Annotated in this window: 51 protein-coding genes, 4 tRNA genes, 1 rRNA gene and 1 pseudogene (1 of these 57 only partly in view); 42 read left to right on the forward strand and 15 right to left on the reverse strand. The window is 60.9% G+C overall.

The features are described from left to right. The first annotated feature begins 6 nt into the window (after positions 1–6). The 4 genes from rrf (at position 7) to H618_RS0115360 (ending at position 3,835) form a co-directional block, all read left to right on the forward strand. A 5S ribosomal RNA gene (rrf, locus tag H618_RS0115345) occupies positions 7–122 on the forward strand. Between the two features lie 150 nt (positions 123–272). Next, the gene (locus tag H618_RS0115350; RefSeq protein ID WP_028695912.1) at positions 273–932 is read left to right on the forward strand and encodes a paraquat-inducible protein A; all 660 of its coding nucleotides are present in this window, start codon (positions 273–275) and stop codon (positions 930–932) included. Then, positions 919–1,542, forward strand: a complete 624-nt coding sequence (locus H618_RS0115355) for a paraquat-inducible protein A (protein WP_028695913.1) — start codon at positions 919–921, stop codon at positions 1,540–1,542. Before H618_RS0115350 ends, H618_RS0115355 begins: the two co-directional genes overlap by 14 nt. After that, entirely contained in the window at positions 1,535–3,835 is a 2,301-nt protein-coding gene (locus tag H618_RS0115360; RefSeq protein ID WP_028695914.1) for a PqiB family protein, read from the forward strand. The genes H618_RS0115355 and H618_RS0115360 overlap by 8 nt, the downstream gene beginning before the upstream one ends. Positions 3,836–3,942: 107 nt before the next feature. On the opposite strand, the gene rpsT is transcribed toward H618_RS0115360, so the two are convergent. Then, a complete protein-coding gene (gene rpsT / locus H618_RS0115365; protein ID WP_028695915.1) occupies positions 3,943–4,221 on the reverse strand; it encodes a 30S ribosomal protein S20 in 279 nt (92 codons plus the stop codon). Between the two features lie 254 nt (positions 4,222–4,475). Here rpsT and murJ point away from each other — a divergent pair, with 254 nt between their 5' ends. The 6 genes from murJ (at position 4,476) to ispH (ending at position 11,816) form a co-directional block, all read left to right on the forward strand. Next, the gene (gene murJ, locus H618_RS0115370; RefSeq protein ID WP_028695916.1) at positions 4,476–6,014 is read left to right on the forward strand and encodes a murein biosynthesis integral membrane protein MurJ; all 1,539 of its coding nucleotides are present in this window, start codon (positions 4,476–4,478) and stop codon (positions 6,012–6,014) included. 117 nt (positions 6,015–6,131) lie between these two features. Then, entirely contained in the window at positions 6,132–7,082 is a 951-nt protein-coding gene (ribF, locus tag H618_RS0115375; RefSeq protein WP_028695917.1) for a bifunctional riboflavin kinase/FAD synthetase, read from the forward strand. Then, positions 7,079–9,916 carry an isoleucine--tRNA ligase gene (ileS, locus tag H618_RS0115380; protein ID WP_028695918.1) on the forward strand — a complete coding sequence of 946 codons (2,838 nt, stop codon included), beginning with the start codon at positions 7,079–7,081 and terminating at the stop codon, positions 9,914–9,916. Before ribF ends, ileS begins: the two co-directional genes overlap by 4 nt. Beyond that, positions 9,909–10,424 (forward strand): signal peptidase II, encoded by a 516-nt coding sequence (gene lspA / locus H618_RS0115385; RefSeq protein WP_028695919.1) that lies wholly within the window; start codon positions 9,909–9,911, stop codon positions 10,422–10,424. The genes ileS and lspA overlap by 8 nt, the downstream gene beginning before the upstream one ends. Further along, positions 10,417–10,854 (forward strand): FKBP-type peptidyl-prolyl cis-trans isomerase, encoded by a 438-nt coding sequence (fkpB, locus tag H618_RS0115390; protein ID WP_028695920.1) that lies wholly within the window; start codon positions 10,417–10,419, stop codon positions 10,852–10,854. Before lspA ends, fkpB begins: the two co-directional genes overlap by 8 nt. A 14-nt stretch (positions 10,855–10,868) precedes the next feature. Continuing rightward, positions 10,869–11,816, forward strand: coding sequence for a 4-hydroxy-3-methylbut-2-enyl diphosphate reductase (ispH, locus tag H618_RS0115395; protein WP_028695921.1), 948 nt, complete (start codon positions 10,869–10,871; stop codon positions 11,814–11,816). On the opposite strand, the gene H618_RS0115400 is transcribed toward ispH, so the two are convergent. Beyond that, the gene (locus H618_RS0115400) at positions 11,805–12,338 is read right to left on the reverse strand and encodes a GspH/FimT family pseudopilin (protein ID WP_342663840.1); all 534 of its coding nucleotides are present in this window, start codon (positions 12,336–12,338) and stop codon (positions 11,805–11,807) included. The two genes, ispH and H618_RS0115400, sit on opposite strands and share 12 nt — an antisense overlap. Before the next feature lie 95 nt (positions 12,339–12,433). Here H618_RS0115400 and H618_RS23215 point away from each other — a divergent pair, with 95 nt between their 5' ends. The 4 genes from H618_RS23215 to thiO all read left to right on the forward strand — a co-directional run bounded on the left by H618_RS23215 (position 12,434) and on the right by thiO (position 15,179). Then, a complete protein-coding gene (locus H618_RS23215) occupies positions 12,434–12,775 on the forward strand; it encodes a type IV pilus modification PilV family protein (protein ID WP_245586786.1) in 342 nt (113 codons plus the stop codon). Then, the gene (locus H618_RS0115410) at positions 12,772–13,410 is read left to right on the forward strand and encodes a PilW family protein (RefSeq protein ID WP_028695923.1); all 639 of its coding nucleotides are present in this window, start codon (positions 12,772–12,774) and stop codon (positions 13,408–13,410) included. The genes H618_RS23215 and H618_RS0115410 overlap by 4 nt, the downstream gene beginning before the upstream one ends. Continuing rightward, positions 13,407–13,877: a hypothetical protein gene (locus tag H618_RS0115415; protein ID WP_028695924.1), complete on the forward strand. Its 471-nt coding sequence runs from the start codon at positions 13,407–13,409 to the stop codon at positions 13,875–13,877. The genes H618_RS0115410 and H618_RS0115415 overlap by 4 nt, the downstream gene beginning before the upstream one ends. Before the next feature lie 192 nt (positions 13,878–14,069). Further along, positions 14,070–15,179: a glycine oxidase ThiO gene (gene thiO, locus H618_RS0115420; RefSeq protein WP_028695925.1), complete on the forward strand. Its 1,110-nt coding sequence runs from the start codon at positions 14,070–14,072 to the stop codon at positions 15,177–15,179. A gap of 22 nt (positions 15,180–15,201) precedes the next feature. On the opposite strand, the gene H618_RS0115425 is transcribed toward thiO, so the two are convergent. Together H618_RS0115425 and H618_RS0115430 are read right to left on the reverse strand one after the other, a co-directional pair. After that, the gene (locus H618_RS0115425; RefSeq protein WP_028695926.1) at positions 15,202–15,432 is read right to left on the reverse strand and encodes a PP0621 family protein; all 231 of its coding nucleotides are present in this window, start codon (positions 15,430–15,432) and stop codon (positions 15,202–15,204) included. A gap of 94 nt (positions 15,433–15,526) precedes the next feature. Then, entirely contained in the window at positions 15,527–16,546 is a 1,020-nt protein-coding gene (locus H618_RS0115430; protein ID WP_028695927.1) for an outer membrane protein assembly factor BamD, read from the reverse strand. 148 nt (positions 16,547–16,694) lie between these two features. Between H618_RS0115430 and rluD the strand changes: the two genes are divergently transcribed. The 6 genes from rluD (at position 16,695) to H618_RS0115460 (ending at position 21,695) form a co-directional block, all read left to right on the forward strand. Beyond that, positions 16,695–17,657 carry a 23S rRNA pseudouridine(1911/1915/1917) synthase RluD gene (rluD, locus tag H618_RS0115435; protein ID WP_028695928.1) on the forward strand — a complete coding sequence of 321 codons (963 nt, stop codon included), beginning with the start codon at positions 16,695–16,697 and terminating at the stop codon, positions 17,655–17,657. Next, the gene (gene pgeF, locus H618_RS0115440) at positions 17,654–18,394 is read left to right on the forward strand and encodes a peptidoglycan editing factor PgeF (protein ID WP_028695929.1); all 741 of its coding nucleotides are present in this window, start codon (positions 17,654–17,656) and stop codon (positions 18,392–18,394) included. Before rluD ends, pgeF begins: the two co-directional genes overlap by 4 nt. Before the next feature lie 125 nt (positions 18,395–18,519). Beyond that, the gene (gene clpB / locus H618_RS0115445) at positions 18,520–21,084 is read left to right on the forward strand and encodes an ATP-dependent chaperone ClpB (protein WP_028695930.1); all 2,565 of its coding nucleotides are present in this window, start codon (positions 18,520–18,522) and stop codon (positions 21,082–21,084) included. 372 nt (positions 21,085–21,456) lie between these two features. Next, positions 21,457–21,532: transfer RNA gene (locus tag H618_RS0115450), tRNA-Asn, on the forward strand. A 4-nt stretch (positions 21,533–21,536) separates the two neighbouring features. Further along, positions 21,537–21,613, forward strand: a tRNA-Pro gene (locus H618_RS0115455). Positions 21,614–21,619: 6 nt separating this feature from the next. Then, positions 21,620–21,695, forward strand: a tRNA-Lys gene (locus H618_RS0115460). A gap of 126 nt (positions 21,696–21,821) precedes the next feature. Here H618_RS0115460 and H618_RS0115465 read toward each other — a convergent pair. From H618_RS0115465 to H618_RS0115490, 7 genes and pseudogenes are all read right to left on the reverse strand, one after another. Beyond that, positions 21,822–23,117 carry an NAD(P)/FAD-dependent oxidoreductase gene (locus H618_RS0115465; RefSeq protein WP_028695931.1) on the reverse strand — a complete coding sequence of 432 codons (1,296 nt, stop codon included), beginning with the start codon at positions 23,115–23,117 and terminating at the stop codon, positions 21,822–21,824. An 84-nt stretch (positions 23,118–23,201) separates the two neighbouring features. After that, positions 23,202–23,288 (reverse strand): annotated as a pseudogene (locus H618_RS23490) (hypothetical protein); the annotation flags it as partial. Between the two features lie 191 nt (positions 23,289–23,479). Further along, the gene (locus tag H618_RS0115470) at positions 23,480–24,109 is read right to left on the reverse strand and encodes a DUF1780 domain-containing protein (RefSeq protein WP_028695932.1); all 630 of its coding nucleotides are present in this window, start codon (positions 24,107–24,109) and stop codon (positions 23,480–23,482) included. Between the two features lie 75 nt (positions 24,110–24,184). Beyond that, on the reverse strand, positions 24,185–24,385 hold the full coding sequence (gene yacG, locus H618_RS0115475; RefSeq protein ID WP_028695933.1) for a DNA gyrase inhibitor YacG: 201 nt from the start codon (positions 24,383–24,385) through the stop codon (positions 24,185–24,187). Beyond that, positions 24,382–25,005 carry a dephospho-CoA kinase gene (gene coaE / locus H618_RS0115480; protein WP_028695934.1) on the reverse strand — a complete coding sequence of 208 codons (624 nt, stop codon included), beginning with the start codon at positions 25,003–25,005 and terminating at the stop codon, positions 24,382–24,384. Before coaE ends, yacG begins: the two co-directional genes overlap by 4 nt. Further along, positions 25,005–25,871, reverse strand: a complete 867-nt coding sequence (locus H618_RS0115485; protein WP_028695935.1) for a prepilin peptidase — start codon at positions 25,869–25,871, stop codon at positions 25,005–25,007. Before H618_RS0115485 ends, coaE begins: the two co-directional genes overlap by 1 nt. A gap of 1 nt (position 25,872) precedes the next feature. Then, on the reverse strand, positions 25,873–27,084 hold the full coding sequence (locus H618_RS0115490; protein WP_028695936.1) for a type II secretion system F family protein: 1,212 nt from the start codon (positions 27,082–27,084) through the stop codon (positions 25,873–25,875). A 250-nt stretch (positions 27,085–27,334) separates the two neighbouring features. On the opposite strand from H618_RS0115490, the gene H618_RS0115495 reads away from it, so the two are divergent. The 8 genes from H618_RS0115495 to H618_RS0115515 all read left to right on the forward strand — a co-directional run bounded on the left by H618_RS0115495 (position 27,335) and on the right by H618_RS0115515 (position 37,542). Then, complete coding sequence (locus tag H618_RS0115495; protein WP_028695937.1) at positions 27,335–27,748, forward strand: pilin; 414 nt, start codon at positions 27,335–27,337, stop codon at positions 27,746–27,748. 67 nt (positions 27,749–27,815) lie between these two features. Then, positions 27,816–27,891, forward strand: a tRNA-Thr gene (locus H618_RS0115500). Positions 27,892–28,055: 164 nt separating this feature from the next. Continuing rightward, positions 28,056–29,384 (forward strand): tyrosine-type recombinase/integrase, encoded by a 1,329-nt coding sequence (locus tag H618_RS0115505; RefSeq protein ID WP_028695938.1) that lies wholly within the window; start codon positions 28,056–28,058, stop codon positions 29,382–29,384. Between the two features lie 933 nt (positions 29,385–30,317). Then, entirely contained in the window at positions 30,318–30,521 is a 204-nt protein-coding gene (locus H618_RS22805; protein WP_154660674.1) for a hypothetical protein, read from the forward strand. Positions 30,522–30,685: 164 nt separating this feature from the next. Then, positions 30,686–33,193: an AAA family ATPase gene (locus H618_RS22565; protein ID WP_033727716.1), complete on the forward strand. Its 2,508-nt coding sequence runs from the start codon at positions 30,686–30,688 to the stop codon at positions 33,191–33,193. An 8-nt stretch (positions 33,194–33,201) separates the two neighbouring features. Continuing rightward, entirely contained in the window at positions 33,202–35,079 is a 1,878-nt protein-coding gene (locus H618_RS22810; protein ID WP_154660675.1) for a nuclease domain-containing protein, read from the forward strand. A 509-nt stretch (positions 35,080–35,588) separates the two neighbouring features. Further along, positions 35,589–36,404, forward strand: a complete 816-nt coding sequence (locus tag H618_RS22570) for a restriction endonuclease (RefSeq protein ID WP_081673790.1) — start codon at positions 35,589–35,591, stop codon at positions 36,402–36,404. A gap of 502 nt (positions 36,405–36,906) precedes the next feature. Then, the gene (locus H618_RS0115515; RefSeq protein ID WP_028695939.1) at positions 36,907–37,542 is read left to right on the forward strand and encodes a LysE family translocator; all 636 of its coding nucleotides are present in this window, start codon (positions 36,907–36,909) and stop codon (positions 37,540–37,542) included. A gap of 198 nt (positions 37,543–37,740) precedes the next feature. On the opposite strand, the gene H618_RS0115520 is transcribed toward H618_RS0115515, so the two are convergent. Continuing rightward, complete coding sequence (locus H618_RS0115520; protein WP_028695940.1) at positions 37,741–39,126, reverse strand: sensor histidine kinase; 1,386 nt, start codon at positions 39,124–39,126, stop codon at positions 37,741–37,743. Further along, the gene (locus tag H618_RS0115525; RefSeq protein WP_028695941.1) at positions 39,126–39,788 is read right to left on the reverse strand and encodes a response regulator; all 663 of its coding nucleotides are present in this window, start codon (positions 39,786–39,788) and stop codon (positions 39,126–39,128) included. The genes H618_RS0115520 and H618_RS0115525 overlap by 1 nt, the downstream gene beginning before the upstream one ends. 148 nt (positions 39,789–39,936) lie before the next feature. Here H618_RS0115525 and H618_RS0115530 point away from each other — a divergent pair, with 148 nt between their 5' ends. From H618_RS0115530 to H618_RS0115595, 14 genes are all read left to right on the forward strand, one after another. Continuing rightward, positions 39,937–40,203, forward strand: coding sequence for a PepSY domain-containing protein (locus tag H618_RS0115530; RefSeq protein ID WP_028695942.1), 267 nt, complete (start codon positions 39,937–39,939; stop codon positions 40,201–40,203). Next, positions 40,203–40,742 carry a cytochrome b/b6 domain-containing protein gene (locus tag H618_RS0115535; RefSeq protein WP_028695943.1) on the forward strand — a complete coding sequence of 180 codons (540 nt, stop codon included), beginning with the start codon at positions 40,203–40,205 and terminating at the stop codon, positions 40,740–40,742. Before H618_RS0115530 ends, H618_RS0115535 begins: the two co-directional genes overlap by 1 nt. A 21-nt stretch (positions 40,743–40,763) precedes the next feature. After that, the gene (locus tag H618_RS21770; protein ID WP_033727717.1) at positions 40,764–42,449 is read left to right on the forward strand and encodes a phosphoethanolamine transferase; all 1,686 of its coding nucleotides are present in this window, start codon (positions 40,764–40,766) and stop codon (positions 42,447–42,449) included. Between the two features lie 235 nt (positions 42,450–42,684). Beyond that, positions 42,685–43,668: a DUF1852 domain-containing protein gene (locus H618_RS0115545; RefSeq protein ID WP_028695944.1), complete on the forward strand. Its 984-nt coding sequence runs from the start codon at positions 42,685–42,687 to the stop codon at positions 43,666–43,668. 27 nt (positions 43,669–43,695) lie between these two features. Beyond that, positions 43,696–44,727: a methionine synthase gene (locus H618_RS0115550; protein ID WP_028695945.1), complete on the forward strand. Its 1,032-nt coding sequence runs from the start codon at positions 43,696–43,698 to the stop codon at positions 44,725–44,727. Positions 44,728–44,906: 179 nt separating this feature from the next. Continuing rightward, on the forward strand, positions 44,907–45,410 hold the full coding sequence (locus tag H618_RS0115555) for a sigma-70 family RNA polymerase sigma factor (protein ID WP_028695946.1): 504 nt from the start codon (positions 44,907–44,909) through the stop codon (positions 45,408–45,410). Between the two features lie 3 nt (positions 45,411–45,413). Next, entirely contained in the window at positions 45,414–46,355 is a 942-nt protein-coding gene (locus H618_RS0115560; protein WP_028695947.1) for a FecR domain-containing protein, read from the forward strand. A 110-nt stretch (positions 46,356–46,465) separates the two neighbouring features. Further along, positions 46,466–48,970, forward strand: coding sequence for a TonB-dependent siderophore receptor (locus tag H618_RS0115565; protein WP_050577322.1), 2,505 nt, complete (start codon positions 46,466–46,468; stop codon positions 48,968–48,970). 108 nt (positions 48,971–49,078) lie between these two features. Next, positions 49,079–49,756, forward strand: coding sequence for a thermostable hemolysin (locus tag H618_RS0115570; protein WP_028695949.1), 678 nt, complete (start codon positions 49,079–49,081; stop codon positions 49,754–49,756). Beyond that, positions 49,746–51,221, forward strand: coding sequence for an AMP-binding protein (locus H618_RS0115575; RefSeq protein WP_028695950.1), 1,476 nt, complete (start codon positions 49,746–49,748; stop codon positions 51,219–51,221). Before H618_RS0115570 ends, H618_RS0115575 begins: the two co-directional genes overlap by 11 nt. Continuing rightward, positions 51,218–51,892 carry an iron-containing redox enzyme family protein gene (locus tag H618_RS0115580; RefSeq protein WP_028695951.1) on the forward strand — a complete coding sequence of 225 codons (675 nt, stop codon included), beginning with the start codon at positions 51,218–51,220 and terminating at the stop codon, positions 51,890–51,892. Before H618_RS0115575 ends, H618_RS0115580 begins: the two co-directional genes overlap by 4 nt. Next, a complete protein-coding gene (locus H618_RS0115585; RefSeq protein WP_028695952.1) occupies positions 51,879–52,688 on the forward strand; it encodes an SDR family oxidoreductase in 810 nt (269 codons plus the stop codon). Before H618_RS0115580 ends, H618_RS0115585 begins: the two co-directional genes overlap by 14 nt. Positions 52,689–52,794: 106 nt before the next feature. Then, positions 52,795–53,457 (forward strand): response regulator, encoded by a 663-nt coding sequence (locus tag H618_RS0115590; RefSeq protein ID WP_028695953.1) that lies wholly within the window; start codon positions 52,795–52,797, stop codon positions 53,455–53,457. Beyond that, on the forward strand, positions 53,454–54,821 hold the full coding sequence (locus H618_RS0115595) for a sensor histidine kinase (protein ID WP_028695954.1): 1,368 nt from the start codon (positions 53,454–53,456) through the stop codon (positions 54,819–54,821). The genes H618_RS0115590 and H618_RS0115595 overlap by 4 nt, the downstream gene beginning before the upstream one ends. A 4-nt stretch (positions 54,822–54,825) precedes the next feature. Here the strand turns inward: H618_RS0115595 and H618_RS0115600 are convergent, their stop codons facing one another. Further along, a complete protein-coding gene (locus tag H618_RS0115600; RefSeq protein WP_028695955.1) occupies positions 54,826–56,148 on the reverse strand; it encodes a di-heme oxidoreductase family protein in 1,323 nt (440 codons plus the stop codon). After that, positions 56,145–56,508 carry the 3' end of an ABC transporter substrate-binding protein gene (locus tag H618_RS0115605; RefSeq protein WP_081673791.1) on the reverse strand. The gene runs 929 nt beyond the window's last position, so 364 of the gene's 1,293 nt are visible here — the last part of the coding sequence; the start codon falls outside the window, past its right edge — the gene reads right to left on this strand; its stop codon occupies positions 56,145–56,147. The genes H618_RS0115600 and H618_RS0115605 overlap by 4 nt, the downstream gene beginning before the upstream one ends.

Raw genomic sequence — 56,508 nt, forward strand, 5'->3', positions numbered from 1 at the left:
GAATTTCTTGACGACCATAGAGCATTGGAACCACCTGATCCCATCCCGAACTCAGCAGTGAAACGATGCATCGCCGATGGTAGTGTGGGGTTTCCCCATGTGAGAGTAGGTCATCGTCAAGATTCATTTCGCAAAACCCCTATCTGCGCAAGCAGGTAGGGGTTTTGTCTTTTCTGGCACTATAGCGAGGTGCCTGAATGCTGGGGAGCCATCTCCCATATCCGAGGTCGGATCACTAGACTACAGCCGACGTACTTCTGCAGAAGCCAACCATGTCCGAATCCGTTGATCAGCCTGTGCTGAGCGAAATGCCGCTGGACACGCTCATCGCCTGTCACGAATGTGACCTGCTGATGCACAAGCCTGTGCTGCGCAAAGACGAGAAGGCCCAGTGCCCACGCTGCGGCTACGAGCTGTATGCCCAACGTCACAACGTCGTCAACCGCAGCCTGGCGTTGGTGCTGACCGCGCTGTTACTGTTCGTTCCGGCGAATTTTTTACCCATCATGAAGCTGCATCTGCTCGGGCAAACGTCCGAGGACACGGTGTGGAGCGGCGTATTGGGCCTTTACGACTCCGAGATGCGCGGCATCGCCGTGGTGGTGTTTCTGTGCAGCATGGCCATCCCGCTGCTCAAGTTGACCTGCCAGTTGGCCGTGCTGCTCAGCATTCGACTGAACGTCGGTCGCAGCTACGGTCTGTTCATCTACCGCATCTACCACCATGTACGTGACTGGGGAATGCTGGAGGTTTATCTGATGGGTGTTCTGGTGGCTATCGTCAAGCTGGTCGACATGGCTCAGTTGACCATCGGATTGGGTCTTGTGTGCTTTGTCGGATTGTTGCTGGTACAGGTGTGGTTGGAGGTCGTGATGTCACCCCATCAAATATGGGTCGCGCTGTCTGGGGAGGATGTACATGCGGGCGATTGATGCAGGAATCGTCGTCTGCAATGAATGCCATGAACTCAATCGCATTCCGGCACAAGGGCGCCTGGGCCATTGCAGGCGCTGTGGTGCGATACTGCATGAGCGGCGGCCCAATAGCATCACGCGCACCTGGGCGTTGCTCTTCGCGGCGATGATTCTCTATATCCCGGCCAACGTCCTGCCCATCATGACGGTGAGCAGTCTGGGCAAAGGCACGCCGGATACGATCATGTCAGGGGTCATTACCCTCATGCAGCACGGCATGTTGCCTATCGCTGCGGTGGTGTTCGTGGCCAGTATTCTGGTGCCGACGTTCAAGTTGATCGGCATTGCCTTGTTGTTGTACTCGGTTCAGCGCCATCAACCACTTTCGGCGCGGCAGAGAATCTGGATGTATCGCTTCATCGAATTCATCGGGCGCTGGTCGATGCTGGATATTTTCGTCATCGCCATTCTCGTGGCAGTGGTGAATTTCGGTCGTATTGCCAGTGTCGAAGCCAATCTGGGCGCTGTCGCCTTTGCCAGCGTGGTGATTCTGACCATGTTTGCAGCGTTAACTTTCGATCCCCGTCTGATCTGGGATAACACGGAGTCGGATGACGACCATGAGTGATTTGCCTACGGCTAAAACCCGCCCCGCTTCAAATTGGTCGGCTATCTGGATTCTTCCGCTCATTGCCCTGTTCATCGGCGGCTGGTTGGCCTTTCAGGCTTATCGCGACGCCGGTGTGGAAATCGAGGTGCGCTTCAAGACGGGTGAGGGGATCGTCGCCAACAAGACCGAGGTCATCTACAAAGGGATGTCGGTCGGTAAGGTCAAATCCCTGGTGCTGGATGACGAGGGGCGCAATACCGGCGTCATCGCTACCATCGAAATGAACAAGGCTGCGCAGGATCACCTCACCACCGGCACGCGTTTCTGGTTGGTCAAGCCGAGTGTTTCGCTGGCGGGTATCTCGGGCCTGGAAACCCTGGTGTCGGGTAACTACATTGCCATCGACCCTGGCAAGGGCGAGCCGGTCAAGCGCTTCACCGCGCTGTCGGAGGCGCCGCCGTTATCGGACAACGAGCCTGGTTTGCACCTCACGCTCAAGGCCGAGCGGCTTGGCTCGCTCAATCGCGACAGCCCGGTGTTCTACAAGCAGATCCAGGTCGGCCGGGTGAAGAGCTACCGCCTCCTGGAAGACCAGGACATGGTCGAGATCAAGATCTTCATCCAGCCTGCGTACGCCAATCTGGTGCGTAAACACACGCGCTTCTGGAATGCCAGTGGGGTGAGCATCAATGCCGACTTGTCGGGGGTCAAAGTACGCACCGAGTCGTTGGCCAGTATCGTTTCCGGCGGGATTGCGTTCGCCACCCCTGAGCATCGCAAGGACAGCCCTCCCACCGATCCAAGTCTGCCGTTCCGCCTGTATGAAGACTTCGATGCCGCTCAGGCTGGTATTCGCATCAAGCTCAAGCTGACGGACTTCGAAGGGCTACAGGCCGGACGTACGCCGGTGATGTACAAAGGTATCCAGGTCGGCTCGCTGAAGACATTGAAGATCGAGGAAGACCTCACCAGCGCTACCGCAGAACTCACCATGGACCCGCTGGCTGAAGACTTCCTGGTTTCCGGCACCCAGTTCTGGGTGGTCAAGCCATCGATTTCCCTGGCGGGAATCACCGGGCTCGAGGCGCTGGTAAAAGGTAACTACATTGCCATTCGTCCTGGTGAGAAGGGCTCTGCACCTACCCGGGAGTTCGAAGCGCGGGCCAAGGCGCCGCCGCTCGATCTGAAGGCGCCAGGCCTGCACCTGGTGCTGTTCGCCGATACCCTGGGTTCGGTCGAGGTGGGCAGTCCGGTGATGTACCGTCAGGTCAAGGTGGGCAACGTGCAGAGCTATCAGTTCGCTCGCGACAGCAAGCGCATCCTGATTGGTGTGCACATCGAGAAGGAATACCAGAACCTGGTCAATGGCTCGACGCGCTTCTGGAATTCCAGCGGGATCACGCTGACCGGTGGGCTTTCAGGTATCAAGATTCAGAGTGAATCACTGCAGACGCTGATGGCAGGTGGCATCACCTTCGACACGCCGCAAGCGAACGTGCCACTGAAGCGGCATATTCCCCGCTTCCGCCTGCACGAGAATCAGGAGGCAGCGAACCGTGCTGGCACCCTGATCACCATTCGCGTCGAGCGTGCCGATGGCCTCAAGCCGGGTACGCCCATTCGCTTCCGTGGCCTGGAAGTGGGCAGCGTCGAGAGCGTCGACCTCACCGCAGACTTGCAGGCTGTGCTGCTGCGCGCACGCATCAACGAAGTGCCGGAGCGGATCGCGCGCGTCGGCACGCAGTTCTGGGTGGTCAAGCCGGCGTTCGGCCTGGCACGTACCGAGAACCTCGACACGCTGGTGGGCGGTCAGTATCTGGAGGTCAAGCCCGCGGCCAAGGTGCAGGCGCCGCAGCGTGATTTCATTGCGCTGGCCGAAGCGCCTGAGGTCAAGGAGACCGAAGTTGGCTTGCCGCTGACCCTTAGCGCCGCTAGGCGCGGGTCGATCAAGCCGGGGGTGCCGGTCACCTACCGTGAGGTCAAGGTCGGTAAGGTCACCAGTTACGAGTTGGGGCAGAGCGCAGATCGTGTACTGATTCACGTGCTGATCGAGCCACGTTATGCCGGCCTGGTTCGTGGTGGCAGCCGATTCTGGAACAGCAGTGGCTTTGGCTTCGACTGGGGGCTGATCAAAGGTGCCACGTTGCGCACCGAGTCGGTAGAGACCCTGATCGATGGCGGTATCGCCTTCGCTACCCCGGAGGGGGAGCAAATGGGCAACCCGGCGCGGCCGAACCAGACCTTCGCGCTCTTCGACAAAGCCGAAGACCCGTGGCTTGAGTGGGCACCGAAGATTCCACTGGCCAAGTAGACCCGCAGCCTGCTACCCGGCCATCACGCCGGGTAGCGAACAGGGGCTGAATCGCAGGCAACAAAAAACCGACCCTGAGGTCGGTTTTTTATGAACAAGTGCTTAGCTTAGGCAGCAGCAGCTTCTTTCAGCGCCTTGATGTGCGCGTTCAGACGGCCTTTGTGGCGAGCAGCTTTGTTCTTGTGGATGATGCCTTTATCGGCCATACGGTCGATAACTGGCACAGCCAGGGTGTAAGCCGATTGTGCTTTTTCGGCATCTTTTGCGTCGATGGCCTTAACTACGTTTTTGATGTAGGTACGGACCATGGAACGCAGGCTGGCGTTGTGGCTGCGACGCTTCTCAGCCTGCTTTGCACGTTTCTTGGCGGAAGGTGAGTTGGCCACCGTCGAGCTCCTCGAAAGACTTTTGGATAAATGACAAGCAAATAAGGCCGCGAATCATGCCGATGAGTTCATCGGTTGTCAAGGCCATATGCAGGGTCCCGCTGAGTGGCAGCAGTGCTGGAAGGAGTGGATTCCATTCTGCGCCGCGACCTGTAAACTCGGGAAATTTGGCTCCCCCTGCAGCGAGCGCGGGAGTATCGCATATTCGAGCGTCGACTGGCAGCGCTCCTCGTCCCCTGGCGTAAAACTTTTCCATGAATCTGCTCCGATCCCTGGCTGCGGTCAGCTCCATCACCATGATTTCCCGTGTGCTGGGCTTCATTCGCGACACCATCCTGGCGCGCATCTTTGGCGCAGGCGTTGCGACGGACGCCTTTTTCATCGCCTTCAAGCTGCCCAACCTGCTGCGCCGGATCTTCGCCGAGGGTGCTTTCTCGCAAGCCTTCGTGCCGATTCTTGCCGAATACAAGACCCAGCAAGGCGAGGAAGCCACCCGCACCTTCATTGCCTATGTCAGTGGCCTGCTGACGCTGGTGCTGGCATTGGTGACCGCCGTAGGCATACTCGCCGCGCCCTGGGTGGTGTGGGTGACGGCGCCGGGCTTCGTCGACAGCAGCGAAAAATACGAACTGACCAGCGCGCTGCTGCGGGTGACCTTTCCTTATATATTGCTGATCTCGTTGTCGTCCCTGGCCGGCGCGATCCTCAACACCTGGAACCGCTTTTCCGTCCCAGCGTTCACCCCGACCTTGCTCAACGTCGCGATGATCGGCTTCGCCGTCTTCCTCACGCCGTATTTCGATCCGCCGATCATGGCCCTTGCGTGGGGCGTGCTGGCCGGTGGCCTGGCGCAGTTGCTCTATCAACTGCCGGCCCTCAAACGCATCGGTATGCTCGTGCTGCCACGCCTGAATGTGCGCGACGCCGGTGTGTGGCGTGTGCTGAAACAGATGTTGCCGGCGATTCTGGGTGTATCGGTGAGTCAGATTTCTCTGATCATCAACACGATTTTTGCTTCGTTTCTGGTCGCAGGTTCCGTGTCGTGGATGTACTACGCCGACCGCCTGATGGAGCTGCCGTCCGGTGTGCTGGGCGTGGCGCTCGGCACCATCCTGCTGCCGACGCTGGCCAAGACCTACGCCAACCGCGATCGTCAGGAGTACTCGCGGATTCTCGACTGGGGCCTGCGCCTGTGTTTCCTGCTGGTGTTGCCGTGCACGCTGGCCCTGGCCATCCTGGCCGAGCCACTGACCGTCGCGCTGTTCCAGTACGGCAAGTTCACCGCCTTCGATGCGGCCATGACCCAGCGCGCGCTCATGGCCTATTCGGTCGGGCTGCTGGCGATCATCCTGGTCAAGGTGCTGGCTCCCGGCTTCTATGCCCAGCAGAACATTCGCACGCCGGTGAAGATCGCCATCTTCACGCTGATCTCAACGCAGTTGCTGAACCTGGCTCTGGTGGGGCCACTGCAGCATGCAGGCCTTGCCCTGGCGATCAGCATCGGCGCTTGCCTGAACGCGGGTCTGCTGTACTGGCGCCTGCGCAGCCAGCAGTTGTTCCAGCCGCAGCCGGGCTGGCCGATGTTCCTGCTCAAACTGGTGGCGGCGGTGCTGTTGATGAGCGCCGTGCTGATCGGTGGCATGCAGCTGATGCCGGCCTGGGCCGAGGGCAACATGGCTGAGCGGTTCATGCGTCTGGGGACGCTGATTGTGGCCGGTGTGGTGAGCTATTTCGGCTGCCTGCTACTGTGTGGCATACGTCCGCGGCACTTTGCACGCAAAGCCTTGCACTGACGCTCGCGCAGGTCAGGCATCGGATTTTCATCGTCAATGCCACCTGCGGGTGCTGCTGTCTGTCACCAGCGTCCGGGTGTGGTTATAATCGACCACTTTATGAGCAAGAAGCGCGCTATGCAGCTGGTTCGAGGTCTTCACAACCTTCGCCCCGAGCACCGGGGCTGTGTCGCCACCATTGGCAACTTCGACGGGGTTCACCGTGGCCACCAGGCTATCCTGGGGCGTTTGCGTGAGCGTGGTCAGGCGCTGGGTCTGCCGACCTGCGTGGTGATCTTCGAGCCGCAGCCGCGTGAGTACTTCGCCCCCGACACGGCCCCGGCCCGCCTGGCGCGGCTGCGCGACAAGATCGAGCTGCTGCAGGCCGAAGGCGTCGATCAGGTGCTGTGCCTGGCGTTCAACCAGCAGCTCAGCGCGCTCAGCGCCAGCGAGTTCGTCGACGTGATCATGGTCAAGGGGCTGGATGTGCGTCACCTGGAAGTGGGGGACGATTTCCGCTTTGGCTGCGACCGCGCGGGGGATTTCGCTTTCCTCAGTGACATGGGCCGCCAGCACGGTTTCACCGTCGAAGCCGCGCAAACCGTGGTGCAAGACGGCCTGCGCGTCAGCAGCACGCAGGTTCGCAAGGCGCTGGCCGAGGCCGACTTCGAACTCGCCGCTGATCTGCTCGGCCGCCCCTATCGTATTTGCGGGCGGGTGCTGCATGGCCAGAAACTGGCGCGCCAGTTGGGCACGCCCACGGCCAACATCCAGCTCAAGCGCCGCCACGTGCCGCTGTCGGGGGTCTACCTGACCAGTGCCGAGATCGACGGCAAGCGCTGGCCGGGCATCGCCAACATCGGCGTACGCCCAAGTGTCGCCGGCGACGGCCGACCACACCTGGAAATCCATCTGCTGGATTTTGCCGGTGATCTCTACGACCGGCGCCTGGCTGTGCAATTTCACCACAAGCTGCGCGAAGAGCAGCGTTTCGCCTCGCTCGAGGCGCTCAAGTCGGCGATCGACGCGGACATCGCCGCCGCACGTGCCCACTGGCACGCTCAACCGCTAACCAAGAGCCTGAAATGACCGACTACAAAGCCACGCTAAACCTACCGGACACCGCCTTCCCCATGAAGGCCGGCCTGCCTCAGCGCGAACCGCAGATTCTGCAGCGCTGGGACAGCATTGGCCTGTACGGGAAGCTGCGCGAGATTGGCAAGGATCGTCCGAAGTTCGTCCTGCACGACGGTCCGCCCTACGCCAACGGCAAGATTCACATCGGTCATGCGCTGAACAAGATCCTCAAGGACATGATCATCCGCTCCAAGACCTTGTCCGGCTTCGACGCGCCGTACGTGCCCGGCTGGGACTGCCATGGTCTGCCCATCGAGCACAAGGTCGAGGTCACCCACGGCAAGCACCTGACCGCTGATCAGACCCGCGAGCTGTGCCGTGCCTACGCTGCCGAGCAGATCGAAGGGCAGAAGAGTGAGTTCATTCGCCTGGGCGTGCTGGGTGACTGGGACAACCCCTACAAGACCATGAACTTCGCCAACGAGGCCGGCGAGATCCGCGCCCTGGCGGAAATGGTCAAGCAGGGCTTCGTGTTCAAGGGCCTCAAGCCTGTGAACTGGTGCTTCGATTGCGGTTCGGCACTGGCCGAGGCCGAGGTCGAATACGCCGACAAGACCTCGCAGACCCTCGATGTCGCCTTCCCGATTTCCGATGCCGACAGCGCCAAGCTGGCCGCCGCTTTTGGCCTGGCCGAGCTGAGCAAGCCTGCGGCCATGGTGATCTGGACCACCACCCCGTGGACCATCCCGGCTAACCAGGGCCTGAGCGTGCATGCCGAGTTCAGCTATGCGCTGGTCGATATCGGTGACCGCCTGCTGGTGCTGGCCGAAGAGCTGGTGCCCGCGTGTCTGCAGCGTTATGGCCGTGAAGGCCAGGTCATCGCCACCACCACCGGCGCTGCGCTTGAACTGATCAACTTCCGTCACCCGTTCTACGATCGCCTGTCGCCGGTGTACCTGGCCGACTACGTCGAGCTGGGCGCCGGTACCGGCATCGTCCACACCTCGCCATCGTATGGCGAAGACGACTTCGTCACCTGCAAGCGTTATGGCATGCACAACGACGAAATCCTCGCCCCGGTGCAGAGCAACGGCGTGTACGTGCCTGACCTGGAGTTCTTCGGCGGTCAGTTCATCTTCAAGGTCGGGCCGGCGATCATCGACAAGCTGCGTGAAGTCGATGCGCTGATGCACACCGAAAACATCAAGCACAGCTACATGCACTGCTGGCGCCACAAGACGCCGCTGATCTACCGCGCCACCGCGCAGTGGTTCGTCGGCATGGACCGCCAGCCGCACAACGGCGAGCCGCTGCGCGCCCGCGCGCTCAAGGCCGTCGAAGAAACCAAGTTCGTCCCGGCCTGGGGTCAGGCGCGGTTGCACGCGATGATCGCCAACCGCCCGGATTGGTGCATCTCGCGCCAGCGTAACTGGGGCGTGCCGATTCCGTTCTTCCTCAACCGCCAGACCGGCGAGTTGCACCCGCGCACCGTCGAGCTGATGGAAGAGGTTGCCCAGCGTGTCGAGCAGCAAGGCATCGAAGCCTGGTTCAAGCTCGACAGCGCCGAGCTGCTGGGTGAGGAAGCCGATCAGTACGAGAAGATCGCCGACACCCTGGATGTGTGGTTCGACTCCGGTACCACCCACTGGCACGTGCTGCGTGGCTCCCACGACATCGGCCATGCCACAGGCCCGCGTGCGGACCTTTACCTGGAAGGCTCCGACCAGCACCGCGGCTGGTTCCACTCTTCCTTGCTGACCGGTTGCGCCATCGACGGCCACGCGCCGTACCGCGAGCTGCTGACCCACGGTTTCACCGTGGACGAGAACGGCCGCAAGATGTCCAAGTCGCTGGGCAACACCATCGAGCCGGACAAGGTCAACAACACCCTGGGCGCCGACATCATGCGTCTGTGGGTATCGGCGACCGACTATTCCGGTGAAATGGCGGTCTCCGACCAGATTCTCCAGCGCAGCGCCGATGCCTACCGGCGGATTCGCAACACTGCGCGCTTCCTGCTTTCCAACCTGTCCGGCTTCGACCCGGCGCGCGACCTGCTGCAACCCGAGCAGATGATCGCCCTCGACCGCTGGGCGGTGGACCGCACCTTGCTGCTGCAACGCGAGTTGCAGGAGCACTACGGCGAGTACCGCTTCTGGAACGTCTACTCCAAGGTGCACAACTTCTGTGTCCAGGAGCTGGGCGGCTTCTACCTCGACATCATCAAGGATCGTCAGTACACCACTGGCGCCAACAGCGTTGCGCGTCGCTCGTGCCAGACCGCGCTGTATCACATCAGCGAGGCGCTGGTGCGCTGGATCGCACCGATCCTGGCGTTCACCGCAGACGAGCTGTGGCAGTACCTGCCGGGTGAGCGCAACGAATCGGTGATGCTCAACACCTGGTACGAAGGCCTGGCCGAGTTGCCTGAAGGCTTCGAGCTCGATCGTGCGTACTGGGATCGCGTCATGGCGGTCAAGGCGGCGGTCAACAAGGAGTTGGAGAACCAGCGTGCGGCCAAGGTCATCGGCGGCAACCTGCAGGCTGAAGTGACCTTGTTCGCCGCAGATGACCTGAGCGCCGACCTGCACAAGCTGGGTGATGAACTGCGCTTCGTGCTGATCACCTCGGCAGCCAGCGTGCTGCCGCTGGCCGACGCACCGGCCGAAGCCGTCGCCACCGAAGTGGAAGGGCTGAAACTGAGTGTGGTCAAGTCTGGCCATGCCAAGTGCGGTCGTTGCTGGCACTTCCGCGCCGATGTCGGCAGCCATCCGGAGCACCCGGAAATCTGCGCGCGTTGCGTCGATAACCTGAGCGGTAACGGCGAGGTGCGCCACTATGCCTAACCCTTCGGTGGGGCGCTTCGGGCGCCTTTCCTGGCTGTGGCTCAGCCTGGTGGTCCTGGTCCTCGACCAGGCCACCAAGCTGTACTTCGACGGCAACCTGAGCATGTACCAGCAGATCGTGGTCATTCCCGACTACTTCAGCTGGACCCTGGCCTACAACACTGGCGCCGCCTTCAGCTTCCTCGCCGATGGCGCGGGCTGGCAGCGCTGGCTGTTCGCCCTGATCGCTATCGTGGTCAGCACCGTGCTGGTGGTTTGGCTCAAGCGCCTGGGGCGCAACGAGACCTGGCTGGCCGTGGCGCTGGCGCTGGTGCTCGGAGGTGCGCTGGGCAACCTGTACGACCGTATCGTGCTCGGCCATGTGGTCGACTTCATCCTGGTGCACTGGCAGAACCGCCACTACTTCCCGGCCTTCAATCTCGCCGACAGCGCCATTTGCGTGGGCGCGGTGATGCTGGCGCTGGATATGTTCAAGAGCAAGAAGTCCGAGGAGCCGGTCAATGACTGATACCCGCATCGCCCAGAACACGGAAGTTACCTTGCACTTCGCTTTGCATCTGGAAAACGGCGATACCGTCGACAGTACATTCGACAAGTCGCCGGCCACCTTCAAGGTCGGCGATGGCAGCCTGCTGCCGGGCTTCGAAACCGCCCTGTTCGGGTTCAAGGCCGGTGACCGTCGCAACCTGTCGATTGCCCCGGAACATGCGTTCGGCCAGCCCAATCCGCAGAATGTGCAGGTCATGCCGCGCTCGCAGTTCAGTGACATGGAGCTGTCCGAAGGACTGCTGGTGATCTTCAACGACGCCGCCAACGCCGAGTTGCCAGGTGTCGTCAAAGCCTTCGATGAAGAGCAGGTCACCATCGACTTCAATCACCCACTGGCTGGCAAGACCTTGAGCTTCGAGGTGGAGATCCTCGAGGTGAAGGCGCTGTAAGCCTGGAGCCGAGCATGCAAATCAAACTCGCCAACCCCCGTGGTTTCTGTGCCGGGGTCGATCGGGCGATCGAGATCGTCAACCGTGCCCTGGAAGTCTTCGGCCCGCCTATCTATGTGCGCCATGAAGTGGTGCACAACAAGTTCGTCGTCGAAGACCTGCGCAACCGTGGCGCAGTATTCGTCGAGGAACTGGACCAGGTCCCGGACAACGTCATCGTCATCTTCAGCGCCCACGGTGTTTCACAGGCGGTGCGTCAGGAGGCCGAAGGCCGTGGACTGAAGGTGTTCGACGCCACTTGCCCGCTGGTGACCAAGGTGCATATCGAGGTCGCCAAGTACAGCCGTGACGGTCGCGAATGCATCCTCATCGGGCATGCGGGTCACCCTGAGGTGGAAGGCACCATGGGCCAGTACGACGCCAGCAATGGCGGTTCGATCTATCTGGTGGAAGATGAAGACGACGTCGCCCGCCTGCAGGTGCGCGACCCCGAGCATCTGGCCTTCGTCACCCAGACGACGCTTTCGATGGACGACACCAGCCGGGTCATCGACGCCCTGCGCACGCGTTTCCCGCAGATCGGCGGACCGCGCAAGGACGACATTTGCTACGCCACGCAGAATCGCCAGGATGCGGTCAAGCAATTGGCCGATGAAAGCGATGTGGTGCTGGTGGTGGGCAGCCCGAACAGCTCCAACTCCAACCGTCTGCGCGAACTGGCCGAGCGCATGGGCACCCCGGCGTTCCTCATCGACGGCGCCGAAGACCTGCAGCAAGCCTGGTTCGAGGGTGTCGAGCGGATCGGCATCACGGCCGGGGCTTCGGCACCCGAGGTGCTGGTGCGCGGTGTGATCGACCAGCTCAAGGCCTGGGGTGCCACCGATGCAGCCGAGCTCGATGGCCGCGCCGAGAACGTCACCTTCTCGATGCCCAAGGAACTGCGGGTTCGTTCACTGCTGTAAGGGGCCTGCGGCACACAGGGGCGTGCTCACAGCCCCTGTGTCCAGCCTGATTCTGCCGCTACTGGCGATCATCACCTGATGTTCGCTGCGCGCGCCCCGGCACAGGTGCAGAGTCGCGGCGTAGAACGCCTCGCCGGGCTTGAGTGGGATGCCCAAGGCGCTGAATCTCACCTGCTTGCCGCCGTTGCTGAAAATCCTCAAGGGTCGTGACAGCCTGCGTTCTTGCAGCAACTGTCCATCGCCCACCCGCAGCGTCTGCCAGCCCTTTCCCCAGTCCCCCTCGAGCGCTTCCAGCAGCATCGACTCGTCGTGCAGCACGGCGTAGTTGCGCGCGTGACGCAGGGCCTGGGCAAGGTCCCGGGCGGCAATGCTCAGTTGCAGGTCTTCTCTGAGTTGCCCGTAGGCCGTTACGCCAAGCAGTGCCAGTCCGGTCGCGATAGCCAGTGCCAGCGACAGTTGAATCAGTGTTGCGCCTTGTTGCTTCATCGTGCATTTCTCCCAAGTCGTGCTTTTCTTCAGCATCGCGACGTGTTGAGGCGCCGTCAGTCGGGCGCGGCGACCGCGTGCAGAGGGAAATGTCTCCGGAGGAAGCAGGGATGCGGGCAGGGCAATGCGGCATGACGCTGCTTGAAGTCATCGTGGGCCTCGGCGTGTTGGCCGCCGGGGTGTTGAGCGCCACCGCGCTACAGTTGCACGCGTTACAGGCCACCGATGATTCGCGCCGGCACACGGCAGCGGTGTGGCTGGCGCAAGGGGTGATGGAGTGGAGCCGGGCGGCCGGCCCGCTCTCCGCCAGTCAGCAAGCGCTCTGGCAGGCACGGCTGAAGGCAGAGCTGGATGAGCAGGCGCAGGGCCATATCGTGCAGGGTGAGCGGGCGCCGCGGGTCACGCTGGGCTGGCCGCGGCGGCAAATGGCTGAACAGGCCTGGGTTCGCCTTAACGACGAAGCCTTGCCATGAGCGCTCGGCAACGGGGGTTCGGTTTGCTCGAGGTGCTGCTGGCCGTGGCGCTCGGCGCAATCTTGCTTGCCGGCGTGAGCCAAGTGTTCGCGGCGGTGTATCAGGGGTGGCGCTGGCAGGGGGCGGCCTTGCAGATGCAGGGCGATGCGCGACTCGCGCTCAAGCGCATGGCCGAGGATATTCGCATGGCCGGGATGTTTGGCTGTTTGCAGCTCGATGAGGATGATTTTGCCAGTGCAAGCGCAGCCCAGGCATTTGCAGCGCCGGTGCAAATAGCGGCAGGGCAGTTGAGTCTGGTCGTTGCGGAACTGCCGGGGCACAGCGGCGCCGCTGACTGGACGCTGCTCACCGATTGCCAATCCAAGGCAAGGGTGGAGGAAGGCCGTGCGCGCGGCGAAGCAGGTCGCATGGCCATACCCATCAGTCGGCTGGTCTACCGACTCTCTGGTACCCGTCTGCTGCTGGAGCGGGGGGGCAGCCGACAACCTTTGCTCGAGGATGTGCAGGCCTTGCGTGTCAGGCAACTAGAGCATGGGCGAATCGAGATCGAGCTTGAGCTGCACCAGGCGGCCCATGCACTGACGCAGCATCACCGGCTCAGCGTCGCCCTGCGCAATGGGGCCTTGACGCCATGAGCCGGCAGCGCGGTGTGGTGTTGTTGATCAGCCTGCTCCTGAGCCTGCTGCTGGCCTTGCTTGCCGCCTCGGCATTGCACGACGCGCTTAACGATACCCGCCAGGCCGAGTACCTGCTCAAGGGCGTGCAAGCTTTTGAACAGGCCGAAGCGACGCTGCTGCAAGCGGCAAGCCAGTTGCCTGTTGCCGTGGCCGTCTGTAAAGGCTGCCCGCCGCCGATACGGCCCCATGCACTACAAGGTCAGTGGCAATCGGCTGCCAATGGCTTCTACCAGATACAGAACCTTGGCACGACCGAGCGTGCCAGGCACAGAGCACGGGGGGAGCCTGTGAGTCTGTTCAGAATTACTGCGGTGAGTGCGCAGTCGCAGTCGCGGCAGGTGATCGAAGGGGTCTATGCCGTGGCTGAAGGCGAGTGGCAGGTGCCGCAGCGCATCCTCTGGCGCCAGCGCTCGCGAGAGGAATGATCGGCAGTCAGCTCAAGTGGGAGGCAGTGGTTGCGCGGCGTGGCGGTGAGCGGCATTCTTGCGGCCATTGCCTGCCCCAGCTCCCCAGACACCCTGCGCCGCATGGCACGCAGGTGGTCGTCGCCCGCTGGGCAACCTGTAGCGCGGAAGGTGCCCGCTGCAGCCTGGATTACTCGGATGTTGGATCAATAGATGAACAAGCAAGTGGTGGTGGTCGGTGCTGGGGTGATTGGTCTGCTCACGGCGTTCAACCTGGCGATGAAAGGCGCACAGGTAAAGCTGTGCGAGCAGGGCGAGGTGGGGCGTGAGTCTTCGTGGGCGGGCGGTGGCATCGTCTCGCCGCTCTATCCGTGGCGCTACAGCGCAGCGGTGACGGCGCTGGCACACTGGTCGCAGGATTTCTATCCGCAGCTGGCCGAGCGGTTGTTCGCCAGCACCGGCATCGACCCTGAGGTGCACACCACTGGCCTTTATTGGCTCGACCTGCCGGAGCAGGATCAGGCCCTGGAGTGGGCCGAGCAGCAGCAGCGGCCATTGCGTGAAGTGGACATCGCCCAGGTCTATGAAGACGTGCCCGCGCTCGGTCCGGGATTCGCCCAGGCGATCTACATGGCCGGCGTGGCGAACGTGCGTAATCCGCGTCTGGTCAAGGCGCTGACCGCAGCGCTGCAAGCGTTGCCGAACGTCACCTTGCATGAGCAGTGTCAGGTGCGAGGGTTCGTTCATGGGCAGGGACGGGTAACGGGCGTCGACATCGTTACCGACACCGGCGCCAGCGTGTTGGCGGCGGACGATGTGGTGCTGTGTGCTGGGGCCTGGAGCGGCGATCTGCTGCGCACGCTCGATATCGAGCTGCCGGTGCAGCCGGTCAAAGGGCAGATGATTCTGTTCAAGTGCGCCGAGGACTTTCTGCCGAGCATGGTACTGGCCAACGGTCGCTACGCGATACCGCGTCGTGACGGGCACATTCTGGTGGGCAGTACCCTGGAGTATGCAGGCTACGACAAGCAGCCCACGCAACAGGCGCTGGAGAGCCTCAAGGCCTCAGCGTTCGAACTGCTGCCGGCGCTGGAAGAGGCAGAAGTGGTCGGGCATTGGGCGGGGCTGCGGCCAGGATCGCCCGAGGGTATTCCCTTCATCGGCGAAGTGCCGGGGCACCCCGGTCTGTGGCTCAACTGCGGGCATTTCCGCAATGGCCTGGTGCTGGCGCCGGCGTCATGCCAACTGTTCTGTGATCTGCTCAGTGGCGCGGCGCCGATCATCGACCCCGCGCCCTATGCGCCGGCCGGCCGTCTGGGCTGACCTCGGCACGCCGCACGTCGCCTCAGCGCGGTGACTGCGGCCCCTGTTCCAAGTGCTGCTGGCTGCAATACCAGTCGCCACTGCGGCGTAGCGCACGGTCGGTGGGCAAGTGCACGCCACAGTGGGCGCAGCGCACCATGCGCAGTGGGTCGTCGAGGCGGGTCGGGTTTTGTGCTTGCTGGCTGATCTTGAATTTGCGCCACAGCCAGAAGGCAGCGGCGATCAGGGCGATCCAGAACAGTAGGCGAATCATGGTGTCCGGCTTGTCGGGGGAAGGGGAGCACAGTCTAGGATGCTGCCCACGAAAAAGGGAGGCCTGAGCCTCCCTTTGTCATGTTGCGCTGCAATCAGTCGAACAGGCCGAAGGTTGCGTAGCTGAACCACGAGCGGCCCTTGTCGGCTTCTTTCGGGCCTGCAGGCAGGATCGGGTCACCGTTTTCGTCCTTGGCCAGCAGCTCACGCGGGATATCGTCGCGAGCGTCCTGGAACTGACGAACCACATCCTGGTTGGCGCGGGTTTCGCCCGGCGGCAGCGGGGTGTCGGTTTCGATCAGGCCGAGGGTGGCCTTGGACAGCCACGAGCGGCCGTCGGCGTCGCCTTTGGTTGGCTCGAAGCTGCCGTCTTTCAGGCTCGGGTGGTCGGGGTAGTTGAGCTTGAGCGCTTCAAGGCTGGTGGCGGCCAGTTCGTCGAGGTGCATCTTCTGGTACGACTCGACCATGATCGCCAGGCCATCGCCGACCGACGGCGTTTCCTGGAAGTTTTCCACCACATAGCGACCGCGGTTGGCGGCAGCCACGTAGGCGTCACGGCTCAGGTAGTAGTCAGCGACATGGATTTCGTACGAGGCCAGCAGGTTGCGCAGGTAGATCATGCGCTGCTTGGCATCGGGCGAGTAGCGGCTGTTGGGGAAGCGGCTGGTGAGCTGGGCGAACTCGTTGTACGAGTCGCGAGCCGCGCCCGGGTCACGCTTGGTCATGTCCAGCGGCAGGAAGCGCGCGACGATGCCGCGGTCCTGGTCGAACGAGGTCAGGCCCTTGAGGTAGTAGGCGTAGTCGACGTTCGGGTGCTGGGGGTGCAGGCGAATGAAGCGCTCGGCCGCCGACTTGGCAGCCTCCGGCTCGGAGTTCTTGTAGTTGGCGTAGATCAGCTCGAGCTGCGCCTGGTCGGCGTAGCGGCCGAACGGATAACGCGACTCCAGCGCCTTCAGCTTGTTGGTGGCGCTGGTGTAACTGTGGTTGTCCAGGTCAGCTTGCGCCTGCTGGTACAGTTCGGCTTCGCTGAGGTTCTCATCAATGACTTCCTTGTTCGAGGAACAGGCAGCAGTGAGTCCGAGGATGGCGATAAGCAGCAGGTGTTTCACTTGCATGGCGGCTTGCGTCCCTTTGACGGCCGCTGTCTTGGGCGGTGCCGTCCTGTTATGATGAGCGCCCCCGGAAACACCCGGGGCAAAAGAAGCCGTATTTAACCACAAGCACGCAGCCGAAACCAAAGGCTGTACGCCCGCTGAATCGAGCATGTCCGAGATCATTCAACTTAGCGCAGAAGTCCCCTCCGAACTGGGTGGCCAACGCCTCGACCAGGTCGCCGCCCATTTGTTCGCCGAGTACTCGCGTTCGCGCCTGTCTTCGTGGATCAAAGATGGCCGTCTGACTGTCGATGGCGCGGTACTGCGGCCGCGCGACATCGTCCACGGCGGCTCGCTGCTGGCCCTCGAAGCCGAGCACGAAGCCCAGGGCGAATGGGAAGCCCAGCAGATCGAGCTGGACATCGTCTACGAAGACGATCACATCCTGGTCATCAACAAGCCTGCCGGGCTGGTCGTGCACCCTGCGGCCGGGCACGCCGATGGCACCTTGCTCAACGCACTGCTGCACCACGTGCCGGACATCATCAACGTGCCGCGCGCCGGTATCGTTCACCGCCTCGACAAGGACACAACCGGTCTGATGGTGGTGGCCAAGACCCTGCAGGCGCAGACCAACCTGGTCGATCAGCTGCAGCGCCGCAGCGTCAGCCGCGTGTATGAATGCATCGTGCTCGGCGTGGTCACCGCGGGCGGCAAGATCGATGCCCCGATCGGTCGCCACGGTGGTCAGCGCCAGCGCATGGCCGTGACCGAAGGCGGCAAGCCGGCCATCAGTCACTACCGGGTGCTCGAGCGCTTCCGTCTGCACACCCATGTGCGGGTCAAGCTGGAAACCGGCCGCACCCACCAGATCCGCGTGCACATGGCGCATGTCAACTTCCCGTTGATCGGCGACCAGACCTACGGTGGCCGCTTCCGCATCCCGCCGGCAGCCAGCCCGACCCTGGTCGATGCGCTGAAGACCTTCCCGCGTCAGGCGCTGCACGCGCGTTTCCTCAAGCTGATTCACCCCGCCACTGGCGAGACCATTGGCTGGGAAGCGCCACTGCCCGATGATTTCGTCTGGTTGCTGTCGCTGCTCAAGCAAGATCGCAGCGATTTCATCGGATGAGCGGTCTGACGCACGCGCTGCTGTATCCCGACTGGCCGGCTCCGGCCACCGTTGGAGCGTGCGTCACCACCCGTGACGGCGGCGTCAGCCTGCCGCCCTACGACACTTTCAACCTCGGCGACCATGTCGGCGATGACCCACAGGCCGTCGAGGAAAACCGCCGTCGTCTGTGTCAGGCACTGGCGGTGCGTCCAGCCTGGTTGCAGCAGGTGCATGGCATCGAGGTCGCCCACGCCGACCCGAGCCAGGTGCCGCAAGCCGATGCCAGCTGGACCGCCACCCCCGGCATCGCCTGCACTGCCATGACCGCCGACTGCCTGCCAGTGCTGTTCTGTGACCGCGCCGGTACCCGCGTCGCCGCCGCCCATGCCGGCTGGCGTGGCTTGGCCGCTGGCGTGCTGGAGGCGACCCTCGATCAGTTGCAGGTAGCGCCCGAGCAGGTGCTGGTGTGGCTTGGTCCGGCGATTGGTCCGCAAGCCTTCGAAGTGGGCGAGGAAGTGCGCGACGCCTTCACCGCACAACACCCCGAGGCCCATGCCGCGTTCGTTGCTGGTGACCGGCCCGGCAAGCTGCTCGCCGACATCTATGCGCTGGCGCGCATTCGCCTGGCGGCCCGCGGCGTCACTGCGGTGTACGGCGGTGGGCTGTGCACGGTCAGCGATGCACGCTTCTTTTCCTATCGACGCACGCCACGAGGCGGGCGCTTCGCATCCCTGGTCTGGCTCACGGGCAACTGACCTGCATCAACCCCGCTAAGCTTGAATCTTCCAGAATCAGCCACATCTACTGGTTATCTCCGGCAGGTTTTCTTCATCAGGTGTGTCCATCGCTCCGGCCTGCCCTTATTCAGGAAGGTATCCCCATGCGCATAGACCGTTTGACCAGCAAGTTGCAACTCGCCTTATCCGACGCCCAGTCCCTGGCCGTCGGTATGGACCATCCCGCCATCGAACCGCTGCACCTGGCGCAGGCGTTGATCGATCAGCAGGGCGGTTCGATCAAGCCACTGCTGATGCAGGTCGGCTTCGACGTCAATGGCCTGCGCCAGGAACTGGTCAAGGCCCTCGACCAACTGCCGAAGATCCAGAACCCTACTGGCGACGTGAATATGTCGCAAGACATGGCCCGCCTGCTCAACCAGGCCGACCGCCTGGCGCAACAGCGTGGCGACCAGTTCATCTCCAGCGAACTGGTGTTGCTGGCCGGCATGGATGAAAACAGCAAACTGGGCAAATTGCTGCTTAGCCAGGGCGTGAGCAAGAAGGCCTTGGAAAATGCCATCAATAACCTGCGTGGCGGCGCGGCGGTCAACGATGCCAACGCCGAGGAGTCGCGCCAGGCGCTGGACAAATACACCGTCGACCTCACCAAGCGTGCCGAAGAGGGCAAGCTCGACCCGGTGATCGGTCGTGACGATGAAATCCGCCGTACCGTGCAGGTGTTGCAGCGCCGCACCAAGAACAACCCGGTGCTGATCGGCGAGCCCGGCGTGGGCAAGACCGCGATTGCCGAGGGCCTGGCACAGCGCATCATCAACGGTGAAGTGCCCGATGGCCTGAAGGGCAAGCGCCTGCTGGCGCTGGACATGGGCGCGCTGATCGCAGGTGCCAAGTATCGTGGTGAGTTCGAAGAGCGCCTCAAAGGCCTGCTCAACGAGCTGTCCAAGCAGGAAGGGCAGATCATCCTGTTCATCGACGAACTGCACACCATGGTCGGCGCCGGCAAAGGCGAGGGCGCCATGGACGCCGGCAACATGCTCAAGCCGGCGCTGGCCCGCGGCGAGCTGCACTGCGTTGGCGCCACCACGCTGAATGAGTACCGCCAGTTCATCGAAAAAGACGCAGCCCTGGAGCGACGCTTCCAGAAAGTGCTGGTCGATGAGCCGAGCGAGGAAGACACCATCGCCATCCTGCGCGGCCTGAAGGAGCGCTACGAAGTGCACCACAAGGTGGCGATCACCGACGGCGCGATCATCGCCGCTGCCAAGCTCAGCCACCGCTACATCACGGACCGCCAGCTGCCCGACAAGGCCATCGACCTGATCGACGAAGCGGCCAGCCGCATTCGCATGGAAATCGACTCCAAGCCCGAAGTGCTCGACCGTCTCGACCGTCGTCTGATTCAGCTCAAGGTGGAATCTCAGGCGCTGAAGAAAGAGCAGGATGAACCGGCCAAGAAGCGCCTCGAAAAACTCACCGAGGAAATCGGCCGCCTGGAGCGTGAATACTCCGACCTGGAAGAAATCTGGGCGTCGGAAAAAGCCGAGGTGCAGGGTTCGGCGCAGATTCAGCAGAAGATCGAGCAAGCTCGCCAGGAATTGGAAGCGGCGCGGCGCAAGGGTGACCTCAGCCGCATGGCCGAGCTGCAGTATGGGGTGATCCCTGACCTGGAGCGCAGCCTGCAGATGGTCGATCAGCACGGCAAGACGGAAAACCAGCTGCTGCGCAACAAGGTGACGGAGGAAGAAATCGCCGAAGTGGTGTCGAAATGGACCGGTATTCCGGTATCGAAGATGCTCGAAGGCGAGCGCGACAAACTGCTGAAGATGGAAAGCCTGCTGCATGAGCGGGTGATTGGTCAGAACGAAGCGGTGATCGCCGTGGCCAACGCCGTGCGCCGCTCGCGCGCGGGGTTGGCCGACCCGAACCGCCCAAGCGGCTCGTTCCTGTTCCTCGGCCCGACCGGGGTGGGCAAGACCGAGCTGTGCAAGGCGCTGGCCGAGTTCCTCTTCGACACCGAAGAGGCGATGGTGCGCATCGACATGTCGGAATTCATGGAGAAACACTCCGTGGCCCGCCTGATCGGTGCACCACCGGGCTATGTCGGCTATGAAGAAGGTGGCTACCTGACCGAAGCGGTGCGGCGCAAGCCTTACTCGGTGGTGTTGCTCGATGAGGTCGAAAAGGCCCATCCGGATGTCTTCAACGTGTTGCTGCAGGTGCTCGAAGATGGTCGCCTGACCGACAGCCATGGCCGCACGGTGGACTTCCGCAATACGGTCATCGTCATGACCTCGAACCTGGGCTCGGCGCAGATTCAGGAACTGGTGGGTGATCGCGAGGCGCAACGGGCGGCGGTGATGGACGCAGTGGGCGCGCACTTCCGCCCCGAGTTCATCAACCGTATCGACGAAGTGGTGGTGTTCGAGCCGCTGGGCCGCGAACAGATCGCCGGTATCACCGAGATTCAACTGGGTCGCCTGCGCAGCCGCCTTGCAGAGCGTGAATTGAACCTGAACCTGCAGCCCGAGGCGCTCGATAAGCTCATCGCGGTGGGTTACGACCCGGTCTATGGTGCACGCCCGCTCAAGCGCGCTATCCAGCGCTGGATCGAGAACCCACTGGCGCAGTTGATTCTGTCCGGCAAGTTCGTACCCGGCACGACCATCACCGGCACGGTGGACGGCGACGGCATCGCCTTCGAATAAAAGCGGTCAGCCTGCCCTCACAGCCAACCTGTGAGGGCAGGAGAGCTGCTTGAAACGCTGCCTGCAGCTGCCCAGCCAATCGGCTGGGCAGTGTTTTTTCCAGGCCAATCAATAACGTGTTGAGAAATTTGAAATTTCTGCTTGCACTGCGAATAAAGTGCCCCTAATATACGCCGCGTTGTCAGGCACTAAGCAGATCAGCAGCGGTATCGATGATCTGAAAACAATTTGCAAATCAGTAAGTTGAAAGCAAATTGGGGTTGACAAGCAAAACGAAGGATGTAGAATAGCCGGCCTCAGCGGTGATAACGCGAAAGCGGAAGCCAAAGAGTACGAAGCTAACTAAGTCTTCGAAGTTGTACGAAGTTCAGTTCCGCGATAGCTCAGTCGGTAGAGCAAATGACTGTTAATCATTGGGTCCCTGGTTCGAGTCCAGGTCGCGGAGCCAATTTCGGGGTGTAGCGCAGTCCGGTAGCGCGCCTGCTTTGGGAGCAGGATGTCAGGAGTTCGAATCCCCTCACCCCGACCATTTTGCGGGTCGTTAGCTCAGTTGGTAGAGCAGTTGGCTTTTAACCAATTGGTCGTAGGTTCGAATCCTACACGACCCACCATGTAAAAAGGGCATCTCGTCTGAGATGCCCTTTTTCTTTTGTCTCAAATTTAAGTTTCGGTGTGAAACAGTACTAGTTGCGCTGCAAGGGCAGGGCGCCATCAGGCGGCCCCGCCAGTCAAAAGCGTCAGTGCAGTTTCAGGCGTGGCTCGGTACCACGGCCGATCTTGCTGCCGAGCATCAGCATCAAGGTCTTGAAGGTGCCGTACAGCGCCATCTGGTGCATGCGGTACAGCGAGACATAGAACATCCGCGCCAACCACCCTTCCAGCATGACGCTGCCGGTCAGGTTGCCCATCAGGTTGCCCACCGCCGAGAACTGCGACAACGACACCAATGAGCCGTAGTCGCGGTACTGGTAGCTCGGCAGCGGTTTGCCCTCCAGTCGCGCCTTGAGGCTTTTGGTCAGCATCGACGCTTGCTGGTGCGCGGCCTGGGCCCGCGGCGGCACGTTACGGTCGCTGTCCGGTTGCGGGCAGGCGGCGCAGTCGCCGAAGGCGAAGATGTCGTCATCCAGGGTGGTCTGCAACGTCGGCCGTACCATCAACTGATTGATGCGGTTGGTTTCCAGGCCGTCGATGTCCTTGAGGAACGCCGGTGCGCGGATACCGGCTGCCCACACCTTCAGGCTCGCCTGAATCACCTCGCCATTGGCAGTCTTCATGCCATCTTCGCTGACCTCACTCACCGCCGCGTTGGTCAGCACGGTGACGCCAAGCTTTTCCAATGTCTTGTGCACCGGAACGCTGATGCGTTCGGGCAGCGCCGGCAGCACCCGCGGGCCGGCTTCGATCAGGGTGATGTGCATGTCCTGCGGCTGGATGCGATCGAGGCCATAGGCTGCCAGTTCGTGGGCGGCGTGGTGCAGCTCGGCGGCCAGCTCGACACCCGTAGCCCCGGCACCGACGATCGCAACGCTGATCTTTTCCCCGGCCACTTCACCGGCATGGGCACGCAGGTAGTGGTTGAGCAACTGCTGGTGGAAACGCTCGGCCTGCTTGCGGGTATCGAGGAACAGGCAGTGCTGCGCCGCGCCGAGGGTGCCGAAGTCGTTGGTGTTGCTGCCCACGGCGATCACCAGGGTGTCATAGCCCAAGGTGCGCGCCGGCAGCAGCTCGCGTCCCTCTTCATCGAGGGTGGCGGCCAGCTGGATGCGCTTGCTGGCGCGATCCAGGCCGCTCATACGCCCGAGCTGGAAGTTGAAGTGGTTCCACTTGGCCTGGGCCACGTAGTTCAGCTCGTCTTCCGAGGAGTTGAGCGAGCCGGCGGCCACTTCGTGCAGCAGCGGCTTCCAGATGTGCGTGAGGTTGGCGTCAACCAGTGTCACGTTGGCCTGCTTGCGCTTGCCCAGGCTTTTGCCCAGGCGGGTCGCCAGTTCCAGGCCGCCGGCGCCGCCGCCGACGATGACGATGCGATGTGTCATGGAGATCTCTCGTAAGGGTGAATAATTCGTGGCCAAAACGGCCGGTCAGCCAGTGCATCGAAGGCAGGGCGAGCGCGAAGCAGCTCATGGCACCAGTGCACTCGATACGCGGCTGAAAAGGCCCAGAGCGATGCTCACCGGCGCCACCACGGCCAGCGACAGCCATGGTTGATGGGGCCGGCGGGTGGGACTTGCGGGTGATCATCGACGCGACGCTGGTCTCCAGGACTCAGGCGGCTGCTCATGATGGGCCTCGTCAGATAGACGCATACGACTGCGCAAACGCCACAGCGTTCGCGCGGGTGCTTAATGATAATCCTTTTCAACCATGGCGCGGCAAGGCGCGTAGCCCAGGGGGCAGGTCAGAGGCTGATGCCCACGTCGAAGACAATGCTGCGCCCCAGATTACTGCGCAGAAAATCCGGTGCGTCAGGGTGGGCGAACAGCACCCGGGCGAAGGTCGGGCCTACCAGCGACAACGAGCGCCAGCCCTGGCGCAGGTATTCGGTGGGCGGTGGGAAATGGCTGTTGAGGTCGAGCACTTCGCGTTTCAGGCTGGCGAAGGCGATGATGTCCAGCTCGTTGAGGTCCAGGCCGCGTTCGACGTAATTGTGCGCCTTTTTGCGCAAGGTCGGGGCCAGGCGTCCGAGCAACTCCTGAGCACTGATCCGCCGCGGCCGCGCTTCGCGCCGCACCAGTTGGCTGAGGGAAAACGCACTGCGGCGGCGCTGCAGCTCTTCGCGCCACTCATCGTTGAGCCGCCGCCCTTCATCGAGCACGAAAAACACTTCGAATGCGGCATCGCCGAACAGCACATCGGGCGGCTCTTGTCCGGCTGGGGTGAAGTCCTCGTTGCGGTAGGGCACGTTGAGCCCTTGCAGCAGGCGTTGGCAGACCCAACGCTCGCGCTCCCATTTGCGCGCATTGGAAAGAAAGGCATTGGCCTGTTCGGCCTGGATGGTGAGCAGGCGCAGGTAGTCTGAGTCGTCCATGACCACAGCTTAGTCGCTAACGATGACGGTAACGTGTTGTTCGCAGGTGAAAAAATAGGTTCGCGGTGGCGCGGTTCAGTGACGGGGTTCGAGATCGCCCGAGTACAGCTCGTCTTCGGCTTCCGGCGCGGCCGGAATCTTGTGTTCCTCGGCCGCCCAGGCGCCGAGGTCGATCAGCTTGCAGCGGTCGGAGCAGAACGGGCGGAAGGTATTGGCGGTGGTCCACTCCACGGGAGCGCCGCAGGTAGGGCAGTCGACGGTCATTGGCTGGCTCATGGCTGGCCTCCTTCAAGGGTCAGGTAAAAATGGTGCAGGCGATCGATCTGCTCATGCAGCCACGGCAGGTCACGGTCATTGACCACGACATCATCGGCATGGCGCAAACGTTCTTCCCGGCTCAACTGCGCCTTGAAGATCGCCTCGACTTGCGCGGGGTTGCTGCCATCGCGCTGCAAGGTGCGCTGCAGTTGCAGTTCATGGGGCGCGTCGATCACCAGGATGCGCTGGGTCTTGGCGTACTGGCCTGATTCGATCAAAAGCGGCGACACGTACACCGCATACGGCGTTTGCGCTTTGGCCAGGTAGCTGAAGATTTCCTGGCCGATCAGCGGATGCAGCAGCCCTTCGAGCCAGCGCCGCTGGGCGGGGTCGGCGAAGATCAGCTGGCGCAAGGCGGCGCGATCGAGCTGACCGCCTGCCTGCAAGATGCCCGGCCCGAAGCGTTCGACGATGCTCGCCAGCGCCGGCCGACCCGGCTCGACGACCCAGCGCGCCGCCTGATCCGCGTCGACCAGGTGAACGCCCAGCTCGACGAAGCGCTCGGCGGCCGCGCTCTTGCCGCTGCCGATACCGCCGGTGAGGCCGAGAATCCAAGGGGTAAATGCCGCAGTGCTCATCAGAGAGTGATCATATGCAGGTAGGAAGTGCGTATTTCATCATCCCAGAGCAACACGATCCACCCCGCAATCGCCAGGCAAGGACCAAACGCCATGGCGGACCCCAGCTTGGCGCCCCGTCGCACCAGCAACCACAGCCCCGCGCCCGCGCCGAGCAATGACGCCAACAGCAGGGTCAGCGGCAGAACCTGCCAACCGCCCCATGCGCCGAGCAGGGCCAGCAGCTTGAAATCGCCATAGCCCATGCCGTCTTTGCCGGTGACCAGCTTGAACAGCCAGAACACCGACCACAGGCTCAAATAGCCCGCAGCGGCGCCCAGCACGGCGTCGAATAACGGCACTCGTACGCCATGGGCATTGAGCAGCAGGCCCAGCCAGAGCGTTGGCAGCACCAGTGCATCGGGCAGCAACTGTCGATCGATATCGATCACGCTCAGCGCCAGCAGCACCCAGCTCAAGCCCATCAGCGCCAACCCAGGGACCCCCGCGCCCACCTGGCATGCCACCAGTGCCGCCAGCACCGCGCCGGCCAACTCGACCAGCGGGTAGCGCATGCTGATACGTGCCTTGCACCTGGCGCAGCGACCGCCCAGCATCAAGTAGCTCAGCAGCGGAATGTTATGCCAGGCGCGAATGGCCTCCCCGCATCGCGGGCAATGTGACCCCGGCCAGGCCAGGTTCAGCCGCTCGTGAGCCTGCTGCGGCAAACCGAGCACCTCACGCGCTTCATTGGCCCAGCGCCGCTCCAGCATGATCGGCAAGCGGTACGCCACTACGTTGACGAAACTGCCCGCCAGCAGGCCAAGCACGCCCGCCAGTACGATGAACAGTTCTGCCTGCTGCGTAAGATCGATCCACAGCGCCATGTCAGAACAAACTGCCCATCTGGAAGATCGGCAGATACATCGCCACCACCAGCCCGCCCACCAGCACACCAAGAATCAACACGATGGCCGGCTCCAGCAGGGTGCCCAACTGATCCAGCACCTGGCTGACCCGCGCTTCATAATGCTGCGCGGCCTTGTCCAGCATCAGGTCCAGCGTGCCGCTGCTTTCGCCGATGGCGACCATCTGCACCAGCATGGGCGGGAACAGGGTGCTGCCAGACATCGCCTGACTCAGCCCAAGCCCGTTCGCCATACCCGAACGCAAACGGCGGATCGCCTGTTCATGCAACTCGTCACCACTGGCTGCGGCGACGCTGTCCAGCGCATCGAGCAAGGCCACTCCAGCCCCGTACGACGTCGCCAAACTTCGACTGAACCGCGCCAGCGCCGCATCCCGCCGCAACCCACCCAGCACCGGCAGCGCCAAGCTGCGTTGCAGCAACCACTGCCGAGCCGGCGCATGCCGCCGATAGAGCAGCCGCCCCGCGCAAGCGCCCACGCTGAGCACCAACAGCAGGCCAACGGCGTGCTCACCCAGCCACGTGGAAACATCTATGACGGCCTGGGTAAATGGCGGCAGTGCCTTGTCGAAACTGGCGAACAGGCCCTGGAAACGCGGCACCACTTCCAGTAGCAACAGCGCCGCCACGCCCAGGCCAGTGAGCAGCAGAATCAACGGATACATCATCGCCTTGCGCACTTTGCGCAGCATCGCCTCGCGTTGCTCGAGCATCGTCGCCAATTGCTCCAGCTGCCGCTCCAGCGTGCCCGACTGCTCGCCGACCCGCACCAAATTGCAGTACAGAGCATCGAACCACGCCGGATGCTGGCGCAACGCATCGGCCAGCGCCAGGCCACCCGCCACCTGTTCCCGCAGCCGCTGCAACAGCGCCGCCATGCGCGCATCCGCCCCGGCGCGGCCCATCACCTCGAAACTCTGCAGTAACGGAATACCGGCATTGAGCAAGGTCGCCAACTGCCGACTGAACCCCGCCGCATCGGCCTTGCCCCGCTGCGGCCAGCGCCACTGCCACTGCCGCGCGCTGGCCGAGCGCACCCTGGCAACCTCAATACCCCGCGCCTGCAACCGCGCCCGTACCCAGGTCGAGCTGCGCCCAGCCGCCTGACCACTCACCGCCACACCCTGGGCATCCACGCCCTCCCAGGCGTACTGCTGAACAACCTGCGTCATGGGAATATCCTTTTCCGTCATCGACCGAACAGGCCAGCAGGGCAGGGCCCCGCTCCCTGTGAAACGCTCCGAAACAGCTTGCCGGCCTCATTGCCAGGCATCGCTGCCAGAGGCTCACTAGAGTAGTGCGGCGGACACGAAGTCCCACCCCACGAGCGTGACAAAAGGTGACCGAACAGGCCTACTCACCCGCAGCGAGCCGAGCACGCCCCGTCGCGCCATGGGCCCACGCACAAGACAAGGAAATCCCATGCAACAACAACGCGGCATCACCCTGATCGAACTGATGATCGTGGTCGCCATCATCGGCATCCTCGCGACCATCGCCATTCCCAGCTACACCAGCCACCAGGCCCGCTCCAAGGCCTCCGCCGCCCTGCTGGAAATCTCCGCCCTGAAAACCCCGCTGGAACTGCGCCTCAACGACGGCAAGGACACCACCAGCGTCACCGACCTCGGCGGCCAGCCCACCACCACCCACTGCGCCATCACCGCCACCGGCAACGCCGCCAACGCCACCGCCAGCCTGCAATGCACCCTGGCCCAGGCCCCCGCCAGCGTCCTCGGCAAAACCCTCACCCTGACCCGCACCCCCACCGGCTGGAACTGCACCACCACCATCGAAGAAGACCTCGCCCCCAACGGCTGCACCCCCTCCAGCTGACACGGTATTTCAACAAGCGAAACAAGGGTTTGCGTAACCACCACCGCAGTGGTACGTTGCGCAACACGCCGGTGTAGCTCAGTCGGTAGAGCAGCGCACTCGTAACGCGAAGGTCGCAGGTTCGATTCCTGTCTCCGGCACCACATCCAGCTCCACTGCATTCCGCTGAATGCTTTGGAAGCCCTCTAAACCGGCCTTCTGGCCGGTTTTTCGTTTCCACGACCTTCCGTCGGGAACCAGCAAAATCCCCAATAACCGGGGGTATTTTTGGGGTACAGCGTCTTTCCTGAATGGAGAACGTACCCATATGCCACGCCTAGCCACTCCGCTCAGCGACCTCAAATGCCGCACGGCCAAATCGCGTGATCGGGCCTACAAACTGTTCGACGGCGGGGGCATGTACCTGTACGTCACGCCCTGTGGCTCGAAGACTTGGCGGCTGCGGTATTTCAAACCCAACGGCAAGGAAGGCACGCTGATCATCGGCAAGTACCCCATCGTTTCATTGGCCGTTGCGAGGACCAAGCGCGATGAGGCCAAGGCGCTGTTGCTCGACAACCTTGATCCGATGGAAGAGAAGCAGAAGGCCAAGATCGCTGCCCAGCGTGCGAGTCTTCTCTTTGAAACCGTCGCTTTGGAGTGGCACGCCGAAATGTCCCGGCGCTGGACTGAGAGCCATGCCAAGACGGTGCTTAGCAGGTTGCGCACGCATGTGTTTCCACTGATTGGCCAGCGGCCTATCGCTGAACTCGACACCCATGATCTCCTTGAGGTCACTCAGCGGATCAAGGATCGCGGCACCATGGATGTAGCCCTGCGTGTGCAGAACTATCTATCCACGATCATGCGGGGAGCGAAGCGGGCGCGGCAGATCACTCAAAATCCTGCTCTCGACTTGGCGGGCTCGATTCAAGCTCCGCGTACTGTGCACCGTCCAGCACTCTCGCTGAACCGCCTTCCTGAACTGTTGGATCGAATCGACAACTACACCGGTCGCGAGCTGACTCGGCTCGCAGTGCTGCTGACGCTGCATGTGTTCGTGCGCTCCAGCGAACTGCGCTTTGCACGGTGGGATGAGTTCGACCTGCAACGGGCGATGTGGGAGATCCCCGATATCCGTAAGCCCATTGAAGGCGTCCGCTATTCCACGCGCGGGACCAAGATGAGTGGGGACATTCAGGTAGTGCCGTTGTCGCCTCAAGTCATCGAGATCCTTGAGCGGCTGCGCAGCTTGAATCGCTTCTCTGAACTGGTGTTGCCCGGTGACCACAGGTACTGGAAACCATTGTCGGAGAATACGGTTAACCAGGTGCTGCGCAATATGGGGTACGACACCAGCAAGGACGTGTGCGGGCATGGTTTCAGAACCATGGCTTGTAGTGCCTTGCTCGAATCAGGGCTGTGGACGGACGCGGCGATTGAGCGGCAGATGAGCCATCAGGAGCGTAACCGCGTGCGCGCCGCTTACATCCACAAGGCCCATTTTCTGGAGCAGCGTCGGTTGATCATGGCATGGTGGAGTAACTACATCGATGCCAACAGATCGGGCCATGTCACCCCGCATGAGTTTGCCCACCCGGTAGGCGAAAATGTCACCCCCTTGCCAAATGGCCATGGCGCATTCAATCGCGGGTGAGCCTTCAAGATCGGCGCTGGCTGCTCTTCATGCGGGTCCATCCAAACAGGGCTGCAAAGCCGCCCTGTTTGGATGGACCTCACTTTGAAGAGCTAAAAGCCACGATGTTGTCCGGGATTTACCACAGAATTCCACCGGTGGATAACCGCATTTCACGTCCTCAATAGCGCTTAATTTCGATCCTTGACCGGGTTTATCCACAGGCGTAGAACTGGTCGTGCAAGCGCTGTCGATGACAGCGCCCCAGGTGACCCGAACCTTGCGCCAACCTGTGCCCGTCTCTTTCTCTGGAAAGAGACGGGCACTTCTAACACTGCTGCAGCCCTGATCGCACATGGCTTTGCGGCAATTCCCCTCGTGACAATCGGCGTGACAAACGCCGATGTCACCAGCAACAGCGCTGTAGATGATGGTGCCGCAGACCAAGGAATGGACTGCACCTGACTGATAGTCACGCATGCCCCGGTCATCGCATTGCTGCTTGCACCTGGCTCAGGATCTCGCCGCACTGGTCTCGTCAGCCAATGCAGCCTCCACCCGCCCACCGGTAACGGTGCTCAGGAGGCCGGATCATGAGATGCCCTTGCTCTTGGTCGTAAAGAGCCGCCAGTCCCGCGCTATAGGACATCCCCACAGGTCGCAGGGGCCTTGTTCCCTGATAACACTCAACATTCTTGGCGGGATAACGTGGGGCGAAGATTGGAGATCGGGAGATGAGATGACTGACTTAGCATTGCCTGGCCGCCGCTCTCGCCACGCTGCTGAAATTTACGCGAAAATGCCTCTAGGGGCCGGACTTGTGAGGATAGTCTCTACGTTCAAGCACACCCGACGATTTTGCCGGCGATGAAATGAGACTTCTCTATTCAGATATCTAGAAATCAGGCAGACTGATGGCACAATGGCACTGCCTAGTAACTCAAGGAATGAGCGATGCTGAAAGTAGGCTGGATTAATGAGGCTATCATGCCGCAAGTGCAAGCCTGGTCAGGCCGCTTTTCAACTACGCATCTCTTAACAATATTATTAATTTCTTTCCGGCGCGAAGGTTTTAATTCATCCGGAAATCTTAAACTGAAGTGTATATTTTTATTTGCTCATAGGCTGGGTTTGAAAAATCCGTCATTGAGTGGTTGATGATGTAGTGGTTTGACTTTTCTAATTCAATGTTAACGATCGTCTCGTGACTGCTGGTGGTTTTAAATGCTAATGGTTAAATTTTGGATGGTAAGGAGGCAAAGCTATAAAATCTATTGGGTTAATTAATGAGTTCTTGTAAATAATATTGATGAGAAAATTAAATGATCAAATCAGAAAGTCTTGTGGCCTACAAGGATCGAGTTGTAGGTGACGATCGTGGAGTGGTAAAGCCAGTTCTAATTGCAAGTGAAGATGGTCGCTATGAAGCTTTAGATAGATTTAGGTTTCCATCTGGGATTTATATATCAAAAGGCTACTCTGCCATAGATACATCCTATGAGGATGGCGAACTTTTCCTAATTAAAGAATATCACAAGGACGAGCAAAAAACTGAAGATCATGGGATTGATCGATATTGGGCTATGGGAAAAGACATTCTTCCCCTCTCTGCAAATAGTTTCCTACCTATTGTGCAATGCAAACTACCTCCAATCGAAACGGGCATTCTTCCGGAGTCAGTCAAAGCCCCGTCAGGCCTTTTCTTTATTCTAGATGAGTCAGAGCAAAAAGTTTACGGTCCTGTTCAGGCATCAACAGTCCCTGGTGATTCAGTACAAGTTGTTGAGGCTGCAGCTACACCCAAATTATCGTTTGGGGCTGATTGCTTAGGGGTATTTGATGTTCGAGAACTTTCAGAGAATCTTATTCATATAAGTATAAATAACCAAGCTTGTGCATATATAAGCTCCCCTAATGAACTGGCAAATCGCCGTCATTCCACTCACGATTTTATGAGTGATCGAAAGTTAATTCGACACTTCAATAAGCTGCAGTTCGGAAAAAATGCTAAGACTCTTTCAAGAAAAGAAGCGGAAAAGCTGTCAACTTCGATCTCAGACTTTGAGCGGCTCCGTCGAGCAGCTCATGTTAAAGATGAGCGTCTTGAGCGACTTAAGGGGATACTTGATCGTTATCTAAATGAATCCGATATTGGGTATCAAATTGTAAAGGACTACTTTGACTCCACAACTGGCTCTCGTTTTCTTACTCAATATGTGGAGGAAAACCAAAAAAGTCTACTTGGGGCGCAAATTCAAAAAATAACTGCTGACGTTGATCGGATGGAGACGGAATTAAAGCAGAAGCTCAATACAATTGAAAATCAGATAAAAACTAAGCAGGATGAATTGACAAGTGTCCATGGTAGAGTCGAAAAAGCCAAGATTGAAACCGAAAAGAAAATTGCTGAAGTAAACGCAGAGGCTGATGAGCAAATCCAACAATTAATGCGCGCTCGGGAGCAATCGCTTCAGGATGAGATTAGCGCAAAAGAAAAGTCATTGGATCAAAAAGGTATAGAGTTAGAGGAAATTTGCAGTCGCTTGGCAATTGCTAATAATATCGCCGAGATGGAGCGTCGAGACATCTTCCTTCAAGAAAACAACAAGCGTCTAGAGGCTGCAGCAAAATCTTATCAAGACCAATTGCAAAATACAGACGAGCTCTCTAAGAGAATTAGTGAATATCATGTGATAGGGAGAGTATTGAAGGGGGGGAATATCACTCAAGGTCCCAATATCGAATTTGCCCCGGTTGATTTTGCCTCAAGCATACCAGCCAATGCAGCGGACTTGGTTGATAAAATCAGAAGTCATCTGGATTGGGATAATGGAAAGACATTTTCAAGTGCAGAGCTAAGTAATCTTCTAATTAGCACTACTCAGTCTTTCCTCACTGTTCTTGCTGGTCCTCCTGGTGTTGGAAAAACCTCTACTGTAGTTCGCCTGGCAAAAGCTTTGCAGCTAGGGTCTCCTGAGGATCATAAGAACTTTCTGTATATGCCAGTATCACGTGGGTGGGTATCCGGACGTGATATTCTCGGTTTTTATAATAGTCTAAATAGCACATATCAACGTGCTCGAACCGGATTGTATGATTTCCTCAATCGAAACGATGGGGGCGCGCGTACGCTCCAGATGGTCTTACTCGATGAAGCAAACCTCTCTCCAATGGAGCATTATTGGTCTGATTTCCTCGGCATGTGCGATGCCGAAGGGCGTGCCCGCCCAATTGATACCGGCATACCTGATCCTGACAAACGCTACCTCCAAGTTTCTAAGAACGTGCGTTTCATTGCCACAATTAACCACGACTCAACCACTGAACGCCTCTCATCAAGGTTGATAGATCGAGTTCCGGTAATATCTATAGACCATGAAGTAGATATTGATTATGGATTCGAGACCGAGGACCTAATGCTCGACGGAGCAATTGATTACTCGCTATTTGAAAAATTTTTCAAATGTCAGGGGGATGAAGCTGAGTTATCCACAATTCATAAGGACATGCTTGATGCGTTAGTTAGCATATTAAGTCGGCGTGATTCTGAGTTGGGTCAATCGATAAGCATCTCTCACCGTAAGCGATCGGCCATTACTAACTATTGCGCTGCTGCAGTGACCAATGAGTTGATGGATCCAGACACGGCATTCGATTTTGCTGTATCACAACATATTCTCCCGCACATTGAAGGGTATGGCTCTAAATTTAAGAATCGGATAATAAAAATCCAAGAAACACTTGGTAAGAACCACCCCCGCTCTAATAAGCACCTTGAGCGGATTCTAACAAGTGGAAACGATTTTAGCGGCACCTATTCATTCTTCTAGGAAGGATTATGGAGCTTATATTAACTATAATGACCGGCTCCCGCAAAGGGCAGGTAATAACGCTTCAGGAAAAGTCTGAAGCGAAAGTTGGTGATATTCCCTGGCTGCTAGAGGATGAAGAAGTACAATTTGATGTCATGGCTTCTAGCGTTTACCATTCCTCCATATTGGAGTTATATCAGCATAGTATTCCCGCATCTTTTGTATCGTATCTTCCGGGCGATCCAGATCTTGTCAAGTTCTCCTGGACGCCCAGCGGCAGCTCCAATGTAACCGCCAGCAAGCTTTTCTGGAATTATTTTGGTGTGGCTGAGCTTAATTTGCTGTTCAGCAATGAAAATGGTGAGGTGTCAGAGCTAGTAAACTTTCAGCCAATTCAAGTCGTGGCCACTAAAAGCTCGGCTGATAAGGTTGAAAAAATGTTTGAATATTTGGCAAGCATTTCTAGTGAAGCCTTACACTCAGTATTTAGTGCTACACGACACACTGTGGGGTTCGAAGAGGGGGCAGTTTCACCAAACTACACATTTGAGCGGTTAGAACATGCAATTGCAGCACTGAAAGAGCTCCTTCCACACGTATTAAGTTCACCTCTCACACGGCTGGTTCCAGAGCAGAAGCTAGTGGCCCTTACCGGTCGTGAAGAGCTAGATGACTCATCTATCGGCTGGCTAGTTGAAAACCTATCGGTGCTCCAACCCACGGATCATCTCGAAGATGCCCACGTGTTCTACGATGGTGACTATTTCAAAGCATCAGGCCTACTTCTACCGGTGCTCGAGGAGCAAACTGATATATATGAGAATCGCGTCATTCATGGTTTCATAGATCTTTTGATTCGAACGGCTCAAGGTCTAGGAAACAGAATGGACTCAGAATTAAATAGACACGGATCTCTTATCGCAATTCCCAATGGCTACATTTCTTTTTTTGAAAAAGTAACTCGCTTTAAGGCCCAATTAATAGGATCTCAGATCAATAAGGTCGAAGCAATACTATCGGTCCTTAACCAGTACAAGGTCGTCGTGAGTAGGCAGCTGTTTGTTAAGCATCCTATACATGAGCGGCCAATCATGACTCCAAAGACGCAATGCAAACCGGCGTATCGCGACCTTTTCACCGAAATAATTAAGTGGCATGAGAAAGGAAAGGTTGACTGGACCGCATACGAAAACCTGTTTGCAATTGAGAGTATCCCCATGCTCTTTGAAGCATACTGCTATTTCCGAGTCCTAGAAGCTACTAATAAATTTTTGCATCCTTCATTCCGTGATAGCCTGAAAACCAGGGAGCGTGCGCTTAGAACTTCCTTTGCGGATAAAGATAATAATGAAATTGAAGTGATAAGGGAGCCTGAGTACTGGGCGTTAAATCACCATAATCGGCACCCGGAGTATATCGTAAATGGAGAGGCATTTACAGTAAATAAGGATGCTCGTTCTGTTAGGAATAGAAGCCAAAGTGGAACAAATAGCAAGCGAGTTCCAGATATTGTAATACAGATAAAAAATTCGCAGGGAAGAGTTAGGCTTATAGTGCTGGATGCTAAATATAGTTATGCGAACAAAGCTTTTATTGACTATCTGCCAGACCTAACTATGAAATATGTACATGGTATACATAGGTTTGGTCAGAATGAGCCACTAGTCTCTTCGATGTCTATTCTCCATCCTGATGATAGAGCTAGCTTTAGGGGGTTTCATTACGGTCCGCTGGGGGTTTTTGGAGAGTCGCCTGTAAGCCCTTCCCTGCAGGCGTGCGGTATTGTATTGGGGAGTGACAGACAGTTTGATCAGCTCGATAAACTAATTTGTCGTACATTGGAACTTGAGGGGATCTCGCCTATAAGCACCCAGATAATAGAGACTGAGAGAGAGGTGGCCTAAAATATGTAGTTTCTAGGTTTAAAGGCTCAGCTCCACGTACGGCCCGGCTCTTCGATAATTGGAGAGCTGGGTTCTATATTTTTCCATATTTTTTACTCATTGAACTCAAAGCTTTAGACTACCCTCAGAAACCTCCACGCGTTGTCGGCCGATACGATGCTCGTGAGCGATCAGATGAAGGCTTCATCTTCCCAGTTGTTAGGAGTGATTGAAGCCACTTGCCCGAACAATGATGTGCTGTAGGGCAGCCCAATACTTCGCTTGAGTGAGTAATTAGCAGTTTTCATTTGCGGTCGTACGGTGGTCGATATAATGGCCATGCTTCTAGTTGACGGTTTTAGAGAGTCTCGTGAGTTCCTAGCTGGCCTTTAATGAAAGCCGTAATTAACCCATTTTCTTTTTGGTTTCGCCTCGCTGCTAATCTCTTCTTGCAAAATCAGAGGGCTATGTTAGTTTTTATCTAAATTAATCAGTGGTTCTATTGTCTTGCTGATGTAGGTCTGAACGATATGAAGAAAATACTAGATTATAGTGAGACAGTTACTCAAAGAGGTCATCAGGATAGAGGGAAGACACCAGATCAAAACGAAGATTTATTTTTTGATCGAGAAAAGGATGGTGTTTGTCCTTTCTGCAAAATTCAAACTCAAATAGTTCATTGTGATTATCAGTTAACTTATCCTGAGTGGCTTGAGGGAGGCGAGTTTGACATTCAAGAGGACGTAAAGCAGTGTGGTAATTGCGGGTGGTGGCGACTCAGATGCGATAAGGTAACAACTGTGGGTATCGAAGCAAGGTCCTTCGTTATGGAAAGCGCCATATTGAAAAGCTATGATCTATCTTCCAGGTATGTGCCAATCGAGGCTATTAGAAAGTATTTGGTTGAAAATTTTGGCGATGTAATACATATACATGATCGCAATATGGAGAGGCTTGTTCAATCAGTGTTTCGAGAGTATTTTACATGTGATGTCGAACATGTCGGGCGGTCACATGATGGTGGTATAGATCTGATTCTTGTGAACTCAGATAGACCTACGGTAGTCCAGGTTAAGCGCCGAAAAAGTCTTGATCATGTTGAAGGGGTTTCCGGTGTTAGAGAATTCCTTGGCGCAGCAGTTCTTAAGAAAAGTAGGAATTGTATATATGTTTCAACCTCAAGAAAATTTTCGGATCCCGCCATCGAGGCGGCTCAGCAAGCGATAAAGGTTGGATCGGTTCAAAGTTATGAGCTTTACGACTTCGATAGATTTTGCGATATTTTAAAGTTAACAACTTCTATTGATCATGCTCCTTGGAAAGCCTATATGCGAAAAGAGTGGTAGGTTTTACGTGTCTGGGTTCGAAAAAATGGAGTGAAGTGGAAGCTGATTTAAATTTTTGCCGGTAATTAGTAACATAAAGTTGTGTCCTATTTTTACTTTTCCTATATATTACGTATTCTAAGCAGAGGCTACTTCCTCTGGTACTTATTCGGAATCCTTGGCGCTAGTTTCAAAAATCCCAATTCGAGTCCACGGGAAGCCATAGCTAGCTGATTTGTTTGTAGATGCTCTATGAGGTAAGCCAGAGAGTCCACCAAATCCCAGTCCCGCGAAAACCGGGCCCTCACGGCCAACAGCCCTCTGTCTGTCTCCGGCACCACAATTCGGCTCTCAGTAGCCTTTTGGCTATACGCCAAACGTCCAACAAAGCCCGCCCCGCGCGGGCTTAGTTGTTTTTCCTATTCCCGTTTTTTCCCGACCATCCTCAATCCCTTTATAAAACCTGAACGCCCTCCGAACCTGCTAGATTCGCAAGTCTCGTCCCCCACGGAAGGCCACGGTAATGCCCATCCACGAATGGCTCAGCTTCACCCTGATCGCTCTACTCGTCACCCTGACCCCCGGCCCCGGCGTAATCATGGCGCTCTCCAACTCACTCGCCTATGGTCCAAAGCGCGCAATGCTTGGCTCGTTCGGAAGCGCTTGTGGGCTGTTGATTATCTCCGCCGCAACTAGTGCGGGCCTTGGCGTGGTGCTTCAGGCGTCGGCCACGGCGTTCTTGCTGTTGAAGGTGTTGGGCGCCAGTTATCTGGTCTATCTGGGCATAAAGCAGTGGCGCAGCCGCACCAGCGCGTTCGACAAGCTGGACAGTCCGACAAGGCGTGTGTCGAGTAACAAGCGGCTGGTGTTGAATGGCATGGCGGTAGCGCTCACCAATCCGAAAGCGATTCTGTTCTTTGCAGCGTTTTTGCCGCAATTCATTCGTCCGGGTCAAGATTCGGTCATGCACTTGGGCATGCTGATCCTGACGTTCGCGATGTGTTCGATCCTTTCCCACGCGTTTTACGTGACGCTGGCGCAGATGCTGCGGCGGCAGTTAGCGGCGCCGAATCGGGCACAGTTGATGAATCGGTTGTTTGGGGCGTCGTTCATGGCGTTGGGTGGGAGTTTGTTCACGGTTCAGGCCAAGGTGGCCTGACGCAGCGAATCTGCGATCAGGTGTAGGAACCTGCTAGTAAACGTGGCGCGCATTGAGCTTCCCATCATGGCGGCTGTGTGCGGGCAGGCTTCGGCGTGGCCGGGTTCCAAGGTTCCAGGTAGTCCTACCCCGCATACAGTTGCCACCCTATCCCGTAGGAAGGACGACGGTGGCGGCTTCACGCTCAAGCCTGGAGCATCATGCAGGCTTATCCGCAGCCCGAGCGGCACCCCCCGGAAACGTCAGCTCCACACAAAGCCCCTTGCGCGCCCTGTTCGAAATCAGCAAAACCCCGCCCAACCGCCGGCTGATCATCTCGACGATGGACAGGCCAAGGCCGGCACCTTGCGGGTTCGCATCGCTGTAGAAGCGGTCGCACAACCGTCCCAGCACGGCTTCGCTGACGCCGGGGCCTTCGTCCAGCACTTGTAGCACCACGTGCTGTTCGCCGCTGCGGCGCAGGCGCACGCAGACTTCGCTGTGGGCGGGGGCGAAGGTCAGGGCGTTGCTGATCAGGTTTTGCAGCATGATGGCGACGCAGGCCGGGTCACCGAGCAGGTGTTGGTCTTCTTCGCCGTCGAGTACCAGTTCCACGTCGCGTTTGAAGGCCAGGGGCGCCAGTTCGGCCAGTTCCTCACGCACCAATGCGGTGAGGTTGAGCGGGTGCTGGGGTTTTGCCACCGGTTCCAGGCGGGCCATGGTCAGTAACTGGCTGACGATGCGGGTCGCCCGGCCAACGCCCTGTTGCAGAAACTCCAGCGCTTCGGCGCGTTCTGCCTCGCTGTCTGCGTGCCGCGCGTTGCGCACATGGATGTCGAGAATCGCCAGCGGCGTGCGCAGTTCGTGGGCGGCGTCGGCGATGAAGCGGCGTTCGCGTTCGAGCAGGGCGCGGATCTGGCTCAGCAGCCGGTCCAGGGCGTTGCGCATGGGCTCGAGCTCCTGGGGCAGGGGGCCGACGGCCAGCGGCTCGAGGCTGTCGATGGGCCTGGCGCGGACGTGGCGTGCCAGGCGCTGCAAGGGGGCGAGGCCCCAGCCGAGCAGTGCCCAGATGATCGCGGCCAGCAGCGGCAAGCCCATCAGCAGGGGAAACAGTGCGTGTTGGACGATTGTCTGAATCAGATCCTGACGCACATCGTCGCGCTCACCGACCCAGATACGCAGGCCCTGCACGCTGTCGGCCAGCAGCACGCCACACCAGTCCTGGCCGTCGATGATGAAGTCGTGAATGCCCGGTTGCGGCGGTTGCTCCAGCTGCGGAGCGTCTTCGGAGCGCACCAGCAGACGGCCGTCCGGCGCCCATATCTGAAAGGCCAGGTTGATTTCGTAGGGGTGAGTGAGGATGCCCTCGCCCGAGCGGTTCAGTGCGCCGTCGAGTGCGGCGCCCAGTTGATTCCAGTCGGTCTGCTCGGGGTTCTGCGTTTGCAGCATGCCTTGCAGCAGGCGAGCGCCTTGCACCAGTTGGGCGTCGTAGACCTGCTCGATCTCGCGGTGGCTATCGCGCAGAACCAGCAGGGCCAAGGCCAGGGTACCGAGGATGACCAGGGCGATGGTCGGGGCGAGGATGCGCGTACGGATGGCGATCATCAGGCGTGGTCCACCACATAACCGACCCCGCGGACAGTGCGAATGAAGCTGCTATCGAGCTTCTTGCGCAGGTTGTGGATCATCACTTCCAGGGTGTTGCCCTGGCCGCTGTCCTGCCAGCCATAGAGCGCGCTGCTCAAGCGCTCGCGGGTGACCACCACGCCGGGGCGGCTGAGCAACTGGTGCAGCAGTTGATATTCCATGGGCGTCATGGCCACCACATTGCCTTGGTAGCGCACTTGCTGGGTGGCCGGGTTGAGGCTGACGCCGGCATGTTCGAGCAGCGGTTGCGCGCGGCCCTGGCTGCGTCTGAGCAGGGCGCGTGTGCGTGCCTTGAGTTCGTCGAGGTCGAAGGGTTTGATCAGGTAGTCGTCCGCCCCGGCGTCAAGGCCCTGGATGCGGTCGGCGGTGGCATCGCGTGCTGTAAGAATCAGCACCGGCACGTCGATGCTCTGCCGCGAACGGAGCTTGCGCAGCACCTCCAGGCCATCGAGCCCCGGCAAACCGAGGTCGAGCAGCACCAGATCGAACGGCTCGCAGCGCAGGGCATGCTCGGCCGCCAGGCCGTCCGCGACCCAGTCCAGCCGGTAGCCTTCACGGCGCAGGGCTACGCGGATGCCCTCTGCCAGGGCCGTATCGTCTTCGACCAGCAGAACGCGCATCGACACTCACCTCGGATAGTGGAATGGGGCCATGATCGCCATCCGCAATCTGCGGGCCAGAGGCAAGATATTGCAAGATATTACCTACTAAGAGTTCTTTAAGGTTCGCCCAGCACTGTAAGTAGCCATCAATCAGGAGGTCTCCCTTATGCGCTACATCGTGCTCCCCATGCTGCTGCTGGCCAGCTCGCAGGTATTTGCCAAGACTGAATGCACCACGGCTGAGCGCTCTACCTGGCAGGACCCGGAACGCTTCCAGGAACAGCTCAAGGCGCAGGGTTACCAGATCAGCAAATTCAAGATCACCGAAGGCAATTGCTACGAGATCTACGGCTTCGACAAGGACAAGCGCAAGGTCGAGATCTACCACGACCCGGTCACGGGTAAAGCCGTGAAGACCGAGATCGACGAGTGATGACGGCAGCGTCGATACGCCTGTGGGATCCGCTGATCCGCGTGTTCCATCTGTCTATCGCCGCTGTCTTCGTTGGCAATTACTTTTTCAACGAAGCTGGCGATGACTGGCACCGCTGGCTGGGTTATTACGCAGCCACCTGGCTGGCGATACGTCTGGTGTGGGGTTTCATTGGGCCACGCAGTGCACGCTGGGCTGACTTCTGGCCGACGCCGCAGCGCGTGCGCGAACATGCCATGGCCTTGTTGCGCGGCCGCGATTGCCACCGACTCGGCCACTCGCCCATTGGCGGGTTGGTGATGCTGCTGATGATGGCGTCAATCGCCAGCCTGGCGATGTCCGGTTTCCTCATGCGGGAAGTCGACGCGCTATGGGGCGCTGACTGGCCAATGACGATTCATAGCGTCAGTGCCGACACGCTGCTCGTGCTGATCATCGTGCATGTGACGGCAGCGCTGTTCGAGAGCGTGCGCCTGCGCGAAAACCTGCCCCTGTCCATGCTGACCGGTCGCCGCCGACCTCTGCCAAAAGATCGATAAGTCTCCCTCCAGGACACCCGCATGCACCTTTCCCTAGCGCTTCCCCGCCCGACCGGGGGGCTACGTCCGTGGCTCAACCTGGCTGCTCTGGCAACGCTCAGTTGCGCCTTGTTGTTGCTCGATGACTTTCTCCAGCAGCTGTACACCTCCAACAATCGCGCTGAACTGGAGCTGAGCTATGTCATCGTGCTCTGGCTGTTCAGCGCCGCGCTCTGGCTCGGCAACCTGCGTGCGCTGACGGTTGGGGTGTTGCTGCTGTTCGCGGCGATGCAGCTCATGCAATTGGCCAACATCAGCTTCTTCGGTGAACCGCTGAGTGCCACCGATATTCAGTCGTTGCTCAATGATCCGGCCGAGGTGAGTCAGACGGCGCGGCACAGCCTGGCTCAGCACTGGCCGGCGCTGTTGTGCGTGGCCTTGCCCTATATGGCGCTTCTGGCCCTGCATGTGAGGCTGCCAGGCCGCGTCGCGCTTCCTGCCAGCCGCTGGGCACTGGTGTTGATCGCGCTGGTGCTGCTGGCCAAACCCTACCGTGCCACCTATCGCAACCTCGACTCCTTCGCCGCCAGCCCGAATCGCAGCGCTCTGCACAATAGCCTCAACGTATTTTCGGCCTGGTCGGTGCGACTGGCTTTCCGCGATGGGGTCGAACTGCCGCCGACGCCGTACGCGCCGTACCAGCTGAGCGGCGTGCCGAGCACTGCCAAGCATGTCTGGCTGGTGGTGGCCGACTCGCTGCGCACTGACCGTCTGGGGCTGTTCGGCTATGAACGCAACACCACGCCGCAGCTTTCCGGCTACCTCAAGCAACACCCCAGCGCCTTCGTTCGTCCAGGCATCGCGGCGGGTGTGGCCACCGATGTGAGCCTGCCGTACTTGCTCAACCCGATTCGTGAGCCCGGCAAGGACCAACTGCTGCGCACCGGCCAGGTCAACCTGTTCCGTTTTGCCCAGCAGGCGGGTTTTCGCACCCACTGGATCTCCTCGCAGGAGTCCAAGCTGCTGGCGCATCTGGGCAGCCGCTACCTGGATGTCTCGATCACCCGTGAAGATCACCCACTGCGTTTTCTCCAGCGCCAGGACCGCGCCTTGCTGGATGTGCTCGATCAGCAGCGTTGGGCCGAGCGCAACTTCGTCGTGCTCAACCTGCGCACCGCGCACCTGCCTTATGCGCAGAACTACCGGCATGAATCACGCCCCATGCCATGGCCCGACAGCGGCCCGGACGGGCAGAGCAACGCCTATGACAACTCGATCCATTACCTCGATAGCCTGTTGGGGGAGGTCATCGCCGACTTCGACAAGCTCGAGGGCGAGCGCTACCTGATCATCACCGGCGATCACGGCCAGCGCCTGGGGGAGGGCGGATACTGGGGGCACAACGACCTGGTGCCGGAAGTCAGCGATGTACCGATGATCGTGGTGGCGCGTGATGCGCCTGGGCAGGCGATGAGCGAATTCGCCCGGGAACGCTGGATCAGTCATTACGAGGCCGGTAAATGGCTGGCCGCCCGGCTGGGAACACGAATCGACAACCCCAACCTGCGCGCCGATGAGTACTTCGTGCACGGCAAGCTGCTGTTTACCGACAACTTCGTCCAGCGTGTCTGCGAAACGCCGGGTGGTCTGGTGCATCAGGCGCCGGAGCAACTCAGTATGTTGCTGGTCAAGCCAGTGGCAAGAGGCTGCGCTGGTGACAATGGCTGAGAAGGTAATCAACTGCAGTTTTTGAGTGTCTGACCGTACACGGCATCGCTGTCTGCGTGTTGAGGGAAATTCAACATGAAGCGAAGCCAACATGAGCATGGCTAAAGATCCTCTGAAATCGTTTCATTAGCTCCACGCCCTTCACCGCCCCTAAACTGCCGGCCAATGACCGACGCTGCGAGCCACAAGCGCGCAGCGTACCGACCTTCTTCCGCATTCAAGGTGCCAGGCCGACATGAGCAGTGAGTTCACTTTCGCCATCAAGCGCATTGCCTTCGATGAGCATTACCAGCCATCGGGCAATACGCGTATCACCACCAACTTCGCCAATCTGGCGCGGGGCGCTGATCGGCAGAACAATCTGCGCAACACCCTGCGCATGATCAACAACCGCTTCAATGCCCTGGCCAACTGGGACAACCCCGAGGCGAATCGTTATTCGGTCGAGCTGGACATCGTTTCGGTGGAAATGAAGCTGGCCGCAGGCAGCCTCGAGCACCAACTGCCGCTGATTGAAATCCTCAAGACCGCGGTGATAGACCACCGCACCGGCGAGCGTATCGAAGGTATGGTCGGCAATAATTTCTCGTCGTATGTGCGCGATTACGATTTCAGCATCGTGCTGCCTGCACACCATCAGGCGCAGTCGGCCTTGCCGGTGCCGGAAGACTTTGGCGTGTTGCATGGCAAGTTGTTCAAGTCGTTCGTCGAGTCCGAGGCGTACCGCGCGCACTTTCACAAGGCGCCGGTGATTTGCCTGAGCGTGTCGAGCAGCAAGACCTATCACCGCACTGACAACCACCACCCGGTGCTGGGTGTCGAGTATCGCCAGGATGAATACTCGCTGACCGACGACTACTTCCGCGAGATGGGCCTGACCGTGCGCTACTTCATGCCGCCAGGCAGTGTCGCGCCGCTGGCGTTTTATTTCTCGGGCGATCTGTTGGGCGATTACACGGCGCTGGAGCTGATCAGCACCATCAGCACCATGGACACGTTCCAGAAGATCTACCGGCCGGAAATCTACAACGCCAACTCGGCTGCCGCTGCCTCGTACCAGCCGAGCCTGCGTCATGAGGATTACTCCCTGACCCGTATCGTCTACGACCGGGAAGAGCGCAGTCGCCTGGCCACCGAGCAGGGGCGCTTCGCCGAAGAGCATTTCATCAAGCCGTATGGCCCTGTGTTGCAGCAATGGGCTGCGAACTACGCGCGTTGATCGATCATTCGTACAAGGTTTTTTATCATGACAAAGTTACTCCCCACCTCCACCGCTGGCAGCCTGCCCAAACCCATCTGGCTGGCCGAGCCGGAAACCCTCTGGTCGCCCTGGAAGTTGGAAGGCGATGCACTGGTGGAAGGCAAACAAGATGCCTTGCGCGTATCGCTGCGTGAACAGCAGCAGGCCGGTATCGATATCGTCAGCGACGGTGAACAGACCCGTCAGCACTTCGTCACCACCTTCATTGAGCACCTGAGCGGCGTCGACTTTGCCCAGCGCGAAACCGTGCGCATTCGTGACCGTTACGACGCCAGTGTGCCGACCGTGGTGGGCCCAGTGGCGCGGCAGAAGCCGGTGTTCGTCGAAGACGCCAAGTTCCTCCGCGCGCAAACGTCGCAGCCGATCAAGTGGGCCTTGCCTGGCCCGATGACCATGATCGACACCCTGTACGATGCGCACTACAAGAGCCGGGAAAAATTGGCCTGGGAGTTCGCCAAGATCCTCAACCAGGAAGCCAAGGAACTGGAAGCGGCGGGTGTCGACATCATTCAGTTCGATGAGCCGGCGTTCAACGTGTTCTTCGATGAAGTCAACGAGTGGGGCATCGCCACACTGGAGCGGGCCATCGAAGGGCTCAAGTGTGAAACCGCTGTGCACATTTGCTATGGCTACGGCATCAAGGCCAACACCGACTGGAAAAAGACCCTGGGTTCGGAGTGGCGTCAGTACGAACAGGCGTTCCCGAAACTGCAACAGTCGAGCATCGATATCATTTCGCTGGAGTGCCATAACTCCCACGTGCCGATGGACTTGCTGGAGTTGATTCGCGGCAAGAAGGTCATGGTCGGCGCGATCGACGTCGCCAACCATGCGGTGGAAACCCCGGAAGAGGTGGCCGCCACCTTGCGCAAGGCGCTGCAGTTCGTCGACGCCGACAAGTTGTACCCGTGCACCAACTGCGGCATGGCACCACTGCCGCGTGAGGTGGCCCGTGGCAAGCTCAACGCCTTGAGTGCGGGTGCCGAGATCGTGCGGCGTGAGTTGTTGAATCGGTAATTTCTCGATACCGCAGGGGCGACGGACTCGTAGTAATGAATAGGCGAGGGGTTGCCCCTTTCCTCGTTTCAAATCTGGGCGTCAGATTCGGCTTTCTATCAGAGTTGCGATAAGGCGATTACTGCTTTTGTGCTAATGAGGTGTATTATCATTCGCCTTTTCCCAGCACCCCCTTCGCCATGTCCGACGCCACAGAACGACTCGCCCTACAGCGGCTGTACAGCGACCACCACGGTTGGCTGCACCGCTGGCTGCGCGGCAAGCTCGGTTGCCGGGAACAGGCGGCGGACCTGGCCCAGGACACCTTCGTTCGGGTGATGACCCAGCGCCGCTTCGATGAGCTGCGCCAGCCGCGGGCCTACCTGACCACCGTCGCTCGCAGCCTGCTGGTCGACCTGTACCGCCGCCGTTCTCTGGAACAGGCCTACCTGGCGGCCCTGGCGGCGCAGCCCGAGGCGCTGGACATCTCGCCGCAGACGCGCAGCATCATCCTCGAGACGTTGCTGCTGATCGATACGATGCTCGACGGGCTGTGCCCGCGGGCGCGGGAGATTTTCCTGCTGGCGCAGTTGGATGGCCTGAGTTTCGTCGAGATCGGTCGGCGTCTGGGGCTGTCGAGCAACACCGTGCGCAAGCACTTCATCCGCGCCATGGCCCAGTGCCTGTTGCTGGTCGAGGACTGAGCCGTGTCTGGCAAACCGAGCCTGCAGACCCTGGAAGCGGCGGCCTCGTGGTACGTGACCCTGTGCGAGCAGGGCGATGCGGCCCGCGAAGCGCATCGCCAGTGGCTGCAAAGTGACCCGGCGCATGCCTTGGCCTGGGCGCGGGTGACGCGCTTGCAGGCGACCCTTGGCGGCCTCGATGGCGGCATTGCCAAGGCCGCGCTGAGCGGCGCCCAGGCCCAGCGCCGGCAGGTGCTCAAGGTACTGGCGCTGCTGCTGGCCGCTGGCGGCAGCGCGGCGCTGGGCTTGCCGTACTCACCGTGGCGCAACACCCTGGCCGACCTGCACACCGGGGTCGGCGAGCGGCGCCACGTCACCCTTGCCGATGGCTCGCGGGTGGTGCTCAACACCGACACGGCGCTGGATGTGCAGTTCGACGCGCAGCAGCGCCACCTGCGCCTGCGCAGGGGCGAGGTGTTGATCGAAACCGCTGCCGATTCACGACCGTTCCGGGTGCAGACTGCGGTCGGCAGCCTGCAAGCGCTGGGCACGCGCTTCATAGTGCGCAGCGATGAGGCCGGCACCCAGCTCAGCGTGTTCGAGCATGCCGTGCAGGTCAGCCCACTGGCCGCCGCAGGGCTGCGGGTCGAGGCCGGTCAGCAGCTGCTATTCAGCGCTACGCAGGTGCAACCGATGCTTGCGCTGGCGGCCGGTGCCGATGCCTGGCTGCGCGGGCAGTTGATCGTCGCGGACTGGCGTCTGGATGCGTTCATCGCCGAACTGGCGCGTTATCGACCGGGGCGCCTGGTGTGCGATGAGCAGGCGGCGGGGCTGCGTATTTCCGGGATCTTCCAGGTCGACGACAGCGACGCGGTGCTGGCCAACCTCAGTGGCACCTTGCCAATACGGGTGCGCTGGATCAGCCGCTGGTGGGGGCGGGTCGAGCGGCTGCAGCCGGTGGCTTGACCGAGTCGAAACTTTTTTTGCAGCCAGGTGTTGTAGATTCTGATTCTCATTCGACAGAGACAGAGAGGCGCGCAGACGCCGTCCATCTGCCACTGGAGAATCGCACCGTCATGTCAGGCATTACCGCACACCGTCACGCTCGCCTTCGCGCCTTGCCGCTGGCGCTCAGCACCGCTCTTGTCGTCATTCCTGTCGCCTTCACTGCGCTCAGCGCGCCAGTCTGCGCGCAGACGCAGCAGCGCGAGTACCGCTTCGCCATTCCCGCAGGCCCTCTGGAGGGCGCGTTGTCAGCCTATGGCAGCCAGGTCAAGGCGAGCATCTCCTACGAGCCGGGGCTGAGCCGTGGCCGCACCTCGCCGGGCGTGCAGGGGGTGTTCAGCGCGCAGGCCGCGTTCGATCGCCTGTTGCAAGGCACTGGCCTGCAAGCGGTCGCCCATGGTAGCGCCAGCTACACCTTGCTGGCCCAGGACAGCAGCGACACCGCGCTGCAACTGGGCGCGACCACGGTCGACGGGTTGAGCGATACGCTGGGCAACGTCAGTGAGGGCAGCCGTTCCTACACCGTGGGCCAGGTGTCGGTCGGCAAGGCGCCGCAGTCGATCAAGGAGACCCCACAGACGGTCAGCGTCATGACCCGGCAGCGCCTGCAGGACCAACAGCTCACCACCCTTGGCAAAACCCTGCAGCAGACCACCGGCATCACCGAATTCCAGGGCAGCATGACCAGCGCCGTTTACCTCTCGCGCGGCTTCGAGGTGACCAACTTCCGCCTCGACGGTGGCGCCACCCTGCGCCATGCCGCGTGGATGGAGATGGACACCGCCATCTACGACCATGTGGAGGTGCTGCGGGGCGCCGATGGCCTGTTCGCCGGCGCCGGTGAGCCGGGCGGCACCGTCAACCTGGTGCGCAAAAGGCCCACGGCAACGCCCCAGGCCAGCATCATGCTTTCGGCCGGCAGCTGGGACAACTACCGCCAGGAGCTGGACGTCAGCGGCCCGCTGGCCTTCGATGGCCGCCTGCGCGGGCGGCTGGTGGCGGTGAACCAGGACCGCAACAGCTTCATCGACTACGCCGGGGCCAAGCGCAAGCTGGTGTATGGCGTGCTCGAAGCTGACCTCGATGACACCACCACGCTGTATGGCGGCATGACCCACGACAACCTGCGCGGCAGCGACCAGGATTACGGCCTGCCGCGTTACGCCACTGGCGAAGACCTCAAGCTGCCGCGCAGCACCTACCTGGCCGGAGCGACCGATGTGCGCTACCTGACCAACGACACCTACTTCCTGCACGTGGACCGCCAACTGAGCGACGCCTGGACCCTGAGCCTGGACACCCAGTACAACCGCCAGCGTGAGTACCGTAACGACTACAACTTCAACGGTGCCGTCGACCCGCAGACCGGCGGCGGGGTCGTCGCCGAAGGCGGTACGCAGGATTTCCCGAAAACCGAGAAGGCCATCGATGTCTCGCTCAAGGGCACGTTCGAGTGGTTTGGCCTGGAGCATGGCCTGACCGCCGGTTGGAACTGGACCGACAGCAACGGTCGGGACGACACCTACGTCAGCGGCGATGTCGTGGTCGACGACATCTTCAACTTCGATCCCAAGGATTACCCTTCCAACAAGGGCCGTTCGACCCCGTACGGTCTGCTGACCCAAAGAACCAAGACCGACGGCGTCTACGGCGCGTTGCGCCTGCAATTGGCCGAGCCTTTGCACTGGTTCATCGGTGGCAGCCTGAACAACTACCACTACAACTACGACAACGTGACCTACTCCACGGGCCTGAGCACGCCCAACAAGTTCGAAGACACCCGGGTGTTTCTGCCCTACAGCGGCCTGACCTACGACCTGACCCCGGAGTGGACCGCCTACACCAGCGTGGCGGAAATCTACAAATCCCAGTCCGATCGCTACACCGGCCCACCCGGCGGCGGCACCTCGCTCGACCCGATCACCGGACGCAACTACGAACTCGGCATCAAGGGCGAACTGCTCGGCGGACGCCTCAATACCTATACCGCGGTGTACTACACCCAGCGCAACGGCTCGGCCCTGCGCGACCCGCGTTACCCGTATAGCTCCAACTCCACCACCGGCACCAGCTGCTGCTACACCGACGATGGCGAAGTGGTGAGCAAGGGCCTGGACTTCGAAGTCAGCGGTGAGCTGGCCGAACGCCTCGAAGCCACCTTCGGCTACACCTACAACCACAACGAAAACAAGGTATCCGGCGCGGCCTACAACTCGCTGACCCCGCGCCACCTGGCCAAGCTGTTCGCCACCTACCAGTTGCCCGGGGTGCTGTCGCCGCTCAAGATCGGCGGCGGCGTCACCGCGCAAAGCGCCAGCTATGTGTCGGGCAGTGCCTTGCTGCGCGATGCCAACGGCGGCCTCACCGGCGACAGCGTCGACTACCGCTTCTCGCAGGCCGGCTACGCGCTGTGGAACGCCTTCGCCCACTACCAGCTGGACGAGCACTGGAGCGTGGCCGGCAACCTGGACAACCTGTTCGACAAGCACTACTACTCCACCGTCGGCTACTCGGACTACGGCAACTTCTACGGCACCCCGCGCAACTTCACCGTCAGCCTGCGCGGCGAATTCTGATGCACAGCCGGGCATCCACACCACGCTGATGCCCGGCCTGATCTTCAGACTTCATTAAGAAACCTTCTCGATACTCCCGGCCCATGCCATCCACGGGAGTCATCGAGCATGCCCTGTCACTTTCGTTACCTGCCTGCCACCTTGCGCGTGGTGTCCGCCCACGGCGAGGCGCTCAGTGTTGCTCGGGTGCAACCGGCAACACCGTCGCGACTGGCCTGCGAAACCTTCATCGCCGAGCGCTTCCGCTGCGTCCACGGCGCGCAGATCAGCCAGTTCATGCCCGAGCTGTTTGCCGTCACCGATGCAGACGGCGCACTGCATGCGATAGCCGGTGCGCGGTTGGCGGCAAGTGCAGCGCTGTTTCTCGAGCAGTACCTCGATGTACCCATCGAGCGGCTGGTCAGTGAGCGCATGCAAGGCTTGGTGCGCCGCAGCAGCATCGTCGAAATCGGCAACCTGGCCGCCGTCGACACCGGTAGTGCGCGGCTGAGCATCGTCGCCCTGACCTACCTTTTGGCCAGCGCCGGGCTGGAGTGGGTGACCTTCACCGGTGCCGCTACCCTCACCAACAGTTTTCATCGCCTCGGCCTCGAACCGCAGGCGCTGTGCCTCGCCGACCCCCTGCGCCTGGGCGAGCAGCGCCACGCTTGGGGCCGTTACTACCAGCAGCAGCCGCAGGTGCAGGTGGGCAATATCCGCGCCGGTTTCACCCACTTGCGCGAGGCCGGCATCTTCGCCCGCCTGGGCCTGGACGCCGAAGGCGGGCAGGTGAGCCATGTCGCCTGAGCTGGAGCAGTTCCATCAGCGGCTGCGCGGTCATGCCCAGCGCGACGCGCATGCCGTGGCGCTGCTCGGCGATCAGCGCCAGGTCAGCTACGCCGAACTGCTGGATGAGGTCGAGCGGCGTCGCCTGTGCCTGCGTGAGCGTGGCGCGAGGGTGGTGGCGTTGCTGCTGGACAATGGCATCGATGCGATGCTGTGGGATCTGGCCGTGCTGTTCGAAGGCCTGGCCTGCGTGACCTTGCCGGGCTTCTTCACTGCGGCGCAGCGCAGCCATTGCCTGGCGCGCAGTGGCTGCGACGTGGTGATCGCCGAACCTGCCCTGGACGATGAGTTGCGTGCCGCCGGCTACCGCCCGGGGCCGTTCTGGCAGCGACCGGTGGCGCCCGGGCAGTTATTGCCCGGCACCGCCAAGCTGACCTTTACCTCCGGCACCACCGGCACGCCGAAAGGGGTGTGCCTGAGCGCCGCCAGCGTGCTCGGCGTGGCCCAGGCGTTGCACCAGGCCAGCGCGGTCAACGCACCGCGCCAGCATCTGGCGCTGTTACCGCTGGCGGTGTTGCTGGAGAACATCGGTGGCTATGCCGCGTTGCTCGCTGGCGCGTGCCTCAGCCTGCCCAGCTTGCAGCGGGTTGGCCTGCACGGTGCCAGCGGGGTCGATGCACCGCGCCTGTTCGCCCTGTTGGCCGAGTCTCGGCCGCACAGCCTGATTCTGGTGCCGCAATTGCTGCAACTGCTGGTGCTGGCCGCCGAGCAGGGCGCCTTCGACCCGCGCGGCCTGCGCTTCGTCGCGGTGGGTGGGGCCAAGGTGTCGGCGTCTTTGCTGGCGCGGGCGCAGCGGGTAGGACTGCCGCTGTATGAAGGCTACGGCCTGTCGGAATGCGCCTCGGTGGTGTGTCTGAACCGGCCCCAAGCTCAGCGCTCCGGCAGCGTCGGCCTGCCGTTGCCCCATGTGCAGGTGCGCCTGGCCGAGGATGGCGAGGTGCTGGTCAAGGGCGCCACGCTGTTGGGTTACTTGGGTGAGCCGGCGCCGGCCGAGGGCTGGTGGCCGACCGGTGACCTGGGCTGGTTCGACGCCGACGGCTACCTCTTCCTGCGTGGGCGCAAGAAGCATCAGTTCATCACCAGCTTCGGGCGCAACGTCAACCCGGAGTGGGTCGAGGCCGAACTCAGTCAGGGCGGGGTCATCGCCCAGGCCTTGGTGCATGGCGAAGCGCAGGCGCACAACCACGCCTTGCTCTGGCCGCACGACCCGGCCATTAGCGACCAGCACCTGGCCGAGGCCGTGGCCCGGGCCAATCAGGGTCTGCCCGATTACGCCCAGGTCCACCGCTGGAGCCGCCTCAACGAGCCTTTCAGCACCGCCAACGGCTTGCTCACCAGCAACGGCCGTCTGCGCCGCGACGCCATCATCGAGCGCTATCGCGCCCTGCTCAGTGCCACCCTGCCCACCGAGGACATCACCCCATGAGCTTCTTCGAGACTTTGCAACACGCCACCCGCCGCGAGCGCCAGACCCTGTTCACCTTGCCGATCATCAGTGACGCACTGCAAGGCCAGGTCAGCCTCGAGGGCTATCGCGGCTTTCTCACCCAGGCCTATTACCACGTGCGCCACACCGTGCCGTTGATGATGGCCTGTGGTGCGCGACTGCCGGCGCGGCTGGAGTGGTTGCGTGCTGCGGTGTGCGAATACATCGATGAGGAATACGGCCACGAAGCGTGGATTCTCGACGACCTGCAAGCCTGCGGCGGTGATCCACAAGCGGTGCGTGACGGCACCCCGGCGTTGCCCATCGAGCTGATGGTGAGCTTTCTCTACGACCTGATCGCCCGGGGCAATCCGGTGGGCTTGTTCGGCATGGTCAACGTGCTCGAAGGCACCAGCATCGCCCTGGCGACCCAAGCCGCCGGCAGCGTGCAGAGCCGCCTGGGCCTGCCCGACACGGCGTTTCGCTACCTCAATTCCCATGGCGCGCTGGACGTCGAGCACATGCAGACCTACCGGCGCTTGATGGACCAACTGCAAGACCCGGCCGACCACGCGGCGGTGATTCACGCCTCCAAGGTGGTGTATCGCTTGTACACCGACATGTTCCGTGGCCTGCCGCGGGTCGAGGAGTCTGCCCATGCGCTGGTCTGAGGCGCGGGTGGTGCTCACCGGGGCCAGCGGCGGCATCGGCCTGGCGATTGCCGAAGGCTTGTGCGCAGCCGGCGCCCAGGTGCTGGCGGTGGCGCGGCACGAACAGGCCTTGCGCGGCCTGCTGGCGCGCTACCCGCAGCAAGTACGCTGGGTACAGGCCGACCTCACCCGCGCCAGCGATCGCCAGCAGGTGGTGCAGGCCGCGCAGCGCGCTGGCGGCTGCAACCTGCTGATCAACGCCGCCGGGGTCAATCGCTTCGCCCTGCTCGAACAGCTCGATGACGACCAGGTGCAGGCGATGCTGGCGCTGAATGTCGCCGTGCCGATCTGCCTGACCCGCGCGCTGTTGCCGCAACTGCGCATGGCCGGGGAGGCGAGGGTGGTGAATGTCGGCTCGACCCTGGGCTCGCTGGGCTACCCCGGTTACGCCACCTACAGCGCCAGCAAGTTCGCCTTGCGCGGCTTTTCCGAAGCGCTGCGCCGCGAGCTGGCCGATACCCAGGTGAACGTGCTGTATGTTGCCCCGCGAGCCACCCGCACCAGCATGAACAGCGCCGCTGCTCAGGCCCTGAACGAGGCGCTCAACAGTGGCGTGGACGAGCCGCAGGAGGTGGCCGCTGCGGTATTGCGGGCGATTGCCGGCGGGCGTCGCGAGCTGTTTATAGGCTGCCCGGAACGGCTCTTCGTGCGCCTCAACAGCGTGCTGCCGAAACTGGTCGACTGGGCGCTGCGCAAGCACCTGCCGTTGATTCGCCGGTTGAGCCAGAAACCCACCGTGGAGGCAGCGAAACCCTGAGTGCGGCCAAGCCTGTACTTTTCCAGGGATCGCTTCTACCTTCAGCAGCGCCAGGCCAGGGGTGCCGGGCGCTGCTGGCCGACAAGACTGACTGAGCGAGGCGCGGGTGCGGCTACTACTGATCGAAGATGACGTCGCCCTCGGTGAGGGCATCCACCAGGCGCTGCGCCGCGAGGGCTATACCGTCGACTGGCTGCAGGACGGCAGCAGCGCGCTGCATGCCCTGCGCAGTGAAAGCTTCGACCTTGCCGTGCTCGACCTCGGCCTGCCCAAGCTCGATGGCCTGGAAGTGCTGCGCCGCCTGCGCCAGGGCGGGGCGGCGCTGCCGGTGCTGATTCTCACCGCCCGCGATGCCACGGAAGACCGTATCGCCGGCCTCGATGCTGGCGCCGACGATTACCTGGTCAAGCCGTTCGACCTGGCCGAACTCAAGGCGCGCCTGCGCGCGCTGCTGCGGCGCAGTGCCGGACGCGCCAGTGCGCTGATCGAGCATGCCGGCATCGTCCTCGACCCCAGCAGCCAGCAGGTCAGCTACCAGGGCCAGCCGGTGGCGCTGACGCCCAAGGAATACCAACTGCTGCACGAGTTGCTCTCGCCGCCGGGGCGGGTGATGTCCCGCGAGCGCCTCACCCAGTTGCTCTACGGCTGGAGCGAGGAGGCCGAAAGCAACACTCTGGAGGTGCACATTCATCACCTGCGCAAGAAGTTCTCCGCCGAGCTGATTCGCACCGTGCGCGGTGTCGGTTATCGGCTGGAACCCAAGCGATGAGCTCGATTCGCCGCCGCACCCTGACCCTGATCATCGGCCTGCTGTTGGGCGGGCTGCTGATCATCAGCCTGCTCAACCTGCACGACAGTCGCCACGAAATTGCCGAGGTGTACGACGCGCAACTGGCGCAGAACGCTCGCCTGCTGCAAGGGGTGATGCGCATGCCGGTGGCCGTGGGCGAGCAGGCGGCGCTGTATCAGGCATTCAACAAGGCGTTGGGCGAGGCCGCGCCGAAGGTCGACGGGCATCCCTATGAGCGCAAGATTGCCTTTCAGGTCTGGAACCAGCAGAACGCGCTGCTGGTGCAGACCGCCAGCGCGCCGCGCTTCGAACGCCCGCCAAGCGAGCCTGGCTTCAGCGATGTCACCGACCTCAACCAACGCACCTGGCGCGGCTTCGTCTTGCTCGATGCGCAGCATCAGTTGCGTATCTGGGTCGGCGAGCGTGACGACGTGCGCGCCGACCTGGTGCAGCGCATCGTGCGTCACACGCTATGGCCCAACGTCATCGGCAGCCTGATTCTCGCGGCGCTGGTGTGGCTGGCGATCGGCTGGGGCCTGCAACCACTGGCCGATCTGGCGAGCACGCTGCGCGCGCGGCATGCCGGCTCGCTGGAGCCCTTGCACCTGCTGCCGCTGCCCAGCGAACTGGAACCGATGCAGTCGGCGCTCAACCGCATGCTGGCGCAGATCGAGCAGGTGCTGGCGCGCGAGCGGCGCTTCATCGCCGATGCCGCCCACGAGATGCGCACGCCGCTGGCGGTGCTGCGGGTGCACGCGCAGAACCTGCTGGAAGCAGGCAGTGCCGAGCAGCAGGCGCAATCGCTGCACTACCTGATCAGCGGCGTCGATCGCACCACCCGGCTGGTCAACCAGTTGCTGACCATGGCCCGCCTCGAACCCCGTGCCAGCAGCGCAGCGTTGCCTGCCATCGATTTGCAGGCCAGCGTGCGCGAGAGCCTGGTGCAGCTCACCGCCTGGCTGCTCGATAAAGGTCTGGAGCTAGAGTTCGATGTGCAACCTGGCGACTACCATGCCCGCGTCGATGTCGGCTGGGTCACCATCGCCTTGCACAACCTGCTGAGCAACGCCGCCCACGTCTCGCCGCCCGGCGCCACCATCAGCGTGACGCTGAGCAGCGCGCCAAGCCATTTCAGTCTGAGTGTCGCCGATCGCGGCCCGGGCATCGCCGAGGCTGACCGCGAGCGGGTCTTCGAGCGCTTCTTCAGTTCAGGCAACGACCAGGGCGTAGGCCTGGGCCTGACCATCGTGCAGACCATCGCCGAGCGCCTGGGCGGCGATGTTCGCCTGGACAACCGCGCAGGCGGCGGCCTGACCGCCACCTTGCGCATCGCCCGGCGCTGAGCGGCTACAGCGAACGTAGAAAGCCCATCAACAGTTCGCGTTGCGCCGCCGGCAAGGCGCTGAAGCGCTCGCGGGCGGGTCGTGCTTCGCCGTCGTGCCAGAGGATCGCTTCTGTCACAGTGCGCGCGCGGCCGTCGTGCAGGTAACCGGCGCCGGGGGTGATCACTTCGCTCAGGCCCAGGCCCCACAGCGGTGCGGTGCGCCATTCACGGCCGCTGGCCAGGTAGTCGGGGCGATGGTCGGCCAGCCCTGCGCCCATGTCGTGCAGCAGCAAGTCGGTGTAGGGCTCGATCGGTTGCCGCGACAACGCCGGGTAGTTGGGGTGCTGGCCGGTGGTCAGGCGCGGGATGTGGCATTGCCCGCAGCCCAGCTCGCTGAACAGTTGCTCGCCCTGTTTGATCGGCGCGGCGTCGCGCTTTCGCCGAGGCGGTGCGGCCAGATGCGCCAGGTAGAAGTGCAGGGCGCTCAGGCGCTGGGCGTCCAGCTCGGGCTGTGGGCCGCGTTCGGCCTGTTGGCACTCGATCTGGGCTGGCGTGCAGTTCTGCTGCGGATACAGCGCCGTAGTGATGCCCAGATCACCGTGCAGGGCGCTAGCGATCTGTTGCGGCAGATCGGGCTGGTTGGCCTTGAGGCCGAAGCGGCCGACTTCCAGGCGCTGGCGCTCGACGCTCCACACCCAGTTGACCCGCCCCGCAACCCCGTCCGCCTTGGGCGCTGAGGCCAACTGCTGCAGGGTCTGCGCGTCGACAGCTTCCAGCAGCCCCAGGCCGAACACCGCGCTGCCGACACGTGCCGAGGTCTGCACGTCGTTCAGCGCGCCGTAGGCCAGTTCGCTGAAGCGGATGCGCGGCTCGCGCAGCTCGACGCGCTGGCCGTCGTCGAGGGTCACCTCGCTGTACTGCCAGTCAAGATGTGCGCGGCCTTCACCGGGGACGCCGGGAATGCCGTTTTCATTCAGCTGATCACCATACACCGGGTGCGGCAGCACGCCGCCGTGGGCATCCGTGCCCGGCACCGAGAGGCGCACCAGCATGCTGCGCATCGGCGCCTCGGAATCACCTGGCGCCTGGCCGCGACCGTTGCGCGGATGGCAGGCGATGCAGGTGATGCGGTTGTACAGCGGGCCGAGGCCCTGGGCGGATTCATCGGCCGAGGGCGCGATCACCCAGGCCTGACGAAACAGGCCGCGGCCTTTGAAGAACTGGTCGAGCTGGGCGTCGCTGGCAAGCGCCGGCAGCGGCTGGGCGAAGGCTTCCCGCTGCACCTCGGCGTGCCCCCCGGCGCTGAGCAGCAGGCCAAGGACGAGCAGGGCGCAGCGCGTGTTCACAGGCCCATGGCCTCGAGCAAACGCTGCGCCTCGGCCTGCCGCTGGGCGCTGTAGAACTGCCAGGCGATCTCTTGCTGGCCCAGCGGCTCTTGCTCACTGGTAGGCACGCTGTCCATGCCCGCCGAGGGACGCGCGGCGAACAGCGCAAGCAATGCCGGTGCCTCGGCAGCGCTGGCGCTCACTGGCGGTTCGCTGAGGCAGGCGCGCACGGCGCTGAGGTCATGCCCGGCGGCTTCCCCGGCATGAATCCGCTGCCACAGCGCATTGAGGCGCTCGTGGGGTTGGCCGAGCCACTGCACGAACAGCGACGTGACCAGCGCCAGGCGCTCGGCACTGCTGTTGTGGTAGGCGAAGGTGCCT

Source organism: Pseudomonas cremoricolorata DSM 17059 = NBRC 16634, assembly GCF_000425745.1.
Taxonomy (GTDB): domain Bacteria; phylum Pseudomonadota; class Gammaproteobacteria; order Pseudomonadales; family Pseudomonadaceae; genus Aquipseudomonas; species Aquipseudomonas cremoricolorata.

Excerpts from the sequence above, each read along its gene's own strand:
- H618_RS0115495 (WP_028695937.1), top strand. The coding sequence starts at position 27,335 with ATGCAACAACAACGCGGCATCACCCTGATCGAACTGATGATCGTGGTC.
- H618_RS0115525 (WP_028695941.1), bottom strand. The coding sequence starts at position 39,788 with ATGCGCGTTCTGCTGGTCGAAGACGATACGGCCCTGGCAGAGGGCATC.
- H618_RS22570 (WP_081673790.1), top strand. The coding sequence starts at position 35,589 with ATGAAGAAAATACTAGATTATAGTGAGACAGTTACTCAAAGAGGTCAT.
- rluD (WP_028695928.1), top strand. The coding sequence starts at position 16,695 with ATGTCCGAGATCATTCAACTTAGCGCAGAAGTCCCCTCCGAACTGGGT.
- H618_RS0115470 (WP_028695932.1), bottom strand. The coding sequence starts at position 24,109 with ATGGACGACTCAGACTACCTGCGCCTGCTCACCATCCAGGCCGAACAG.
- H618_RS0115515 (WP_028695939.1), top strand. The coding sequence starts at position 36,907 with ATGCCCATCCACGAATGGCTCAGCTTCACCCTGATCGCTCTACTCGTC.
- H618_RS0115360 (WP_028695914.1), top strand. The coding sequence starts at position 1,535 with ATGAGTGATTTGCCTACGGCTAAAACCCGCCCCGCTTCAAATTGGTCG.
- H618_RS22565 (WP_033727716.1), top strand. The coding sequence starts at position 30,686 with ATGATCAAATCAGAAAGTCTTGTGGCCTACAAGGATCGAGTTGTAGGT.
- ribF (WP_028695917.1), top strand. The coding sequence starts at position 6,132 with ATGCAGCTGGTTCGAGGTCTTCACAACCTTCGCCCCGAGCACCGGGGC.
- pgeF (WP_028695929.1), top strand. The coding sequence starts at position 17,654 with ATGAGCGGTCTGACGCACGCGCTGCTGTATCCCGACTGGCCGGCTCCG.
- H618_RS21770 (WP_033727717.1), top strand. The coding sequence starts at position 40,764 with ATGCACCTTTCCCTAGCGCTTCCCCGCCCGACCGGGGGGCTACGTCCG.
- H618_RS0115575 (WP_028695950.1), top strand. The coding sequence starts at position 49,746 with ATGTCGCCTGAGCTGGAGCAGTTCCATCAGCGGCTGCGCGGTCATGCC.
- H618_RS0115555 (WP_028695946.1), top strand. The coding sequence starts at position 44,907 with ATGTCCGACGCCACAGAACGACTCGCCCTACAGCGGCTGTACAGCGAC.
- H618_RS0115565 (WP_050577322.1), top strand. The coding sequence starts at position 46,466 with ATGTCAGGCATTACCGCACACCGTCACGCTCGCCTTCGCGCCTTGCCG.
- H618_RS0115570 (WP_028695949.1), top strand. The coding sequence starts at position 49,079 with ATGCCCTGTCACTTTCGTTACCTGCCTGCCACCTTGCGCGTGGTGTCC.
- murJ (WP_028695916.1), top strand. The coding sequence starts at position 4,476 with ATGAATCTGCTCCGATCCCTGGCTGCGGTCAGCTCCATCACCATGATT.
- lspA (WP_028695919.1), top strand. The coding sequence starts at position 9,909 with ATGCCTAACCCTTCGGTGGGGCGCTTCGGGCGCCTTTCCTGGCTGTGG.
- fkpB (WP_028695920.1), top strand. The coding sequence starts at position 10,417 with ATGACTGATACCCGCATCGCCCAGAACACGGAAGTTACCTTGCACTTC.
- H618_RS0115505 (WP_028695938.1), top strand. The coding sequence starts at position 28,056 with ATGCCACGCCTAGCCACTCCGCTCAGCGACCTCAAATGCCGCACGGCC.
- H618_RS0115530 (WP_028695942.1), top strand. The coding sequence starts at position 39,937 with ATGCGCTACATCGTGCTCCCCATGCTGCTGCTGGCCAGCTCGCAGGTA.
- H618_RS0115550 (WP_028695945.1), top strand. The coding sequence starts at position 43,696 with ATGACAAAGTTACTCCCCACCTCCACCGCTGGCAGCCTGCCCAAACCC.
- H618_RS0115410 (WP_028695923.1), top strand. The coding sequence starts at position 12,772 with ATGAGCGCTCGGCAACGGGGGTTCGGTTTGCTCGAGGTGCTGCTGGCC.
- H618_RS0115545 (WP_028695944.1), top strand. The coding sequence starts at position 42,685 with ATGAGCAGTGAGTTCACTTTCGCCATCAAGCGCATTGCCTTCGATGAG.
- clpB (WP_028695930.1), top strand. The coding sequence starts at position 18,520 with ATGCGCATAGACCGTTTGACCAGCAAGTTGCAACTCGCCTTATCCGAC.
- thiO (WP_028695925.1), top strand. The coding sequence starts at position 14,070 with ATGAACAAGCAAGTGGTGGTGGTCGGTGCTGGGGTGATTGGTCTGCTC.
- H618_RS0115430 (WP_028695927.1), bottom strand. The coding sequence starts at position 16,546 with ATGCAAGTGAAACACCTGCTGCTTATCGCCATCCTCGGACTCACTGCT.
- H618_RS0115425 (WP_028695926.1), bottom strand. The coding sequence starts at position 15,432 with ATGATTCGCCTACTGTTCTGGATCGCCCTGATCGCCGCTGCCTTCTGG.
- H618_RS0115400 (WP_342663840.1), bottom strand. The coding sequence starts at position 12,338 with ATGCTGAAGAAAAGCACGACTTGGGAGAAATGCACGATGAAGCAACAA.
- H618_RS22810 (WP_154660675.1), top strand. The coding sequence starts at position 33,202 with ATGGAGCTTATATTAACTATAATGACCGGCTCCCGCAAAGGGCAGGTA.
- H618_RS0115595 (WP_028695954.1), top strand. The coding sequence starts at position 53,454 with ATGAGCTCGATTCGCCGCCGCACCCTGACCCTGATCATCGGCCTGCTG.
- H618_RS0115535 (WP_028695943.1), top strand. The coding sequence starts at position 40,203 with ATGACGGCAGCGTCGATACGCCTGTGGGATCCGCTGATCCGCGTGTTC.
- ileS (WP_028695918.1), top strand. The coding sequence starts at position 7,079 with ATGACCGACTACAAAGCCACGCTAAACCTACCGGACACCGCCTTCCCC.
- coaE (WP_028695934.1), bottom strand. The coding sequence starts at position 25,005 with ATGAGCACTGCGGCATTTACCCCTTGGATTCTCGGCCTCACCGGCGGT.
- ispH (WP_028695921.1), top strand. The coding sequence starts at position 10,869 with ATGCAAATCAAACTCGCCAACCCCCGTGGTTTCTGTGCCGGGGTCGAT.
- H618_RS0115520 (WP_028695940.1), bottom strand. The coding sequence starts at position 39,126 with ATGATCGCCATCCGTACGCGCATCCTCGCCCCGACCATCGCCCTGGTC.
- H618_RS0115465 (WP_028695931.1), bottom strand. The coding sequence starts at position 23,117 with ATGACACATCGCATCGTCATCGTCGGCGGCGGCGCCGGCGGCCTGGAA.
- yacG (WP_028695933.1), bottom strand. The coding sequence starts at position 24,385 with ATGAGCCAGCCAATGACCGTCGACTGCCCTACCTGCGGCGCTCCCGTG.
- H618_RS0115490 (WP_028695936.1), bottom strand. The coding sequence starts at position 27,084 with ATGACGCAGGTTGTTCAGCAGTACGCCTGGGAGGGCGTGGATGCCCAG.
- H618_RS0115355 (WP_028695913.1), top strand. The coding sequence starts at position 919 with ATGCGGGCGATTGATGCAGGAATCGTCGTCTGCAATGAATGCCATGAA.
- H618_RS0115350 (WP_028695912.1), top strand. The coding sequence starts at position 273 with ATGTCCGAATCCGTTGATCAGCCTGTGCTGAGCGAAATGCCGCTGGAC.
- H618_RS22805 (WP_154660674.1), top strand. The coding sequence starts at position 30,318 with ATGCTGAAAGTAGGCTGGATTAATGAGGCTATCATGCCGCAAGTGCAA.
- H618_RS0115485 (WP_028695935.1), bottom strand. The coding sequence starts at position 25,871 with ATGGCGCTGTGGATCGATCTTACGCAGCAGGCAGAACTGTTCATCGTA.
- H618_RS0115580 (WP_028695951.1), top strand. The coding sequence starts at position 51,218 with ATGAGCTTCTTCGAGACTTTGCAACACGCCACCCGCCGCGAGCGCCAG.
- H618_RS23215 (WP_245586786.1), top strand. The coding sequence starts at position 12,434 with ATGACGCTGCTTGAAGTCATCGTGGGCCTCGGCGTGTTGGCCGCCGGG.
- H618_RS0115585 (WP_028695952.1), top strand. The coding sequence starts at position 51,879 with ATGCGCTGGTCTGAGGCGCGGGTGGTGCTCACCGGGGCCAGCGGCGGC.
- H618_RS0115415 (WP_028695924.1), top strand. The coding sequence starts at position 13,407 with ATGAGCCGGCAGCGCGGTGTGGTGTTGTTGATCAGCCTGCTCCTGAGC.